44 protein-coding genes (1 of these 44 only partly in view) are annotated in these 57671 nt (G+C 71.5%); 17 read left to right on the forward strand and 27 right to left on the reverse strand.

What is annotated here, in order from left to right; all coding sequences use genetic code 11:
* Positions 1-118: 118 nt before the first annotated feature.
* The 4 genes from ACZ59A_RS02625 to ACZ59A_RS02640 all read right to left on the reverse strand — a co-directional run bounded on the left by ACZ59A_RS02625 (position 119) and on the right by ACZ59A_RS02640 (position 3407).
* Positions 119-901, reverse strand: a complete 783-nt coding sequence (locus tag ACZ59A_RS02625; RefSeq protein ID WP_470952538.1) for an ABC transporter permease — start codon at positions 899-901, stop codon at positions 119-121.
* A complete protein-coding gene (locus tag ACZ59A_RS02630; protein ID WP_470952540.1) occupies positions 898-1890 on the reverse strand; it encodes an ATP-binding cassette domain-containing protein in 993 nt (330 codons plus the stop codon). The genes ACZ59A_RS02625 and ACZ59A_RS02630 overlap by 4 nt, the downstream gene beginning before the upstream one ends.
* A 90-nt stretch (positions 1891-1980) precedes the next feature.
* Positions 1981-2823: a DUF4097 family beta strand repeat-containing protein gene (locus tag ACZ59A_RS02635; RefSeq protein WP_470952543.1), complete on the reverse strand. Its 843-nt coding sequence runs from the start codon at positions 2821-2823 to the stop codon at positions 1981-1983.
* A gap of 65 nt (positions 2824-2888) precedes the next feature.
* Entirely contained in the window at positions 2889-3407 is a 519-nt protein-coding gene (locus ACZ59A_RS02640) for a hypothetical protein (protein WP_470952546.1), read from the reverse strand.
* A gap of 407 nt (positions 3408-3814) precedes the next feature.
* Between ACZ59A_RS02640 and efeO the strand changes: the two genes are divergently transcribed.
* From efeO to ACZ59A_RS02660, 4 genes are read left to right on the forward strand one after another with little or no spacing between them, the layout of a single operon-like run.
* Positions 3815-4948, forward strand: coding sequence for an iron uptake system protein EfeO (gene efeO, locus ACZ59A_RS02645; protein ID WP_470952549.1), 1134 nt, complete (start codon positions 3815-3817; stop codon positions 4946-4948).
* A 10-nt stretch (positions 4949-4958) separates the two neighbouring features.
* Complete coding sequence (gene efeB / locus ACZ59A_RS02650) at positions 4959-6245, forward strand: iron uptake transporter deferrochelatase/peroxidase subunit (protein ID WP_470952552.1); 1287 nt, start codon at positions 4959-4961, stop codon at positions 6243-6245.
* A gap of 41 nt (positions 6246-6286) precedes the next feature.
* Entirely contained in the window at positions 6287-7258 is a 972-nt protein-coding gene (gene efeU, locus ACZ59A_RS02655; RefSeq protein ID WP_470952555.1) for an iron uptake transporter permease EfeU, read from the forward strand.
* Complete coding sequence (locus ACZ59A_RS02660) at positions 7191-8117, forward strand: SCO2278 family lipoprotein (RefSeq protein WP_470954598.1); 927 nt, start codon at positions 7191-7193, stop codon at positions 8115-8117. Before efeU ends, ACZ59A_RS02660 begins: the two co-directional genes overlap by 68 nt.
* Before the next feature lie 106 nt (positions 8118-8223).
* On the opposite strand, the gene ACZ59A_RS02665 is transcribed toward ACZ59A_RS02660, so the two are convergent.
* Positions 8224-8952 (reverse strand): bifunctional DNA primase/polymerase, encoded by a 729-nt coding sequence (locus ACZ59A_RS02665; protein WP_470952558.1) that lies wholly within the window; start codon positions 8950-8952, stop codon positions 8224-8226.
* A gap of 169 nt (positions 8953-9121) precedes the next feature.
* Here ACZ59A_RS02665 and ACZ59A_RS02670 point away from each other — a divergent pair, with 169 nt between their 5' ends.
* Positions 9122-10033, forward strand: coding sequence for a glycerophosphodiester phosphodiesterase (locus ACZ59A_RS02670; RefSeq protein ID WP_470952561.1), 912 nt, complete (start codon positions 9122-9124; stop codon positions 10031-10033).
* Here the strand turns inward: ACZ59A_RS02670 and ACZ59A_RS02675 are convergent.
* The gene (locus ACZ59A_RS02675) at positions 10020-10634 is read right to left on the reverse strand and encodes a TetR/AcrR family transcriptional regulator (RefSeq protein WP_470952563.1); all 615 of its coding nucleotides are present in this window, start codon (positions 10632-10634) and stop codon (positions 10020-10022) included. The two genes, ACZ59A_RS02670 and ACZ59A_RS02675, sit on opposite strands and share 14 nt — an antisense overlap.
* Positions 10635-10680: 46 nt before the next feature.
* Here ACZ59A_RS02675 and ACZ59A_RS02680 point away from each other — a divergent pair, with 46 nt between their 5' ends.
* Positions 10681-11691: a small ribosomal subunit Rsm22 family protein gene (locus ACZ59A_RS02680; protein WP_470952565.1), complete on the forward strand. Its 1011-nt coding sequence runs from the start codon at positions 10681-10683 to the stop codon at positions 11689-11691.
* Between the two features lie 194 nt (positions 11692-11885).
* Here ACZ59A_RS02680 and ACZ59A_RS02685 read toward each other — a convergent pair whose 3' ends face one another.
* Positions 11886-12968 (reverse strand): serine hydrolase domain-containing protein, encoded by a 1083-nt coding sequence (locus tag ACZ59A_RS02685; protein ID WP_470952567.1) that lies wholly within the window; start codon positions 12966-12968, stop codon positions 11886-11888.
* On the reverse strand, positions 12929-14254 hold the full coding sequence (locus ACZ59A_RS02690; protein WP_470952570.1) for a multidrug effflux MFS transporter: 1326 nt from the start codon (positions 14252-14254) through the stop codon (positions 12929-12931). Before ACZ59A_RS02690 ends, ACZ59A_RS02685 begins: the two co-directional genes overlap by 40 nt.
* A gap of 84 nt (positions 14255-14338) precedes the next feature.
* On the opposite strand from ACZ59A_RS02690, the gene ACZ59A_RS02695 reads away from it, so the two are divergent.
* The gene (locus ACZ59A_RS02695; RefSeq protein ID WP_470952572.1) at positions 14339-15337 is read left to right on the forward strand and encodes a Gfo/Idh/MocA family protein; all 999 of its coding nucleotides are present in this window, start codon (positions 14339-14341) and stop codon (positions 15335-15337) included.
* A 75-nt stretch (positions 15338-15412) separates the two neighbouring features.
* Here ACZ59A_RS02695 and ACZ59A_RS02700 read toward each other — a convergent pair whose 3' ends face one another.
* The gene (locus tag ACZ59A_RS02700) at positions 15413-17035 is read right to left on the reverse strand and encodes an alkaline phosphatase D family protein (protein WP_470952575.1); all 1623 of its coding nucleotides are present in this window, start codon (positions 17033-17035) and stop codon (positions 15413-15415) included.
* A 173-nt stretch (positions 17036-17208) separates the two neighbouring features.
* On the opposite strand from ACZ59A_RS02700, the gene ACZ59A_RS02705 reads away from it, so the two are divergent.
* The 3 genes from ACZ59A_RS02705 to ACZ59A_RS02715 all read left to right on the forward strand — a co-directional run bounded on the left by ACZ59A_RS02705 (position 17209) and on the right by ACZ59A_RS02715 (position 19768).
* Positions 17209-17985 carry an SDR family oxidoreductase gene (locus tag ACZ59A_RS02705; RefSeq protein ID WP_470952577.1) on the forward strand — a complete coding sequence of 259 codons (777 nt, stop codon included), beginning with the start codon at positions 17209-17211 and terminating at the stop codon, positions 17983-17985.
* 150 nt (positions 17986-18135) lie between these two features.
* Positions 18136-18792 (forward strand): hypothetical protein, encoded by a 657-nt coding sequence (locus ACZ59A_RS02710; RefSeq protein WP_470952579.1) that lies wholly within the window; start codon positions 18136-18138, stop codon positions 18790-18792.
* 100 nt (positions 18793-18892) lie between these two features.
* The gene (locus ACZ59A_RS02715; protein ID WP_470952582.1) at positions 18893-19768 is read left to right on the forward strand and encodes a glycosyltransferase family 2 protein; all 876 of its coding nucleotides are present in this window, start codon (positions 18893-18895) and stop codon (positions 19766-19768) included.
* 16 nt (positions 19769-19784) lie between these two features.
* On the opposite strand, the gene bla is transcribed toward ACZ59A_RS02715, so the two are convergent.
* Positions 19785-20693 carry a class A beta-lactamase gene (gene bla / locus ACZ59A_RS02720; protein ID WP_470952584.1) on the reverse strand — a complete coding sequence of 303 codons (909 nt, stop codon included), beginning with the start codon at positions 20691-20693 and terminating at the stop codon, positions 19785-19787.
* A 135-nt stretch (positions 20694-20828) separates the two neighbouring features.
* On the opposite strand from bla, the gene ACZ59A_RS02725 reads away from it, so the two are divergent.
* Together ACZ59A_RS02725 and ACZ59A_RS02730 are read left to right on the forward strand one after the other, a co-directional pair.
* Entirely contained in the window at positions 20829-21755 is a 927-nt protein-coding gene (locus ACZ59A_RS02725; RefSeq protein WP_470952587.1) for a LysR family transcriptional regulator, read from the forward strand.
* A complete protein-coding gene (locus ACZ59A_RS02730) occupies positions 21752-22672 on the forward strand; it encodes a serine hydrolase (RefSeq protein ID WP_470952590.1) in 921 nt (306 codons plus the stop codon). Before ACZ59A_RS02725 ends, ACZ59A_RS02730 begins: the two co-directional genes overlap by 4 nt.
* Before the next feature lie 3 nt (positions 22673-22675).
* Here the strand turns inward: ACZ59A_RS02730 and ACZ59A_RS02735 are convergent, their stop codons facing one another.
* On the reverse strand, positions 22676-24370 hold the full coding sequence (locus tag ACZ59A_RS02735) for an ABC-F family ATP-binding cassette domain-containing protein (RefSeq protein ID WP_470952592.1): 1695 nt from the start codon (positions 24368-24370) through the stop codon (positions 22676-22678).
* A 333-nt stretch (positions 24371-24703) separates the two neighbouring features.
* Positions 24704-25666 (reverse strand): helix-turn-helix transcriptional regulator, encoded by a 963-nt coding sequence (locus ACZ59A_RS02740; protein WP_470952595.1) that lies wholly within the window; start codon positions 25664-25666, stop codon positions 24704-24706.
* A gap of 61 nt (positions 25667-25727) precedes the next feature.
* On the opposite strand from ACZ59A_RS02740, the gene ACZ59A_RS02745 reads away from it, so the two are divergent.
* The gene (locus ACZ59A_RS02745) at positions 25728-26321 is read left to right on the forward strand and encodes a DinB family protein (RefSeq protein WP_470952598.1); all 594 of its coding nucleotides are present in this window, start codon (positions 25728-25730) and stop codon (positions 26319-26321) included.
* A gap of 1 nt (position 26322) precedes the next feature.
* Entirely contained in the window at positions 26323-26760 is a 438-nt protein-coding gene (locus tag ACZ59A_RS02750; RefSeq protein WP_470952600.1) for a VOC family protein, read from the forward strand.
* A 58-nt stretch (positions 26761-26818) separates the two neighbouring features.
* Here the strand turns inward: ACZ59A_RS02750 and ACZ59A_RS02755 are convergent, their stop codons facing one another.
* Entirely contained in the window at positions 26819-27199 is a 381-nt protein-coding gene (locus ACZ59A_RS02755; RefSeq protein WP_468053714.1) for a MerR family transcriptional regulator, read from the reverse strand.
* 62 nt (positions 27200-27261) lie between these two features.
* Here ACZ59A_RS02755 and ACZ59A_RS02760 point away from each other — a divergent pair, with 62 nt between their 5' ends.
* Positions 27262-28362: an oxidoreductase gene (locus tag ACZ59A_RS02760; RefSeq protein ID WP_470952604.1), complete on the forward strand. Its 1101-nt coding sequence runs from the start codon at positions 27262-27264 to the stop codon at positions 28360-28362.
* Between the two features lie 7 nt (positions 28363-28369).
* On the opposite strand, the gene ACZ59A_RS02765 is transcribed toward ACZ59A_RS02760, so the two are convergent.
* From ACZ59A_RS02765 to ACZ59A_RS02785, 5 genes are read right to left on the reverse strand one after another with little or no spacing between them, the layout of a single operon-like run.
* Positions 28370-30304, reverse strand: coding sequence for a glycoside hydrolase 5 family protein (locus tag ACZ59A_RS02765; RefSeq protein ID WP_470952607.1), 1935 nt, complete (start codon positions 30302-30304; stop codon positions 28370-28372).
* 47 nt (positions 30305-30351) lie between these two features.
* On the reverse strand, positions 30352-31392 hold the full coding sequence (locus tag ACZ59A_RS02770) for a LacI family DNA-binding transcriptional regulator (protein WP_470952610.1): 1041 nt from the start codon (positions 31390-31392) through the stop codon (positions 30352-30354).
* Positions 31393-31397: 5 nt separating this feature from the next.
* Positions 31398-32225 carry a carbohydrate ABC transporter permease gene (locus tag ACZ59A_RS02775; RefSeq protein WP_470952613.1) on the reverse strand — a complete coding sequence of 276 codons (828 nt, stop codon included), beginning with the start codon at positions 32223-32225 and terminating at the stop codon, positions 31398-31400.
* 15 nt (positions 32226-32240) lie between these two features.
* Positions 32241-33173, reverse strand: a complete 933-nt coding sequence (locus ACZ59A_RS02780; protein WP_470952616.1) for a carbohydrate ABC transporter permease — start codon at positions 33171-33173, stop codon at positions 32241-32243.
* Between the two features lie 45 nt (positions 33174-33218).
* Positions 33219-34511 (reverse strand): ABC transporter substrate-binding protein, encoded by a 1293-nt coding sequence (locus ACZ59A_RS02785; RefSeq protein ID WP_470952618.1) that lies wholly within the window; start codon positions 34509-34511, stop codon positions 33219-33221.
* A 156-nt stretch (positions 34512-34667) separates the two neighbouring features.
* Here ACZ59A_RS02785 and ACZ59A_RS02790 point away from each other — a divergent pair, with 156 nt between their 5' ends.
* Positions 34668-36059 (forward strand): ankyrin repeat domain-containing protein, encoded by a 1392-nt coding sequence (locus ACZ59A_RS02790; RefSeq protein ID WP_470952621.1) that lies wholly within the window; start codon positions 34668-34670, stop codon positions 36057-36059.
* Positions 36060-36168: 109 nt separating this feature from the next.
* Complete coding sequence (locus ACZ59A_RS02795) at positions 36169-37212, forward strand: LysR family transcriptional regulator (protein ID WP_470952624.1); 1044 nt, start codon at positions 36169-36171, stop codon at positions 37210-37212.
* Positions 37213-37222: 10 nt separating this feature from the next.
* On the opposite strand, the gene ACZ59A_RS02800 is transcribed toward ACZ59A_RS02795, so the two are convergent.
* The 9 genes from ACZ59A_RS02800 to ACZ59A_RS02840 all read right to left on the reverse strand — a co-directional run.
* Positions 37223-39283 carry an oxidoreductase gene (locus ACZ59A_RS02800; protein ID WP_470952627.1) on the reverse strand — a complete coding sequence of 687 codons (2061 nt, stop codon included), beginning with the start codon at positions 39281-39283 and terminating at the stop codon, positions 37223-37225.
* Entirely contained in the window at positions 39280-40071 is a 792-nt protein-coding gene (locus tag ACZ59A_RS02805; protein WP_470952630.1) for an SDR family oxidoreductase, read from the reverse strand. The genes ACZ59A_RS02800 and ACZ59A_RS02805 overlap by 4 nt, the downstream gene beginning before the upstream one ends.
* Positions 40068-41207, reverse strand: coding sequence for an acyl-CoA dehydrogenase family protein (locus tag ACZ59A_RS02810; protein ID WP_470954601.1), 1140 nt, complete (start codon positions 41205-41207; stop codon positions 40068-40070). The genes ACZ59A_RS02805 and ACZ59A_RS02810 overlap by 4 nt, the downstream gene beginning before the upstream one ends.
* Before the next feature lie 2 nt (positions 41208-41209).
* Positions 41210-44176: a 3-phosphoshikimate 1-carboxyvinyltransferase gene (gene aroA / locus ACZ59A_RS02815; protein ID WP_470954604.1), complete on the reverse strand. Its 2967-nt coding sequence runs from the start codon at positions 44174-44176 to the stop codon at positions 41210-41212.
* Between the two features lie 166 nt (positions 44177-44342).
* Complete coding sequence (locus ACZ59A_RS02820; protein ID WP_470952633.1) at positions 44343-45290, reverse strand: LysR family transcriptional regulator; 948 nt, start codon at positions 45288-45290, stop codon at positions 44343-44345.
* Positions 45291-45323: 33 nt separating this feature from the next.
* Positions 45324-46274: a class I SAM-dependent methyltransferase gene (locus ACZ59A_RS02825; RefSeq protein WP_470952636.1), complete on the reverse strand. Its 951-nt coding sequence runs from the start codon at positions 46272-46274 to the stop codon at positions 45324-45326.
* A 54-nt stretch (positions 46275-46328) separates the two neighbouring features.
* Positions 46329-47942: a bifunctional 3-(3-hydroxy-phenyl)propionate/3-hydroxycinnamic acid hydroxylase MhpA gene (gene mhpA, locus ACZ59A_RS02830; RefSeq protein WP_470952638.1), complete on the reverse strand. Its 1614-nt coding sequence runs from the start codon at positions 47940-47942 to the stop codon at positions 46329-46331.
* A gap of 24 nt (positions 47943-47966) precedes the next feature.
* A complete protein-coding gene (locus tag ACZ59A_RS02835) occupies positions 47967-48743 on the reverse strand; it encodes an arylamine N-acetyltransferase family protein (RefSeq protein ID WP_470952640.1) in 777 nt (258 codons plus the stop codon).
* Between the two features lie 26 nt (positions 48744-48769).
* On the reverse strand, positions 48770-57671 hold the 3' portion of the coding sequence (locus tag ACZ59A_RS02840; RefSeq protein ID WP_470954607.1) for a type I polyketide synthase. 1007 nt of this gene lie beyond the right edge of the window; only the last 8902 of its 9909 coding nucleotides appear in the window; its start codon lies off the right edge, out of view; the stop codon is at positions 48770-48772.

The raw sequence follows: 57671 nt of genomic DNA on the forward strand, positions 1-57671 counted from the left end.
AGAGGGAATGACCTGAGGGACCCTCGCCCCCCTCCCCCCCCCAGACGCACAAAAGACGGGGGGGGGGTGGGGGGTCCCCCCCCCCCCCCCCCCCCCCCCCACGCCGTGGACGGAACGCTCAGCGCTTGGTGGTGCTGTTGAACAGCGAGCGCGACCAGACGTAGCCGACCAGGGCGATCCCGGCGCACCAGGCGAGCGAGATCCAGCCGTCGTTGCCGATCTCCGAGCCGGAGAGCAGGCCGCGCAGCGTCTCGGTCATCGGCGTGAACGGCTGGTTCTCGGCGAACCAGCGCAGCCCAGGCGCCATCGAGTCGGCGGGCACGAACGCCGAGCCGAGGAACGGCAGGAACTGGATCAGCAGCGGCTTGTTGCTCGCGGACTCGACGGTCTTGGAGATCAGGCCGAGCGCCACGGACAGCCAGGTCACCGCGAAGGCGATGGCCGCGAGGAGACCGGCGACCGCGAGCCACTCCACCGGGTTCGCGTCGGGCCGGAAGCCGATCGCGAGCGCGACCCCCACGACGAGCACCATGCTCACCATGGTCGTGATGACGCTGCCGATGACATGACCCGTCATGAACGACGAGCGCGTGATGTTCATGGTGCGGAAGCGGTTGATGATGCCCTCGGTCATGTCGGTGCAGACCGCGATCGAGGTCGACATGGATCCGGCGGCCACCCCCATGATGATGACGCCGGGCGTCAGATACTTCAGATACGCGTCGCGCCCGCCGCCCATCCCGGCGCCGATCGAGTCCCCGAAGGCGTACACGAACAGCAGCAGCATCATGATCGGCATCATGGAGGCGCCCAGCGACACGGCCGGATAGCGCAGCGCGTGCTTGATGTTGCGCCGCAGCATCGTCATCGAGTCGTGCACGGCGTAGGTGAGGGTGCTCATCGCTGGGTCTCCTTGACATGAAGCGGGGCGTCGGCGGCGCCGTCGCCGGTCAGGGCGAGGAACACGTCGTCCAGGTCGGGGGTGTGCACGGAGAAGTCGGCGGCGCGGATACCGGCGGCGTCGAGCCGGTCGAGCAGGGCGCGCAGGGCGTCGACCCCGGCGTCGCCCGCCACGCGCAGGGCGAGGTTCTCCTCGTCGCGGGCCGCACCGGGAAAGACGGTGGCCGCGCGCTCGTACTCGTCGGACTCGGTGAAGCGCAGCCGTACATGGCTGCCGGGGATCTGCGCCTTGAGTTCGTCGGCGGTGCCCTCGGCGACGATCCGGCCGCCGTCGAGCACGGCGATGCGGTCGGCCAACTGGTCGGCCTCTTCGAGGTACTGGGTGGTGAGGAAGACGGTGGTGCCGCCCGCGACCAGCGAGCGCACGGTCTCCCACATGGTGCGGCGGCTGCGCGGGTCGAGCCCGGTCGTCGGCTCGTCCAGAAAGATCACCTGAGGGTCGCCGACCAGCGTCATGGCGAGGTCGAGCCTGCGCCGCATGCCGCCGGAGAAGGTCGCGGCCCGGTTGCCCGCGACGTCGGCGATGTCGAACCGCTCCAGCAACTTCCGGGCACGGGACCGCCCTTCGCGCTTGCCGAGGCGCAGCAGGTCGGCCATGAGGAGCAGGTTCTCCTCGGCGGTGAGCAGGTCATCCAGCGCGGCGAACTGCCCGGTGACGCCGATCGCGGCGCGCACCCCGTCGGGCGCGGTCGCGACGTCGTGACCGGCGACCTGGGCCTGACCGCCGTCCGCGGCGACGAGCGTGGACAGGATCTGCACGGTGGTGGTCTTGCCCGCGCCGTTCGGCCCGAGCAGCGCGAACACGGACCCGGCCGGGATGCGCAGATCGATGCCGTCGAGGACGGTCTTGTCGCCGTACGCCTTGCGCAGACCGAGGGTGGTGACGGCGGCGGGCGGCGGCGGACCGCCGTTCCGACTGGATGTGGGCATGACAGATGAAGGCATGGAGCCCTCCCGTTAGAAGGCTGAAGTGACGGAGGAAGTGACGGAGGGAGTCGGGGGGAGTGTGCGGGGCCGTGCTCAGGGCCGGGCGCGGCGCACGTCGATGTTGCCCCAGCGGGTACGGGCGCGGACCTTGACGGTGTCCTCGGTCGCCGCCGGGGGTTCGGAGTCGGCGAGCCCGTTGTGCACCTGCCCGCGCTCGGAGCTGACGTCGAGCCAGGCGGCGGTGCCCTCGCGGACGCCGATCTCGATGAGGCCGTAGGAGGTGTCCAGCTGGACGGTGCCGCGGGCCACTTCGCCCACCCGCAGGGCGCCGTGGGCGGTGGTGGCGGTGACCGAGTCCTCGGCGCGCGCGATGTCGACATCGCCGTGGGCGCCGCTCACCCGCAGCTCGCCGGTCGCGGCACCGACGGACGTGGTGCCATGCGAGTTCTTCAGGACGGCGGTGCCGTCGACGGTGCCGACGCGCAGGCTGCCGGAGCTGGAGGTGATCTCGGCGTTGCCCTCGATCCGGTCCACGATGATCGAACTGTGCGAGACGGTCAGCTGGAGCGGACCGGTCGTGTCGAGGCGGACGTCACCGCCCGAGGTCTTGCCCCTGACCTCGCCGAGCCTGCCCTCGCCGAACACCTGGGTCCATGACCCGGTGATGTCGACGCGCGAGCCCGTGGGCAGGTCGACCGTCACGTCGACCAGGCCGGAGGGCCCGATGAAGCGGCGCTCCTTCGTCCTGACGGTCAGCACGCCGCTCACGTACGTGACCTCGGTCTGCTCGGCGGCCTGCACGTCCTTGTCCCGCTTCGGGTTGCCGGGCCGCACCTCGACCACGGTGTCGAGGCGGTCGCTCGCGGTGAACCGGAGGGAACCGGCGCCCACGTGGGCGGTGACCGAAATCGGTTCGGGGGTGTCGAAAGTAGGCATGGCTGTCCCGTCCTCTTGGCTCTCAGGGTGAAGTTCCGGGTGAATTAGGGCGGGCGCGGGTGCGGTCAGCGCACCCAGCCCGTGAAGCTCTGTCCGACGGCGCGGGCCTTCTGCGTCCCACGGGGCCGGGCGTCGCCCTCGACCGCGGCCGACACGGCGCGCACCAGCCACGCGTTGACCGACAGGCCCTCACGGCTCGCGGCTTCCTCGGCGCGCGTCTTGAGGTGGGCCGGGAGACGCAGGTTGACGCGGGCGGTGCCGCCCTCGTCGCCGTCGGCGGGGGTCGGCGCGGCGAGCGGTCCGGCGGGCGCGGCCACCGTTTCCCCGTGCTCGCCGTCGCCGGGCGGCAGCGTCACCACGAAGTCGGGGTCCAGCCCGCGCAGCCGTACGTCGACCGAGCCGGGGGCCAGCTCGCGGGTGATCTCGTCCATCGCGGCGGAGAGCACATTGAGCATGGTCAGACGGCTCGCCGACTCCAGCGGAGCGGTGAGCCGCTCGGCCAGCTCGCGGGCATCTTCTCCGCCCGCCTCGGCGGCCACCGCGAGTTCGCGGCGGAGGGTGTCGACATACGGCGTGAGGTCCATGACGTCATAGTGGCACCACTATGGCGCCACACACAAGCCCAAGCGGCACCCCACATGGAGCGAACCTGGCGACAATCACCATGACCTGGGGAAACACAAGCAAGACAACCTGAGCCAGCATGGCGCCACACACGTCCACGCACCTCGGAGGCGCCGGAATGGCATCACGTGGCGCCACGTGGCACCACGGGAAGACGGGCCCACCGCGCACCGGGACACGTCTCCATAACATCCCCATAACGCACATCGGCCACTTGGCCGAGAATTTGCCATGTGCAAGCAGATTCTTGGAATTACCCGGCCTTCACGCAGGCAAGGCTCAGTTAAGTTAGGTCCGCCTTATCGGGGGAATGACCTGCCCTGCCCCGATGGGCCCGTCCTGTCCCTGAGCCCCGTCTGGAGCCCGCATGCGAGCCGCCCGCACCACCGTCGTCGCCGCCATATCGGCGTTGACGACACTCACCGCCGTCGCAGGCTGCGCCGAGAAGTCCGACGCCAAGGGCTCCGACGCCGTCCAGGTCACGGCGTCGGACAGCGCGTGCAAGGTCTCCAAGACGTCCTTCCCGGCCGGGCATGTGAAGCTCGCCGTGGAGAACAAGGGCGCCAAGGTCACCGAGGTCTACGTCTACGCCCCCGGCGACCGGATCGTCACCGAGCGGGAGAACATCGGGCCCGGCACCAAGGCCGTGATCAACGCCGAGGTGAAGACCGGTTCGTACGAGATCGCCTGCAAGCCCGGGATGAAGGGCCACGGCATCCGCCAGAAGGTGTCCGCGACCGGGAAGGGCAAGGCGGCCAAGCGGGATCCGCGGCTGGACAAGGCGGTGGCCGCGTACCGCGCGTACGCGCAGAAGCAGGCCGACGAGACGCTGCCGAAGGCCCAGGCATTCGCCGACGCGGTGAAGAAGGACGACCTGGAGGCCGCCAAGAAGGCGTACGCGCCCTCCCGCATCGGCTGGGAGCGCACCGAGCCGGTGGCCGAGTCGTTCGGCGACATCGACCCGAAGGTCGATGTGCGCGAGGACGGGCTGGAGAAGGGCCAGAAGTGGACCGGCTGGCACCGGCTGGAGAAGTCGCTGTGGCAGACGAAGAAGATCACCAAGGACGACCATGACCTCGCCGACCAGCTGATCAAGGACCTCAAGGACTGGCAGAAGCGGGTCGGCACGGCCGACATCACCCCCACCGGCATGGCGAACGGCGCCAAGGAGCTGCTGGACGAGGTGCAGACCGGCAAGGTCACCGGCGAGGAGGAGCGCTACAGCCACACCGACCTGGTGGACTTCGAGGCCAACGTCGAGGGCGCCGAGACCTCGTACCAGCTGCTCAAGCCCGTGACCGCGAAAAACGACCCGGCGCTGGCCAGGGCGCTGGACAAGCAGTTCGCCGCGGTGAAGAAGCAGCTGGACGAGTACCGCGAGGGCGATGGCTTCGTCTCGTACGACACGGTCTCGGAGAGCAAGCGCAAGGAGCTGTCGGACGCGGTCAACGCACTGGCCGAACCGCTGTCCAAGCTCGCCGCCGCCGTCGTCTCGAAGTGAGGCCCGGGTCATGACCGAAGAGGCCACGACTTCCACGACCTCCACGACGTCCGCCGTATCCCCCTCGCGCCGCGTCCTCCTCGGCTGGGGCGGTGCCGGGCTCGCGCTCGGCGCCGCGGCCGCGGGCGGCACGGCGGCCGCGCTGAGCGGCACCGACGACGACGCCCGGCCGGTGGCCGACAGCGGCGGCGCGGTGCCCTTCCACGGGGCCCACCAGGCGGGCATCGCCACCGCCGTCCAGGACCGGCTGCACTTCGCGGCCTTCGACATCACCACCGACGACCGCGCCGAGCTGATCGATCTGCTCAAGGAGTGGACGAAGGCGGCGGCCCGGATGACGCAGGGGCACGCGGTCGGCGACGGCGCGGTCGGCGACCTCGTCGAGGCACCGCCGGACGACACCGGCGAGGCGCTGGGCCTCAAGCCGTCCCGGCTCACCCTCACCTTCGGGGTCGGGCCGACCCTCTTCAAGGACAAGAAGGGGAAGGACCGGTTCGGGCTCGCGGGGCGCCGCCCCGAGGCGCTGATCGACCTGCCCGCCTTCCCCGGCGACGACCTCGACACAGCCCGCAGCGGCGGCGACCTGTGCGTACAGGCGTGCGCCGACGACCCGCAGGTGGCCGTGCACGCGATCCGCAACCTGGCCCGCATCGGCATGGGCAAGGTCGCCGTCCGCTGGTCGCAGCTGGGCTTCGGCAAGACGTCCTCGACCACCCCGGACGCGCAGACGCCGCGCAACATGATGGGCTTCAAGGACGGCACCCGGAACATCCCCGGCACCGACGCAGCCGCCCTGAAGAAGCACGTGTGGGTGGGCGAGAAGGCGGGCCCGGCCTGGCTGACGGGCGGCTCGTACCTGGTGGCGCGCCGCATCCGCATGCACATCGAGACCTGGGACCGCACCTCGCTCAAGGAGCAGGAGGACGTGTTCGGGCGGGACAAGGGCGAGGGCGCGCCGTACGGCAAGCAGCACGAGCGCGACGCGCCCAACCTGAAGGCGATGCTGCCCGACGCGCATGTCCGCCTCGCCCACCCGGACTCCAACGGCGGCATCCGCATCCTGCGCCGCGGCTACTCCTTCACCGACGGTACGGACGGCCTGGGGCGGCTGGACGCGGGGCTGTTCTTCCTCGCGTACCAGCACGACGTACGCGAGGGCTTCGTACCGCTGCAGCGGCGCCTGGCGCGCACCGACGCGCTCAACGAGTACATCCAGCACGTGGGTTCGGCGCTGTTCGCCATCCCGCCGGGCGTCCGGGACGCGGACGACTGGTGGGGCAGGGCGCTGTTCACCTGATCTCCCACAGCGCACTTCGGAACGAGAGGAAGGCGAACCCCGTGTTCGGCAATTACCTGATCGGTCTGCGCGAAGGGCTCGAAGCCAGCCTGGTCGTGTGCATTCTGGTCGCCTATCTGGTCAAGACCGGGCGCCGGGACGCGCTGCGGCCGGTGTGGCTGGGCATCGGCGCGGCGATCGTGCTGGCCCTGTCCTTCGGCGCGGCACTGGAGTTCGGCTCGCAGGAGCTGACGTTCGAGGCGCAGGAGGCGCTGGGCGGCTCGCTGTCGATCGTCGCGGTCGGCCTGGTGACGTGGATGGTGTTCTGGATGCGGCGCACCGCCCGCCATCTCAAGCACGAGCTGCACGGACGGCTGGACGCGGCACTCGCCATGGGCACCGGCGCGCTGGTGGCCACGGCGTTCCTGGCGGTGGGCCGGGAGGGCCTGGAGACCGCGCTGTTCGTGTGGGCCGCGGTGCGGGCGAGCAACGACGGCTCCGCGGACCCGCTGATCGGGGTGGCCCTGGGCCTGCTCACCGCGGTGGTGCTGGGCTGGCTGTTCTACCGCGGCGCGCTGCGGATCAACCTGGCGAAGTTCTTCACCTGGACGGGTGGAATGCTGGTCGTCGTGGCGGCGGGCGTGCTCGCGTACGGCTTCCACGACCTCCAGGAGGCGAACTGGCTTCCGGGGCTGCACTCCCAGGCGTTCGACATCAGCTCCACGATCGCGCCGGACACCTGGTACGGCACCCTGCTCAAGGGCGTCTTCAACTTCCAGCCGGATCCCACATGGCTCCAGGTCACAGTGTGGCTGCTGTATCTGGTCCCCACGCTGACCTTCTTCTTCGCCCCGGGTAGGGTGGCGCCGTCCCACGCAGCCCCGAAGGAGCCGCAGCCCCATGACACCCAGGTCACCCCGTCGGCCGTCCGTTCTCCCGACAGCGGCGGCGGTGCTGGCGCTGGGCATGACGCTGACAGGCTGCATGACGGTCCACGGCGAGCGGGAGAACATCCCGTCCGTGGACAAGGCTGAGGCCGCCGAAGCGCTCAAGGACTTCACCGGCACGTACAACAAGGCGTACCGCGAGCTGGATCCGTCGGTGGCGAGCGAGGTGGAGACCGGTCCGCTGGAGTCGATCACCACCGCCGACCTGAAGGCGCAGCACTCCAACTCCCCGCAGGGCAACCCGAAGTACCCGGCGCTGAAGCTGTCCGACGCGAGCTTCCACATCCCCCGGCAGATCGGGTGGCCGAAGTTCTTCGTGGCGGACACCGACAGCAACCGGGACGCCAACCGGTGGCTGGTGGTCTTCACCCGGCAGGGCGCCGACCAGCCGTGGAAGGCCGCGTATCTGTCGATCCTCAGCCCGGACGAGGTACCGGCCTTCGCGACCGACAAGGACGGCTGGGCCAAGCCGGTCAAGGCCGAGGGCGCGGCGCCCCGGCTGGCCGTCCGGCCGGACAAGCTGAGCGGCGCGTACGCCGACTACCTGATGACGGGCAAGGGCGGCACGTTCGCGGACGGTTCGGCGACGTCGGGGTTGCGGGACTCGCGGGCGAAGTTCAAGAAGACGCCGAAGTTCTGGACGCAGTACATCGACACCCCGGCGGCCCGGGGTGGCTCCGAGGCCCCGGTGGGCCTGCGGACGGAGGACGGCGGCGCGGTGGTCTTCTTCACCTCGCACCACCGCCAGAAGCAGACCATGGCGAAGGGCTTCCGGCCCAACCCGGACCCGCAGGTCAAGGCGCTGATGACGGGCGAGGCGAAGCGGGCGGTGACGCTGACCCGAGTAGCCGAGTCGGCCGTCCGCGTCCCGGCGAAGGACGCGGCCGACCCCAAGGTCGTCTTCCTGAACCGCCTGGAAGGCGTAACCGGAGCCAAGGGCGAATAGCAGGGTTGTGGGCAGCGGTTCCGCAGAGGGGGCACCTCCCAGCGGTAGCTGAGGGAGGGGCGGGTGGGCACAAACCGGCCACCGGCCCGCACCCGGCAACGAAACCTCAGCGCCCTATGGGCCAAGCCGCCGACTCAGGCTCCACCTCGGCAAAGCGCCCCGCATCCGTCAACGCCTCCAGCAGCGTCAAGGGATCCGGCAAGGCCCGCTCCGGCCCGAGGAGCCAAGCCACCCGCCCATCCCCCGGCAAGCGGGCAGGCGGCACGAGCACATAGCTGCCGCGGCAGTGCCACCGCAGCCCCGGATGCTCGTCCATCGTCTCGGGGTGGCAGTCCAGCTCGCACGGCCACCACTCGTCCTCGTCCTCCGGCGTCCCGCGCGTCGTCGTGAAGAAGAGCATCCGCGCCTGCCGGAGATCCGCGCCGCTCGTCGCGACCGGACCGACCTCCACCTCCGCGGCCCCCAGCCGCTCCAGGGCCTGCCGCCCCACCTCGATCGGTACGTCGAGCACATCGTGGACGAGACCGGTGGCGGTGATGAAGTTGGCCTGCGGGTCGGCGCGCAGCCAGCGGGCGACCTTGTCCGGGTCGGTCGACGCCTGGGTCGCCCAGGCGAAGGAGACGGGGTGCCGGGCGGGGGTCGGACAGCCGATGCGGTCGCAGGAACAGCCGTAGCCGGAGGGGTACGCGGCGGGCGCGAGCGGGAATCCGGCGGCGGCCGCGGCCATGAGCAGGTCTTCCCGCGCGGCCGCGGCGCCCGCTCCCGAGCCGTTATCGCCGCCCGTAGCGCTTTTCGACCGGCGCAGCCATTGGGTGAACCTGCTCTTGCGTTCCATCTATCGCCTCGCTTCACCGCCGCGACCGGCGGTACCGCCGGTACCCGATCAATGCTGCCACCATCCTGCTCCCGAGGTGGCCGGTGTCCGCATCCGGGGTGACGCCGGGACCCACGTCCGGGTGCCGATATCAGGACATAACTGAACGAGCACCCCTAGCGTTCCCTTTATGATCACCAGGTATTTTCTGACCGGTGTGGCGGTCCTCACCCTTTCCATACCAGCGGCCGTCCTGGCGGACCCCACCGCCCGTCCGGCCGCCACCTCGACCGCCCGCCCGCCGGAACAGCGCCTCGACGATCATCCCGCCGCCGCCCCCGCGCCCCCGCGGATCATCTACACGGCCCACCGCGGCGGCGCCCTCGAAGTACCCGAGAACAGCATGACCGGGCTGACCACCGCCCTGGCCCGCAAGGACGCCCAGGTGGTCGACTTCGACATCCGCACTCTGCACGACGGCACGCTCGTCGTCATGCATGACGCGACGCTGGACCGTACGACGTCCCAGGCCGGGCCCGTGAACGCCCTGACCGCCGCCCAGTGGCGCACCGTACGCCTCCGCCCCGCCCCCGCCCTGCGCGGCGCCTGGAAGCCCGAGCGGCCGCCGACGGTGGCCGAGGCGCTGGACCGGCTCGGCGGCCGCACCACGCTCATGGTCGAGACGAAGGACCCGGCCGGACTGCCCCGGCTGGCCCGCATGATCCGCGACCGGGGCCTGACCCGCTCGGTCTACGTGAACTCCAACCACCCGGACGTGGCCCGCGAGGCCCACCGGATGGGGCTCATGGCCCAGCTGTGGCGGTCCGCCCGGCAGATGCGCCACGACCGCCCGGGCGACTGGCGCGGGATCGTGGACCTGCTGGACGTCGACTACCGGGCGCGGGACGCGGACATACGGCGGGCCATCGCCTCCGGCGTGCCCCATGTGTGGGCGCACACCGTCAACGCCCCCGGTCAGCGCGACCGGATGGTGCGGCTGGGCTGCGACGGGATCATCACGGACGCGCCCAGCCTGATGATCAGCACCCCGGTACGCGCACGGCTCGGCGGGAGCTCCAGCGGGAGCCTCAGCGGGGGCTGAGGCCGCGCAGCGCCATCTCGACCACGGCGTCCGCGTACGCATGGCTGAGCGGCAGCGTCCGCAGCAGCCAGCGGGCGGTGAGCGGGCCGGTCACCAGCTCCAGGGCGACCCGCGGATCGAGGTCCGGCGCGACCTGCCCGGCCCGCTGCGCGGCGCGCAGCCGCTCGGCGTAGAGCTGGAGCGACGGCTCCAGCACCCGGCCCACGAACTCCGCGGCGATCTCCGGGTTCACGATGCCCTCGGCGGCGAGCGCCCGGTACGGCAGGTCGTACGTGGGCGACAGCAGCTCGTCCACGGTCGCGCGCAGCACGAACTTGAGGTCGGCCTCCAGATCCCCGGTATCGGGGAACGCGTACGGTGCCCCGCTCTCCGGCTCCTCCGCCTCTCCCGCGGCCCGCTCCCCGAGGGCGACGAACGCGTCCAGCAGGACGGCCGCCTTGGAGGGCCACCAGCGGTAGATCGTCTGCTTGCCGACCCCGGCGCGGGCGGCGATGGCCTCGATCGTGAGTTTGGGATAGCCCACCTCGGCGACGAGTTCGAGCGCGGCGTCGAGGATCGCGCGGTGCGAACGTTCACTGCGGCGGGTCGCGTTGGGAGCCATGCCGGTCAATGTAGCTGGCCCCTTTTCACCCCGTAGAATCCACGGAATGCACGCCCCGCACGCCGCCCCCACAGCCGAGACGCTGCGCACCGCGCTCGCCGGGCTCCTCGACGGACTGCCGCCCCGCCAGGCGGCCCAGGCGGTCGACCGGCTGATCGCCAACTACCGAGGCCGCACCCCGACCGACACGCCCGTGCTGCGCGACCGCTCCGACGTCGCCGCGTACGCCGCGTACCGGATGCCCGCGACCTTCGAGGCCGTACGCGCCGCCCTCGACGCCCTCCGCGAGCGCGCCCCCGAGTGGGCGCCCGCCTCGCACCTCGACATCGGCGGCGGTACGGGCGCGGCGAGCTGGGCCGTGGCCGCCGCGTGGCCGGACGGGGACCACAGCACCACCGTCCTGGACTGGGCCGAGCCCGCCCTCGCCCTCGGCCGCGAACTGACCCGGGAGTCCCCCGCCGCCCCGCTGCGCGAGGCCCGCTGGCAGCGCCGGGCCCTCACCGCGGATCTCGCGCTCCCCGACTCGACGGACCTCGTCACCGTCTCCTACGTGCTGGGCGAACTCACCGCGCCCGACCGCCGCGCGGTCGTCGGCGAGGCGGCCCGGACGGCGCAGGCGGTGGTGCTCGTCGAGCCCGGCACTCCCGACGGCTATCTGCGCATCCGCGAGGCCCGCGACCAGCTCGTCTCGGCGGGCTTCCGCATCCTGGCCCCGTGCCCGCACAGCGCCGCCTGCCCGATCGAGCCGGGCGCCGACTGGTGCCACTTCGCGGCCCGGGTGAGCCGTTCGTCGCTGCACCGCCAGGTGAAGGGGGGCTCGCTGGGGCACGAGGACGAGAAGTTCGCGTACGTCGCGGCGACCCGCTTCCCCGCCGGCTCCGAGGCCGTATCCCGCGTCACCCGCCACCCCCAGACCCGCAAGGGCCAGGTCCTCCTGGACCTGTGCACCCCCGACGAGGGCCTCACCCGCCACACCGTCACCAAGCGCCACGGCCCCCTCTACCGCGCCGCCCGCGACACCGCCTGGGGCGACGCCTGGCCGCCGCCGGAGGAGTGATCTAGGCCCTGTCCGGCGGATCTTCGCGGGCCCACGACGCCTGGCACGGCACCTCGCCGCGTTGTCGGGATCGCCCGAGTACGACCCGGTACGAGGACGCCCCTCCGCCTTGCGATGCTCCCCCAGCTACCGCTGGGAGGTGCCCCCTGCACCAGACGCCGCGGGCTGATCCACGAAGATCCGCCGGACAGGACCTACAGCGCGCGGGCCAGGGCGGTGGCCGCCGCCGCGCGGGGCGCGCTGTCGCCGGGGCGGCGGCGCGGATGGACCGTGTTGGCCAGCAGGATCAGGTAGCAGTCCCGGGCGCGGTCCAGCACCAGGCTGGTGCCCGTGAACCCGGTGTGCCCGGCCGCGCCGCGGCCCGCCAGCTCGCCCATGAACCACGGCTGATCGACCTCGAAGCCCAGCCCCGGGGCGGTCAGCATCAGGTCCACGGCGGCGGGTGAGAGCACCGGCCCGCCGCCCGTCAGCAGGGCGCGGCACAGCGCGGACAGATCGGCCGCGGTCGAGAAGAGCCCGGCGTGGCCCGCGACGCCGCCGAGGGCGTACGCGTTCTCGTCGTGCACCACGCCCCGCAGCATGCCCCGGTCGAGCTTGCCCCAGGGGCGCCGCTGGTCCTCGGTCGCGGCGATGCGCGGCAGCCAGGACGGGGGCGGGCGGAAGCGGGTGGACGCCATGTCCAGCGGGCCGGTGATGCGGTCGTGGACGAGGTCGTCCAGCGGGCGGCCGGTGGCCCGCTCCAGCACCCGCTGCGTCAGCAGCAGGTTGAGGTCGGAGTAGCGGCGGGCGGTGCCGGGCGCGGTGGTCGGCGGCTCGGCGTACAGCCGGGCCCAGCGCGCCTCGTCCCCCTGGAACTCGTAAAGGGGCAGCTCCGGGATCAGCCCGGAGCGGTGGGTGAGCAGTTGCCGCACCGTGATGCCGTGCTCGGCGGCGGCCGTGCACTCGGGGGCGTACGAGGCGACCGGGGCGTCCAGCGCGATCTCCCCGCGCTCCAGCGAGCCGACCGCCACGATCGCGGTGAACAGCTTCGTCAGCGAGGCGAGGTCGAAGACCGTATCGGCGTGCGCCGGGACCCACCGCTCGCGCGGCAGCTCACGGTCGTACGCGGCGTACCGCACCGCCCAGCCGAAGGCGCCCTCGGCCAGCGGCCCGGCGCCGGTTCCGGCGGTCACCACCGCGCCCGCGCACCAGGGGCGCTCCCCCTCGGGGAGCGCCTCCACGGTGCTCAGGAGGTGGCTCAGGCCACCGTCACGCTCTGCTTCGTGCGTCGCTGCCACGGGCGGCAGAGTCCCATGAAGCAGCCCATGGCGGCCAGCGCGCACACCAGCTGGACGACGGCCATCGGCACCGCCGTGGTCTCGCCCGCGATCCCCACCAGCGGCGAGGCGACGGCCCCGAGCAGGAAGGTGGAGGTGCCGAGCAGCGCGGACGCGGAACCGGCGGCGTGCGGGGTGCGCATCAGCGCCTGGGCGTTGGTGTTCGGCATGGCCAGGCCCATCGAGGACATCAGCACGAACAGGCAGGCCGCGACCGGCCCCAGGCCAACCGTGCCGAAGACCCCGGCGGACAGGACCAGCAGCGCGGTCGCCGCGAGGGCGATCAGCGTCAGCGCCACGGTCAGCACCTTGTCCATGCTGACGCGGCCGACGAGCACCCGGCCGTTGATCTGGCCCATGGTGATGAGCCCGATCGAGTTGAGCCCGAAGAGCAGGCTGAAGGTCTGCGGCGAGGCACCGTAGATCTCCTGGACGACGAAGGACGAACCGGAGACATAGGCGAAGAGGGCGGCGAAGGCGAAGCTGCCCGCGAGCATGTAGCCGGCGAAGACGCGGTCGGCGAGCAGCCCGCGCATCGTGCGCAGCGTCTCGCCGAATCCACCGTCGTGGCGGCGCTCGGCGGGCAGGGTCTCGCCCAGGAAGCGCCAGACGACGAGGGTGAGCGCGGCGCCGATCACGGTGAGGAAGACGAAGACGCCGCGCCAGTCGGTGAAGCGCAGGATCTGTCCGCCGATGACGGGCGCGGCGATGGGCGCGACGCCGGAGATCAGCATCAGGGTGGAGAAGAAGCGGGCCATCGCGATGCCGTCGTACAGGTCGCGGACGACGGCACGGGCGATCACGATCCCGGCCGACCCGGCGAGCCCCTGGAGCAGCCGGAACCCGATGAGCAGGTCGGCGGTGGGCGCGAAGGCGCAGATGGCGGTGGCGATGACGTAGATCACCATGCCGATGAGGAGGGGGCGGCGGCGGCCCCACTTGTCGCTCATCGGGCCGACGACCAGCTGGCCGAGCGCCATGCCCATCAGACAGGCGGTGAGGGTGAGCTGGGCGGTGGCGGCGGAGCTGTGGAGCGCGTCGGTGACCTCCGGCAGGGCCGGGAGGTACATGTCCATCGAGAGGGCGGGGAGAGCGGTGAGCCCGCCGAGGACGAAGGTGACGAGGAGGCTCGTACGGCGCTGCGCGGTCGACGGAGCGGTGACCTGAGGCGCGGCGGCGGAGGGAGAAGAGGGGGCGGGTCTGTCGGCCCGGTCGGGAGCGGCGGCCGTGAGGCCGGGCTGCTGCATGCTGACCTTCCATGAGTCGTTGAATCGTTGTCTATGCTCTCAGCAGAATTGGAGTGCTCACGACCGAATTAGCCAGGGGTGAGGATGTCCGGACCGAAGACCGAGCCCGTGCGATGGGGGATCCTCGCGACCGGCGGGATCGCCGCGTCGTTCACGGCGGATCTGCTGGAGATGTCAGACGCGCAGGTCACGGCGGTGGGATCGCGCAGCCCCGAGTCGGCGAAGCGGTTCGCCGAGCGGTTCGGGATACCCCGCTCGTACGGCGGCTGGGCCGAGCTGGCGGCCGACGACGAACTCGACGTGATATACGTCGCTACCCCGCACGCGGCCCATCGCGCCGCCGCCGGGCTCTGCCTGGAGGCGGGCCGGGCGGTGCTGTGCGAGAAGGCGTTCACCCTGAACGCGCGCGAGGCGGGCGAGCTGGTCGGCCTCGCCCGGGACCGCGACCGCTTCCTGATGGAGGCGATGTGGACGTACTGCGATCCGGTCGTCCGGCGCATGACCGGCCTCGTCCAGGACGGCGCGATCGGCGAGATCCGCGCGGTGCACGCGGACTTCGGCCTCTCCGGCCCGTTCGACCCCACCCACCGGCTGCGCGACCCGGCCCAGGGCGGCGGCGCCCTGCTCGACCTCGGGGTCTACCCGGTGTCCTTCGCGCAGCTGCTCCTGGGCGAACCCGCCGAGGTCCGGGCGCGCGCCGAGCTGTCCCCGGAGGGCGTGGACGTGAACACGGGCCTGCTGCTGGGGTGGGACAGCGGCGCGACGGCGCTGCTGAGCTGCTCGCTCACCGCCGATACGCCGAGGACGGCAGCGGTGACGGGCACGGCGGGCCGTATCGAGTTCCCGCGCGGCTTCTTCCACCCCGAGCACTTCGTTCTGCACCGGCAGGGCCGCGACCCGGAGGAGTTCACGGCGGCGGACGGCCTGCGCGCCTATCAGCGGGAGGCGGCGGAGGTGATGCGCTGCCTGCGGGCGGGCGAGCGGGAATCGCCGCTCGTCCCCCTGGCGGGCACCCTGGCGGTGATGCGCACCCTGGACACGGCCCGCTCGCAGACCGGCGTCCGCTACCCCGCCGACAGCTGAGCCCCGCCGACAGCTGAGCCCGCGCCCGAAGGCTGAACCCGCGGCGCCGGTGGGGGCGCCGCGGGCCATCACCGGTCAGACCTGCTGGAGGCCAGGGTTTCCGGCTTCGCTGACGAACGACGCCGCCGTGGTGAGCGGTGCGCCCGGGGTCGTGACCGCGGAGACCGTCTTGTAGTCGGCCCGCGCCTGCTCGCCGTCCAGCGTGACCGTCACATAGCCGCGCCGCCCGTTGTAGAACTTCATGTGCGGGTTGGCGTTCATGTAGGTGGACCAGTTGGCCGGTTTGTCGGCGCCGTCCTTGCCGCTGGTGATCGACGTGCCGACGAACTCGACGCCCAGGGTCTGGGACGACGGGTTGTTGAAGTCCTTCTTGATGTCGAACGCGTAGTGGACGTGGACGTCGCCGGTCAGGACGACGAAGTTCTCGATGCCCGCCTGCTCGACACCGGTCAGGACGCGGTCCCGGGAGGCCGGGTAGCCGTCCCAGGAGTCCATGGAGAGCTTGGAGCGGTCGGCGGTGGTGTTCTTCCGCCGCGAGAAGGTGACCTGCTGCGGGAGGACGTTCCAGGTGGCGGTGGAGCGCCGGAAGCCGTCCAGCAGCCAGCGCTCCTGGGTGGCGCCGGTGAGCGTGCGCGACGGGTCCTCGGACTCGGGCCCCGGGTACTGCCAGCCGTCACCGTACGCCTGGTTGGAGCGGTACTGGCGGGTGTCGAGGATGTCGAACTGGGCCAGTCGGCCGTAGTGGAAGCGCCGGTAGAGCCGCATGTCGGGGCCGTCGGGCCGCTGCGGCATGCGCAGCGGCATGTTCTCCCAGTACGCCCGGTAGGCGGCGGCCCGGCGGATCAGGAATTCCTCGGGCGGATCGTCGTTGTCGTCGATGTCGCCCGCGTAGTTGTTCTCGGTCTCGTGGTCGTCCCAGGTGACGAACCAGGGGAAGGCGGCGTGGGCGGCCTGGAGGTCCGGGTCGCACTTGTAGAGGGCGTAGCGCAGCCGGTAGTCCCCGAGCGTCATGGTCTCGGTGTTGAAGTGCGCGGGGAGGGTGCGGTCGGTGTAGTTGCGGGCGCCGCCGACCGCGCTGACGGCGTACTCGTACTGGTAGTCGCCGACGTGGAAGACGGCGTCCAGGTCCTCCGCGGCGAGGTGCTTGAAGGCGGTGAAGTAGCCGTCGTGGTACGCCTGGCAGGACACCTGGCCGAAGCGCATGTCACGGACCTTGGCACCGTGGGCAGGGGTGGTGCGGGTGCGGCCGACGGGGCTGGTCCACTTGCCGGCCCGGAAGCGGTACCAGTAGACGCGGTCAGGTTCGAGGCCCTTGGCGTCCACGTGCACGGTGTAGTTGAACTCGGCGTGGGCTGTGGTGGTTCCGCGCCGGGCGACGCGCCCGAAGTGCTCGTCCCGGGCGACCTCCCACTCGACCCGCACGGCGCCCTCCTCGGGCAGTCCGTTCCCCGGCTCGTAGGCGCGGGGCGCGAGTCTGGTCCACAGCACGACGGCGTCGGGCAGTGGATCGCCCGATGCCACGCCGAGCGTGAAGGGGTCTTCGTTGAGCGCGTCCGTACGTACCTGCGCGGCCTGGGCGCTGGGCAGGTTGGTGGAGAAGGCCAGTGCGGCGGCTGCTCCGGTGACGGTGAGGAAGCGGCGGCGGCCCAGACGTGCTGCCGCGGCTCGTATCGCCTGCTGATGTGCGACGTGTGCCATGTGCTCTCCCCTGGCTCGTGGCGTCAGAGGAATTGGAGTGTCAGGGGGAGGCCGCACGTTTGCCTATACACGACGCACACATGTCGGCGGGGTGAGGTCCGTTTCCGGATAGGACGTTTGCCGTCATATACCTGCGCTACGCAGGCATGTGACGTGGCGTACGCTGCCGCCCCATGAACGGAACCGAAGGTGTACGGGTGGTGTCGAAGGTCGCCGTGGTGACGGGCGCGGGCTCCGGGATCGGCCGGGCGGTGGCGCTCGAACTGTGCGAGTCGGGCTGGTCGGTGGTGCTCGCGGGGCGCCGCGAGGAGACCCTCGCGGAGACGGCGCGGCGGGCGGGCGACGGCCCCTCGGTCCTCGCCGTCCGGACGGACGTGACCAGGCCCGCGCAGGTGGACGCCCTCTTCACGGCCGTACGGGACCGCTTCGGCAGGCTCGATCTGCTGTTCAACAACGCGGGCAGCTTCGGCCCGCGCGGGGTGCCGGTGGAAGATCTCCGCCACGAGGACTGGCAGGCGGTCGTGGACACCAATCTGACGGGTGCCTTCCTGTGTGCCCAGGGCGCGTTCCGGCTGATGCGTGATCAGGATCCGCAGGGCGGACGGATCATCAATAATGGCTCGATTTCCGCCCATGCTCCCCGGCCGCACAGCGTCGCCTACACGGCGACCAAGCACGCGCTGACCGGGCTGACCAAGTCGCTGTCGCTGGACGGGCGGGCGCACTCCATCGCCTGCGGTCAGATCGACATCGGCAACGCGGAGACGGAGATGACCGGGCAGATGCGGGCCGGTGTACTCCAGGCGAACGGGGAAGTGCTGGCCGAGCCGGTGATGGACGTGGCGGACGTGGCACGTACCGTGCGGCATATGGCTTCGCTGCCCCTGGAGGCGAATGTGCAGTTCGCGACGGTACTGGCGACGGCGATGCCGTACATCGGTCGCGGCTGACAGGCGATGGGTCATCACCGATCGTAGATAACCCCCGGCCTGATCGAATAATGTGACCGAGCGGAAATTCACCCCAAGAGATCAGCCCCGCCCATAGATCCGATCGCAGACCCCGCAGATACGACCGCCCCACGATCGAAGAAGACCGCATTGCGTTCTCTCCCGCTCATACTGGTCGCCCGACTGCTGCCCGTCGCCGTCCTCGCCGTCGCGGGCGTGGCCATGACCACCTCCAGCTCCGGCGACTCGGACGACACGCGCCCCCAGGCGGCCGACGCCTCCCCGACCCCGTCCGCCGCGAATCCCACCGGGGGCGGGGCCGGACTCACACCGGACGGGGGCAAGGGCGGTGCGAGCGCGGCGGCGCGCTACCCGAAGGCCCCCGCCGAGGCGTGCGCCACGGTCCCGGCCGCCACGGTCAAGAAGCTGGTGCCGGGCGCGAAGACCAGCGGCAACGAGCTGAAGACCAGCGACCTCACCAGCCGTTCCGGCTGCTCCTGGCACGCCCTGGACGGCTTCGACTACCGCTGGCTGGACATCAGCTTCGACGTCACCGGCCGGGCGCCCGCGGGCTCCGGCGACCCGGTGTCAGGGCTCGGCGACAAGGCGACCGTCAGCGACAAGCTCACCAGCGACGACGACCAGAAGGTCCGCGAGGCGGTGGTGACCGTCCGTAAGGACAACGCGACCATCGTGGCCACCTACAACGGCGGCGACTTCGAGAGCCACAAGGCCCCCTCGTCCAAGGTGGTACGCGACGGAGCGATCAGCGCGGCGAAGAATGCGCTCTCCTCGCTCGACGAATGACCGCTTTCGCGTATGTCAATGAACATACGCTGTGTTTCGACAGGACGCCTCGGCGACTGGTTACGATCACCTCACCGTAACCAACCTCTGGAGTTCCGCCGTGTCCGAACCACGCCTGGGCGTTGCCATCCTGACCATGGGCAACCGGCCCAGAGAGGTGGCCGCCCTGCTGGAGTCGGTCGCGAAGCAGGACGTACCGCCCACGCGCATCGTCGTCGTCGGCAACGGCTCCCCGCTCCCCGAGATGCCGGACGAGGTGACCGCGGTCGAGCTGGCGGAGAACCTCGGCGTCTCCGGCGGCCGCAATGTCGCCTGGCAGCGGCTGCGCGCCTTCGGTGACGTCGACGTCGTCATCGACCTCGACGACGACGGGCTGCTCGTGGACCCGGACGTGTTCCGCACCGTGCGCGACCTGTACGCGGACGATCCGCGGCTGGGCATCGTCAGCTTCCGCATCGCCGACGAGACCGGCGAGACCCAGCGCCGCCACGTCCCCCGGCTCCGGGCGGGCGACCCGATGCGCGGCGGCGAGGTGACCACCTTCCTCGGCGGCGGACACGCCCTGGCCGTGCCGATGCTGGATCAGATCGGCGGCTGGCCGGACGAGTTCTTCTTCACCCACGAGGAGACGGACCTCGCCTGGCGGGCGCTCGACGCCGGATGGAAGGTGCTGTACGTCCCCGAACTGCTGATCCAGCACCCCCGCACCTCCCCCGCCCGGCACGCGGTCTATTACCGGATGACCGCGCGCAACCGCGTCTGGCTCGCCCGCCGCCACCTCCCGCTGCCCCTGGTGCCCGTCTACCTCGGCTCCTGGACCCTTCTCACCCTCGCCCGCACCCGCGCCCTCGACGGCCTGCGCGCCTGGGCGGGCGGCTTCATGGAGGGCGTCCGCACCCCGTGCGGCGCCCGGCGGCCCATGCGGTGGCGCACGGTGTGGCGGATGACCAGGCTGGGCCGCCCGCCGGTGATCTGACGCGCCCTCACCGGGCTCAGGTGAGCGCGTCGGCCACCAGGGCGGCGGCCCTGGCCACCAGGGGGTTGTCCGTCGGGCCCTGGGGGTCGTACTTGGTCGAGAGCACCGACAGCACCAGCGGGGTGCGCTCCGGGGGCCAGACGACGCCCACGTCGTTGGCGACCCCGTACTGGGTGCCGCCGCCCGTCTTGTCCGCCAGGATCCAGTCGGCGGGCAGACCCTTGCGGAACCGCTCGGTGTTGGTGGTGTTCGCCACCAGCCAGCCGGTCAGCTTCTTGCGGTCCCCGGGGGTGAGCGCCCGGCCGAGGACGAGGCGCGCGACGGTCTTCCCGATGGCGGCGGGGCTGGTGGTGTCCGTCTCCCGCCATGGTTCGGCCGTGTTCAGCTCCGGCTCCCAGCGGTCGAGCCGGGTCGTCCCGTCGCCGAGGGAACGGCAGAAGCGGGTGATCGCCGTGGGGCCGCCCAGGTCGCGGAGGAGCAGATTCGCGGCGGCGTTGTCGCTCTCGCTCACTGCGGCGGCGCACAGCTGCCCGACGGTCAGCCCGCCCGCGATGTTCTCCGGCTTGCCCGTCACCGGGCCGTAGCCCGCCTTCCGGACGAACTCCTCGGTGTAGTGGACGCGCTTGGCGAGGAATTCGCCGTCGCGGTCGAGATCGCGCAGGACCGCCGCGGCGGCGAGCACCTTGAACACGGAGCAGATCGGGAAGCGCTCCTCGGCGCGGTACGACACCGTCGCCCCGGTGGCCGGGTCGCACGCGAACACCCCCAGCCGGGCCGCGTACTCCTCCTCAAGTGCCCGCAGCCGCTGGGTGATGTCCGCCGCGGACGCGCTGCCCGGTACGGCGACCAGGGTGGCCAGCGCCGTACCGGCGCCCAGGGCCAGCACCTTCCGGCGGGACGGGGCGGGGGGTGTGGTGATGCGCACGGGCAGTCCTCATCTCGTGTGGGGCGTGCTGGTCTCGCACGCGGTCAGTGAAGACCGCCGCTCATCGGCGTGTCGAATACACTCTCGGCTTCCGCGCGATTCCCTCTGGATATCCGCGCATGTCAGGGGGGTTCGTTGCTGACCGAACGGCACTTGGAAATCTTCGTCGCGCTGGCGGAGGAGCAGCATTTCGGCGCCGCCGCGCAGCGCGTGGGCATCACTCAGCCACCGCTGTCGCAGGGGCTCCGCCGGCTGGAAGCGCTGCTGGGCGTACGCCTCTTCGACCGCAACCGGGGCGTGGCCCTCACCGACGAGGGGACCCTGCTGCTGCCCCACGCCCGCCGCGCGCTGGCCGCGCTGGCGGAGCTGCGGGAGGCCGGGGCCCGCGAACGGGCCGACGGGCGGCGGCTGCGGCTCGGGCTGGCCCCCGAGGTGCCGCCGTGGGTCGCGGCGGCCGTGGCCTCCGCGCCGGTCCGGGCCGGAGAGCGCGGCCGTATCGCAGTGGTGACGGCACCGACCGCGACGCTGCTGTCGGAGACCGCGGCGGGGCGGCTCGACGTCGCGGTGGTGCAGCATCCGGCGGTGCTGCACGGCCTGGCGGCGGGCCGGGTGGTGCTCTTCCCGACCTGGGTGCTCACGCCCGCCGAACACTCCGCGGGGCTGCCCGTGGCCGTACGTCCGCGGGAGGAGGCTCCGGCGGCGTACGACCTGTTCGTGGACACCCTGGCCAGCCGGGGGCGGCGCGTGGAGACCGTCGTGGTCTCCGACGAACGCGCCGGGTTCGCCCTGGTGGCGGCGGGTCAGGCGGTGCTGGTCACGGCCGACCACACGCTGACCGCCGACGGCATCGAGCGCACCCGGGCCGTCGACCCGCCGCTGCCGCTGCGGTTGCGGGTGGTGTGGGACGCCCGGCAGCCGGACGGCGAAGGGACCGCGCGGACGGCGCGGCTGCTGGTGGAGGCGCTGTCCCTCCAAGCGGCGTCGCTTGAGGCGGCGGCCGGGCAGGCGGCGGCCGGGGAGACGGCGTCCGGGCGGGCCGCGCACACCGGAGCGTCGCGATGAGCGGCGGGGCCAAGGCGTGGGAGGCCCGGGCGCAGCGCACCCTCCGCGGCATGTTCGCCGACGCCGGGGTCCGGGGCTGGCTGCATGTGGCCGATCTGCGTCGCCCCGAGGCATGCGTGACGATCGACCCCGACGAAGCGGTGCCCGTGGGATCCGTCTACAAGGTGCCGCTGATGGTCGCGTTCTGGCGGCTCGTGGACGCCGGGACGCTCGATCCGTGCGAGCGGATGACGCTCGGCCCGTCGGACCGGATGCCCGGTCCCACCGGCATCTCCATCCTGCGGGACGACATCACCCTCTCCCTGCGCGACCTGGTCGCCCTCATGATGAGCGTCTCCGACAACACCGCCGCCGACGCGCTGCTGCGCCGGGTCGGCACCGCGGCGGTCGACGAGGTGTGCCGGGACCTCGGCATGCCGGACACCCGCATCCACGGCGGTGTGGCCACCACCTTCGCGCGGCTGGTGGCGGAGACCGGGGCGGAGTCGCTGAGCGCGGCGATGGCACGCCTCGCGGACAACGACACCACGGTCTCCCCCGCCGTCTACGACCCGATCCTCAAGGCTTCCGCCACGCCCGCGGACATGGCCCGGCTGCTGCGGGCCATCTGGACCGGCCGGGCCGCCACCGCCGACGCCTGCGCGTTCATGCGCGACGCCATGGGCAAGCAGCCGTGGACGCACCGGCTCGCCTCCGGGTTTCCGTACGACGATGTGAGGGTGTCGGGGAAGACCGGGACGTTCGGGTCGATGCGCCACGAGGCCGGTGTGGTCGAACTCGCCGACGGCAGCGCGTACACCGCCGTGGTGTTCACCCAGGCGGCGCGCGCCGACGCCCGGCTGCCCCGCGCCGACGCGGTCATCGGCGCCGCCGCCCGTACCGCGGTGGAGGAACTGCGCGGCAACGAGGGCACGTGACCGTCACGCGGGCTCTTCTTCCGGCCCCTCTGTCGCCTCTGTCGCTTCCAGCAGTGCGGTCACCTCCTCGGCGGATGTCTCCTGAAGCTCCTCGCCGACGAGCAGCCAGCGGGTGATGCCGACGGACTCCAGGAACGGCAGGTCGTGACCGGCGATCAGCAGCGCGCCCCGGTAGGAGGCGAGCGCGCTGGTCAGCTGGCGCACGCTGGCCAGATCGAGGTTGTTGGTCGGCTCGTCCAGCATCAGCAGCTGCGGGGCCGGGGCGGCGAGCATGGTGGCCGCGAGGGCGGCCCGGAAGCGCTCACCGCCGGAGAGGGTGCCCGCCGACTGTTCGGCGCGCGCCCCCTTGAACAGGAACCGGGCGAGCTGGGAGCGGATGTGGTTGTCGCTGACGCCGGGCGCCCTGCGGGCCACGTTCGCCGCGACACTCAGCCCGTCGTCCAGCACGTCCAGCCGCTGCGGCAGGAACCGCAGCGGTACGAAGGCCCTGGCCTCGCCGGACAGCGGGGCCAGCTCCCCGGCCAGGGTGCGCAGCAGCGTCGTCTTCCCGGCCCCGTTGCGGCCGACCAGCGCGACGCGTTCGGGGCCGTGCACCCGGAGGTCGCCGCCGCGCAGCCGCCCGAAGCGGGGGCGCAGCTCGCTCAGGCTCAGCACCGTACGGCCCGCGGGGACGGCCGTATGCGGCAGGTCCACCCGGATCTCGGCGTCCTCGCGGACCGCGTCCGCGGCCTCCTCGCGCCGCTCGCGCGCCTCCCGCAGCCGGTCCTCGTGCACACCGCGGAGCCCCGCCGCCGACTCCTGCGCCGCGCGTTTGCGGTTGCCCGCGACGATGCGCGGGACGCGCCGCTCGGCCTCCATCTTCTTGCCGCGCCGCTCCCGGCGGGCCAGCTTGATCTGGTTCTCCTCCATTTCGCGCTTCTGCTTGCGGACGTCCGCCTCGGCGGCCCGCAGCATGCGCCCGGCCGCCTCCTGCTGGACGGCCAGCGCCTCCTGGTACGCGGACCAACCGCCCCCGTACCAGTTGACCTCCCCGGACCGCAGCTCGGCGATGCGGTCCACCCGTTCCAGCAGCTCACGGTCGTGGCTGACGACGATCAGCACGCCGGAGCGCCAGGAGTCGACGGCGTCGTAGAGCCTGCGGCGCGCGAACAGGTCGAGGTTGTTGGTCGGCTCGTCGAGCAGCAGCACATCGGGGCGCTCCAGCAGCAGTGCGGCCAGCCGGAGCAGTACGGTCTCCCCGCCGGACATCTCGCCCACGGTGCGGTCGAGTCCGAGGCCGCCGAGCCCGAGCGAGCCGAGTGTCGCCAGCGCCCGTTCCTCGACGTCCCAGTCGTCGCCGACCGTCTCGAAGTGTTCCGTGCCGACGTCCCCGGACTCGATGGCCCGCAGCGCGGCACGCCGCTCGGCGATGCCGAGCGCGCGGTCGACGCGGAGTGCGGTGTCGAGCGTGATGTTCTGCGGCAGGTAGGCGAGGCTGCCACCGATGGTCACCGACCCGCGTACGGGGTGGAGTTGACCGGCCAGCAGCCGCAACAGGGTGGATTTTCCGGTGCCGTTGGTACCGACGAGCCCGGTGCGGCCCCGGCCGACGGTGAGGGACAGCCCGTCGAAGAGTGCGGTGCCGTCGGGCCACTGGAAGGAGAGGTTGGAGCAGGTCACGGCGGTGGCGCCGCCGGGGGTGGCGGTGGGTTGGGTCATGGTGATTCTCGCAGTCGTCAGCGCTGGGATCAGGGCGTCGTATGCGAGCACCACGCGGCGGCCAAGCCGGGAGGGGCGCGGGGGTGCGGGGCCTGTCGGATGAGGGACGGCTGATGCACCGAGGTCGCAGCCACGCGTACGGCAACGCCGTACCGCGTGATGATCGCGAACCTCAGATGCGCAACGTCCACCTCTATCGGAGACAACAGGACGCCCCCACGATAGCGCAGCCACCTTGCGGCGGCCGCGCTTTTTTGGCCCCCGGGCCACGGCTCATGTCCCGGACCGTCCCGCGGGCGGAGCCGGTGGGGGGCGGTGGGGGCGCCCGGGCCGTCAGAGCGGCTCGGCCATCGACGCTATGCGGTGGGCCAGGCGGGCGGCGGCCTCGCGCAGTTCCGGGGGGTCCAGCACCTCCGCCTCGAAGCCCAGCCGGGCCACGTGGACGGCGAGCCAGTCCAGATCGTCGCCGCCCGCGACCAGCACGCACCACCCCTCGTCGTGGTCGTCCTCGACGCGGCCCACCTGGGGCGGCACCAGCTCCCGCACCCGGTCGGGCGGGGCGTGCAGCCGCACCCGGGCGACGTACCGGTACGGCGCCCCGGTCACGGACTGCTGTACGTAGGCCACCGGGTCCGGATGCTCCCTCGCCCGGAAGCGCCACGTCGTCGCCGCCACCTCGCGCATCCGGTCCAGCCGGAAGGTGCGCCAGTCGTCGCGGTCGGTGTCCCAGGCCATCAGGTACCAGCGGCGGCCGGTGGTGACCATCCGTACCGGCTCGACCGTGCGCTCGCGCTCGTCGCCGCCGCGGGCGACGTACCGGAACCGCACCCGCACGGCGTCGCGGCAGGCCCGCGCGAGGGTCACCAGCAGCTCCGCGTCGATCTCCACGCCGGGGCCGACCAGGGTCTCGGTGGCGCCGTGCACCGCCCGCACCTCGGCGCGCAGCCGGGGCGGCATCACCTGGTCGAGCTTGGCGAGCGCCCGCAGCGCCGCCTCGCCCGCCCCGGCGACCGTGCCGCCGGAGGCCAGCCGCAGGGACACCGCCGTCGCGATGGCCTCCTCGTCGTCGAGGAGCAGCGGCGGCAGCCGGGTGCCCGCGCCGAGCTGGTAGCCGCCGCCGACGCCCGCCGTCGCGTGGACGGGGTAGCCGAGCGCGCGCAGCCGCTCCACGTCGCGGCGCACCGAGCGGTCGGTGACGGCCAGCTCGGCGGCGAGTTCGGCGGCGGTCCACGACGTCCGGCGCTGGAGCAGCGCCAGCAGCCGCAGCACCCGTTCGGTGGTCCCCTCGACGGTCATACGTTCATCCTTCCACCGATCACGGAACGATCCTGTCCGCTATCTGCGCCAAGCTGCACTCATGACCGACCAGACGTGGAATCAGACGTGGAACCCCCTGCTGCGGGACCAGCTCGACTGGCACTGGACCCACCAGCTGCGCGACCGGCTCGAAGGACTCACCGACGACGAGTACTTCTGGGAGCCGGTGCCCGACTGCTGGAACGTGCGCCCGCGCGGCACCGGCACCGCACCCGTGCAAGCCGGATCCGGCGCGATGACCATCGACTTCGCGATGCCGGAGCCCGACCCGCCGCCGTTCCCGACGATCGCCTGGCGCCTCGGGCATGTGATCGTCGGCGTGCTGGCGATGCGCAGCGCCTCGCACTTCGGCCGTACGCCGACCGACTACCAGTCGTTTTCGTACGCCGCGACCGCGGCCGAGGCGCTGGCCCAGCTCGACGCGGAGTACGCCACGTGGCAGGCCGGGGTCGAGTCGCTCGGCGAAGCGGGGCTGGCCCGGCCCTGCGGGAAGGCGGAGGGGCCGTACGCCGACCATCCGATGGCTGCGCTCGTGCTGCACATCAACCGCGAGATGATCCACCATCTGTCCGAGGTGTGCCTGCTCCGCGACCTCTACCTGCATACCCACCGGAGCCGACGGGAGGCGAGCTGACATGGCCCGCGACGTTCAGATCACCTTCGACTGCGCCGACCCGGCCGCGCTGGCCGCGTTCTGGGCCGAGGCCATGGGATACCAGGTGCAGGACCCGCCCGAGGGCTTCGAGTCGTGGGACCAGGCGCTGGAGGCGATGGGCGTGCCGCCCGGGAGACGCGGCGACGCCTCGGCGCTGCTCGACCCCGACGGCTCCGGGCCGCGGCTGTTCTTCCAGCGGGTGCCGGAGGGCAAGCGGGCCAAGAACCGGGTGCACCTCGACGTACGGGCCGCGCCCGGGCTGGCGGGCGACGCGCGGATGGCGGCTCTGGAGGCGGAGGCCGAACGGCTCGTCTCGTACGGCGCCACCCGGCTGGAGCGCCATGAGCCCGCTCCCCCGCTCGGCACCGGCCACCTCGTGATGGCCGATCCGGAAGGTAACGAGTTCTGCCTCGACTGATCGGTCGCACCGGCCAGTCGTACAGGGGTCAGTCGTACGGGGGTCAGTCGTACGGGGGTCAGTCGCGCGGCGGGTGCTGCGTGCGGGCCGCGGCCGCGTCGATGACCTCGCCCAGGGTCGCCCGGGAGCGCTGGAGGTCCCCGATCATCCGGTCGATGCGGTCGCGCTCCACCAGGAGGTCGGTGACCAGGCGGGCGTCGGCGGTGGCGGAGGGGCCGCCGTCCTCGTCACGCATGCACGGAAGCAGCTGGGCGATCTTGGAGCTGCACAGCCCGGCCGCGTACAGCTCCTGGATGCGGGCCACGCGGTCGGCCGCGCCCTCGGTGTAGTCGCGGTGCCCGCCGGGGGTGCGCTCCGCGGTCAGCAGCCCCTGCTCCTCGTAGTAGCGCAGGGACCGCTCGCTCACCCCGGTACGCCTGGCCAGCTCCCCGATCCGCATGACGCACCTCACAGCCTTCGCGGTTGAATCTGACACCGATGTTAACTCCTAGCTTGGCGGGCATGAAGGACACACACCCCGCCCCGGACCTCTTCGCCCCGGCCCGCCTCGGCCCGCTGCACCTCGCCAACCGCCTGGTCATGGCGCCGATGACGCGCAATCGCGCCACCGCGGACGGTGTTCCGACGCCCCTCATGGCCACCTACTACGCCCAGCGCGCCTCCGCGGGCCTCATCGTCGCCGAGGCCGCCACGCCCAACGCGGTGGGCCAGACCTACCCGGACATCGCCGCCCTCCACAACGCCGCGCACCTGGCCGGATGGCGTCGGGTCACCGACGCGGTGCGCGCCGCGGGCGGCGGGCCCATGTTCCTCCAGCTCCAGCACGGTGGCCGGATCGGCCACCCCGACACCAGCGGCCTCACCCCGCTCGCGCCCTCCCCGGTCCCGCTCCCCGAACCGCTCCACACCCCCACCGGGAAGCAACCCGCGGTCACCCCGCGCGAGATGACGGCCGACGACATCCGCGCCACCGTGGCCGACTTCGCGGCCGCCGCCCGCCATGCCGTGGAGGCGGGCTTCGCCGGGGTCGAGGTGCACAGCGCCAACGGCTACCTCCTCCACCAGTTCCTCGCCCCGAACACCAACCTGCGCACCGACGCCTACGGCGGCGGCGTCGACCGCCGCATCCGCTTCACCGTCGAGGTCGTCGAGGCGGTGGCCGCCGAGATCGGCCCCGAGCGGACGGGCTTGCGCGTCTCCCCCGGGAACACCGTCAACGGCATCGAGGAGGGCGAGGAGACCGGCGCGCTGTACGCGGCGCTCGTCCCGGCCCTGGCCGACCGCGGGCTGGCGTATCTGCACCTCGGCTTCGCCGACCCGGACTCCCCCGTCTACCGGGACATCCGCGAGCGGTGGGCGGGGACGCTCATCGCCAACCCCGTCCTGCCCGCCGACCGGATTCCCGACGACGGCGGCAGGCACGCGGCCGACCGCCTGCTCGCCGCCGGTGCGGACCTCATCGCCCTCGGCCGCCCGTTCCTCGCCAACCCCGACCTGGTCGAACGGCTGCGCGGCGGCGGCGCCGTCAACCCGGTCCGGAACCGGTACCTGATGTACGTGGGCGGGGAGACCGGCTACACCGACTATCCCGTCGCCCCCTAGGCGCGGGTCAGACCAGCTCCAGGACCCGTACGCCGTACGCGTCCAGCCTGATGTCCGTGACCGGCTCGCCCGTCACGAGGTCGCGCAGTTCGCCGTCCGCGACCGGGCGTACCGTCAGGGCCTGCGCCGACTGGCTGACCAGCCACACGAACCGCCGCCCGTCCTCGTGGACCAGCACATCGGCGCCGACGTACGGGGTGTCGACCGTCACCGCGCGGGCGGCACCGGCGAGTTCGGCGAGCGCCGCGTACAGCCGGTGCGTCTGCTCGGGATTGACGCGGGCGGTACGCGCCGCCATGTGCTCCAGCGGGTACGTGGCCAGCACGGTGCGGCCGCGGCCGGTCTCGTGGACCAGGAGCGCGGGGCGGCCGTGTGCGTCGGTGGCGACCACGCGGGCGCCCTGGGGGACGACGGGGAGGTAGGCGCGGGAGTCCTCGTTGCCCGCGACGGGGAACCGCAGCGTCTCCCCCTTCGCCAGCGGGCCGAAGTCCTCGGTGAAGGTCAGGTCCAGGGTGTCGTCCTCGATCGGCTCCGCCACCCCGTACGACAGCTGCAGCTCGACGCCGAACAGCGCGTCCAGCCCGTCGAACCAGGGGCCGCGGGTGCCCGGGTGCTCACCGGAGCAGAAGGACAGATACACGGTGGCGCCGTCGCGGGCCCGCCGCTCCAGGGCGCGCCGGGTGCGGGTGGTCAGCTGGCGCGTCGAGGGCAGCAGATACAGCGCGACGTCGCCGTCGAGGCCGTCCGCCTCGCGGGTGAGGCCCACCGGCAGGTCGGCGGCGCGCGCGGCGGCGTACGCCTGATGGAGCGAGGTGAAGATGAGCGGCCGGTCGGCGGGGCGGCTGTAGGGGTAGCCGCGCTCCAGGAACGCGGGCACCACCAGCGCCGCGCCCGCGTCCGCGCGGCGGCACCGCGGGTGGTCCACCCGCCCCAGCACCTCTGCGAACGCCCGGAGTTCGAGCAGCGGGGTCTTGGGGGCGCCGGTGGAGTCGGTGATGCCGAAGTGCATCTCGAAGGGGTGGTGGTCGTACGGGGACTGGTCCCACAGGTCGTCGTAGTCGGTGTTGTTCCAGGCGATCCAGCCGGTGGCGCCGCCGAGGAGGGAGTTGTGCAGCGTCTGGCGGTAGTACACGGCGGCGTTCTCGGCGGAGACGGTGTCGGTCGACAGCCCGAACTCCTCCAGCACGACGGGCGCGCCGGTCACCGCGGCCAGCTCGCATTCGAACGCGGCGCGGTGGTGCTGGCGCACCCGGTCGGTGTCGGAGCGGTAGACGTGCGGGCCGACGAAGTCCACGTACTCGGCGGTGTCGCGCAGCGAGAAGCCGTTGTCCCGGCCGGTCACCTCGATGCCCCACGCGCCGTCCCCGAGGGAGACCGGCTGGGTTCCGCCCGCCGCCCGCACCGCGTTGCACATGGCCTGGGCCCAGGCGGTCACGACCTCACTGGACGGCGGATCCACCTGGTAGACGCGGCCGTAGCCCGGCATCTCATTGGTGATCAGCCAGCCCGTGACCGCGGGGTGGTCCTTGAAGCGGCGGGTCATCTGCGACACGAACCACGCCTGGCGGCCGACCATCCACACGTCCTCGTACAGATCGCGGCCGCCGCGCCAGGCCGGATCCCAGTTCTCCCCGGACATGTGGCCGACGATGAAGGTCGGGATGGTCCCCATGCCCGCTTCGGTGTGCGCGTCCAGGAAGTCGCGGAAGCGCGCGCACAACTCCTCGTCGACCCGGTGCGGTTCGGGGTGGAAGTCGGGCCAGTAGAAGAAGGAGCGGGTCATGTTCAGACCGTGCTCGCGCAGCACCCCCAGCTCCTCGCGCACCGTCTTGGGATCGTAGGACCGCCACATCAGGGGCCCGCCGGTGCGGGACCAGAAGTTGGCGCCGAGCCAGGGCAGGACGGCGGGGTGGTGGGTGAGCTGGGCGCTGTGGCGTCGCATGGGCTCTCTTCTGTCGCGTCGGGTCGTACGAGGGCGTGCGCGGCGGGTCAGGGAGGAGCGGGGCCGGTGGAGTCGCGGGCGACGAGGCGGGGCCGCCCATCCAGCCGGGTGTCCCCGGTGTCCTCGCCGCAGCGGGCCAGCAGCAGCCGCGCGGCGGCCGCGCCGACCTGCCGCACCTGCTGGTCGACGGTGGTCAGGCGCGGATGCAGCCAGCGGCCGATCGGCAGGTTGTCGTAGCCGACGACGGACAGGTCGGCCGGGACCCGCAGCCCGGTGCGCTGTGCGGCGCCGATGCCGCACACCGCCATGGAGTCGTTGGCGTACACGATCGCCGTGGGCGGGTCCGCGGCGTCCAGCAGCGCTTCGGTGGCGGCGATGGCCGCGCCTTCGGAGAAGTCCGTGTGCAGCACGGCGAAGGGCCGGAGGCCCGCGGTGCGCAGGCCCTCCTCGAAGTGGCGGCGGCGCAGCCGGGTGTGCTGGAGTTCGGCCGGGCCCGCCACGTAGGCGATGCGCCGGTGGCCCAGCTCCAGCAGATGGCCGACCACCTCGCCCACGCCCGCGCCCTGGTGTCCCAGCCCCACGCCCGGCACGGGCGCGTCGGGGTCGGTCGCGCCGAGCATGACCGCGGGCAGGCCGAGCCGGGTCAGCAGCGCGGGCCGGGGGTCGTCGGTGCGCGCGTCGGTGAGTACGGCACCGTCGACGCGGCCCTCCGCCGCCAGGCGTGCGTACAGCGCGCTCTCCTCGTCGACATCGGTGACCAGATGGAGGAGCAGCCCGTAGCCGCGCGGCGCAAGCTCGCCCTCGATGCCGGTGATCAGCTCGCTGAAGTGCGGGTCGGCGCCGAGGACGTCGGTGGGGCGGCGGACGACGAGGGCGAGCGTGCGGGTACGGGCGCTGCGCAGCGCGGCGGCCGGGGCGCTCGGCGACCAGCCGAGGTCCACGGCGGCGTCCAGGATGCGGCGCCTGGTGGCCTCGGAGAGCCGCCCCTTGTTGTTGAACGCCTGGGACACCGCGGCGGTCGACACACCCGCGACGGCGGCGACGGCCTTGATGGTGGGCCGCCGTCCCTGGACTCGCTGGTCGGGCACCGTGCTCACATCTTCACCGCCCCGCTGATGAGCGCCCGCTGCATGCGCTTCTGCAGCACCGTGTAGACGATCCACACCGGTACGAGGGTGAGGATCGTCCCCGCGGTCAGCACACCGTAATCCGTTCCCGTGATCGCCTTGAGGGTGGGCAGCGCCACCTGGACGGTGCGCTGGGCGGGGTCGGGGCCGATGATGACGAGCGAGTACAGGTACTCGTTCCAGAAGGTCAGGAAGTTCAGCAGCAGCACCGTCGCGATCCCCGGCAGGCACATCGGCGTGTAGACGTGGCGCAGCACGGCGAAGGTGGAGGCGCCGTCGATCCGGGCGGCCTCCTCCATCTCCCCGGGCACGGTCCGCATGAACTGCACCAGGATCACCACCGACAGGGGCATCGCCGTGGCCGGGAGGAACAGCACCATGAAGGTGCGCGTGTGGAACAGCCCGGTCGCCGCGGCCAGCAGGAAGGTCGGGAAGAGCGCGGCGAAGGTGGGGATGAGGAAACCGAGCGAGAACACCTTCTCCAGCGCCGACGCCAGCCGCCCCGTGGACCGGGCCAGCGCGAACGCCGCGGGGATGGCGAGACCCAGCGTGAGGACCAGCGAAAGCCCGGTCACCAGGCCGGAGTTGACGACCGCGAGCCCCAGATCGGCGCGGTGGAAGGCGGTGGAGAAGTTGCCCGGGTCCAGCGACGACGGCGGTGCGAAGGGGCTGGCGAAGATCTCCTCGTTGCTCTTGAAGGCGGAGGCGAGGAAGTAGTAGAGCGGGACGACCAGCAGCACCACATAGGTCCACACCAGGATGTGGGCGGGCAGCCAGGACTTGCCGAGCTTCATGGTGAGCGGCTCCGATCAGTAGTTCTGGCGGAACGTGCGGCGGATGAGCAGGAGGCCGACGAGTCCGGTCAGGAAGAGGAACACGCCCACGGTCTGGCTGTAGCCGAGGTCGGCCGCGATGAACGCCTTCTGGTAGACGAGGAAGGAGAGCGTCGTGGACGAGGCGCCGGGGCCGCCCTGGGTGAGCAGCAGCACGTGCTGGGCGGAGCCGAAGAGGGTCCACAGGAACTGGAGCATGGTCACCACGCCCACGTAGTCGCGGATCACCGGGAAGTGGACGCGCCACATGGTCCGCCAGTGCCCGGCGCCGTCCAGCTGCGCGGCCTCGCCGACCTCGTCCGGCACGCTGGAGAGGCGGGCGGCGAACAGGACGGCCGTGAAGCCGATGCCGCTCCACAGGTCCAGCGCGATCAGACAGCCGAGCGCCGTCGACGGCGAGGCGAGCCACGCATCGGTCAGCGACGCCAGACCCATCGCCTTGAGCGCCCCGTTGACCAGGCCGTCCGGGGAGAGGGCGGCGTAGAACACCATCGCCTTGGCGGGGGTGGAGATCAGCCCCGGGACGAACAGCAGATACCGGATCACCCGGTGCCCCGGCGGCCGCTGCGCCACGTAGTAGCCCAGCATGTACGCGCAACCGATCATCACCGGCAGCGCCACGGCCAGCTGCACGGCCGTGTTGCGCACCGCCTCCCAGAACACCGGATCGCCCCAGACGGTACGGACGTTGCCGAGCCCGGCGAACGTGACCGGCTGCAGCATCCCGGGCCAGTGGAGGGCGGCGACGACGAAGATGGCGGCCATCGGGCCGACCATGAAGACCAGATACCAGACCAGGGCAGGTACGGCGAGGATCGTGCCGCCCTCGCGCACCCGGCGCGGTGCGGACGGGGACGGGACCGGGCGCCGGGAGGCGGTTCCGCCCCGGGTGGGCGTCAGCGTCGTCATGGGGTGACTCCCGGGGGTTCGGGTGGAGGTCGCATGGGGCGGGGCCTACGCGCTTCGGTACGCGGCTTCGAGGGCGGCGCGCACCTTGGCGGCGCCGGTCCCGCGGGTGAAGGACGTGCTCGTCGCGGTGATGAGCGGCTGGGTCGCGGCGGGCGGGACGTACACGTCCGGCAGCAGCGCCTGGCTCACCCGGCCGCCGAGCCGCTGCGCCGCGGCCACCAGCGGGAAGCCGGTGCTCACCGTGTCGGTCCGCAGGGCCATGTCCCGGCCGCTCTCGGTGATGAACCGCGCCACGGTGTCGGGCCGGTACATGAAGCGCACGAACTTCTCGACGGCCTCGATCTTCTTGGTGCCGTTCGGGCTGATCCAGAAGCCGATCAGGGTGTACGTGCGCAGGATCGTGGGCCTGTCGTGGGCCGCGCCCGGCGCGAGCGGCCAGCCGCCCACCTCGGTCCGGCGCGCCACCTTCTCCGGCACCTCGGCCAGCGCCGAGGACATCGCGGATTCGATCGCCGCGGAACCGGTGTTGAACTGGGTGGTCATCGAGTCCGAGGTGAGCCCCTGCGCCTTGTCGACAAAGACACCGGCGTCCCGCAGCTCCACGAAGTAGTCGATCCCCTGCCGCGCGCCCCGGCTCCCGCTGAAGTCCCCGGTGGCGAAGACGTGCTCGGCCTCCTTCTCGGTGAGGAAGGTCTGAATGATCTGCGCCAGCAGCTTCTGCCCGGTCCAGTCGTTGCCCCCCACGGTCACCGGGCCGATGCCCTTGGCGCGCAGCTTCCGCGCGGCGCCGATGAGCGCGTCGCCGGTACGGGGGATCTCGTCCACCCCGGCCCGCTCCAGCAGCGCGGTGTTGTAGGCGATCGGCCAGTTGGTGGCGAAGTACGGGAAGGCCCGCAGCCGCCCCTTGCCGTCGGTCCACGAGTTGAGCGCCACGGGCAGCACGCGCTCCCGCAGCCCCCAGTCGTCCAGATACCCCTCGACGTCGACCGTGGCGCCCACATCCGTCCAGGCCAGGGTCTTGTCGTACAGGTTGACCATGACGACGTCCGGCTCCTTACGGGCCAGCCGCGAGGTCTCGTAGACCTGGGCGAGATCGTCGCCGTTGACGAGGTTCTTGACCTTCAGACCGGGGTTCTCCGCCCGGAAGCGCCGCAGGGCGGCCAGATAGGTCGGGGAGCCCGGCGCGGTGGTGCCCAGCTGGCTGTGGATCACGAGCGTATGGGGGTCGGAATCCTCGGCGGCCAGCGCGGAGCAGCCGGACAGGGCGGGCAGGGCGGTCGCGGTGGCAAGTCCGGACCCGGCGGCGAGAAAGCCGCGCCGACTCAAGCGTGAGCGCACAACGGATGTCTCCAACCAGGGCGGTTAACGGATTGGTTAATCGATATACCGGGGAGGGTGGGAGGACAGTAAGGGCCGCTCCGCCGCCGGTCAACCCTTCGCGCGGCTACCGCACCTCGGGGCCCCGTGTCACACCCGCCTGTGAGAATCCCGGCCATGGATCTCGATGAGCTGTTGCGGTGCCTGGTGGAGGCCGAGTCGGGAGAGCTTCGGGAGGAGCTGACCGGCGGGCGCTACGCGGTGGTGCGGTACGACCCCGACGAGCTGAGCTTCGACGCCGCGGACCTCGCGGAACTCTTCGGCGCCCCGGCCCCGGAGGAAGCGGACGACGAAGAGGACGAGGAAGACGAGGAGGGCCCCTCCTTCGCCCTCGTCGGTGTCGCAACCTCCGTCTACGAGGCGCTGGACCTCCTCGGAGACGAACTCCCCGACGATGAGTCGCTGACGGAACTCGACCAGGAGGAGTGGGCGGAGGAGGCCGCCGGGTTCGGCGCGGAAGCGGTGGGCGAGGACAGGGGCGCATGGGTCGCCCTCCTCCAAGGTCTACGGGACCCGCGGCGCCGTTCCGTAGCCCAGTTGCTCTGCGGCGTCCTCGGCCCGATGGACTTCCTGACCGAGGGGTTCGAGAAGGACGGCTACCTGGGCCATGTGGCGACGTTGCTCCCCGGAGCACGGTTCGTGCTGCATGCCAGCGCCGCCCCGCCGCACCAGGAGGAGGCGTACGCGATCCTCGAACTGCCGCCCCGCGGTACGCCGGATCCGGCCGGGCGCGCCCTGCTGCGGTCGGCGGCCGCCGGGGACCCGGCCGCGCTGCGGGCCGCGCTCGGCGACAGGGCCGACGTGGGCACCCTGGACGAGTACGGCACGACGCCGCTGCACCACGCCGTGGCGGCGCGTACGCCCGCGGCCGTCAGCGCGCTGCTGGCGGCGGGTGCCGATCCGCGCGCCCAGTCCGCCTTCGGCAACTCCCCCCACTTCGCCACCGTCGCCCGCACGGGCTGCCCCCACCCCACCGCCGGCCGGGTCGACGACGATGACCACTGGACCATCCTGTGGTCCCTGCTCAACGCGGGCGCCGACCTCAACGCCGTGAACACCGCCGGCCAGACCCTGCTCGACCTGGCCATCCGTTCGGCCCCCTACCCGGAGCGGCAGATCCGCCTGCTGCTGAACCGGGGAGCCGTCAGCCGCGAACTCGCGGACACCCGCGTGGACTCGCTCGTCGCGAGGCTCCCGTACCGCGACGAGACCTCGCTGCGCGTGCTGCACCACCAGGTCCGCTTCCTGCTCACCACGGACGCGCCGTACGACCACCCCTTGGACGCCCTGCTCACCGGCACCGGCTACTACGAGCACGAGCTCTCCAGTGACCAGCTCGTCGAGCTGGTCGACCTGATGCTGGCCCACGGTGTGCGCGACCGTCCCGGCACCTACGGCAGGACGGCGCGCGAGAGCGCCCAGCAATGGGTCGACCACGGCCTGACCCACTACCAGGCCGTGGTGGACCGCCTCGCCACCGCCGCGGATGGGCCGAGGGAAGGAAAGTAAGGAACTTGCTAGGGACTGTGCCCGCTTAATGCTGTAGGGGGCAGGAGCTCGGGTTCACTTACGGAGAATGATGCGGCAGCAAACGTTCGGGGCAAGCGAGGGTGGTTCCATGCCGTCCGCCGCGGAATCGGTGTCGGGCGCGGACGAGGCGTCTTCGCTGCTACGGCGCAAAATCGACATCAACCTCATGATTCCCCTGCACGCCCTCCTGACCGAGGCGAACGTGACGCGTGCCGCCGAGCGGACCATGGTGGGGCAGCCCGCCATGAGCGCGTCGCTGGCGAAGCTGCGCAAGCACTTCGGCGATCCGCTGCTCGTGCGCGATGGCCGCAAGATGGCCCTGACCCCGCTGGGGGCGTCTCTGCGGGGGCCGGTGACCAGGGCGATCGAGTCCATTCACGCGGTGATGGACACCACGTCCTCCTTCGATCCGGGCCTTCTCGACCGCACGTTCACCGTCGTCGCCAGCGATTACCTCTCCATCGTCCTGCTGAAGCCCTTTCTGCAGACGATCGCGGAGGAAGCGCCGCGGCTGCGGCTGAACATCGTCGCGCCACGCGACGGCATCGTGCCGTTGGTGCGGCGTGCCGAGTGCGATCTGCTGGTGGCGCCGAGTCCGCTCGTGCCGAAGGAGATCCTCAGCTATCGGAACCGGGATCTGTTCAGCGACGAGTTGCTCGTCATCGCCGACAAGGACAACGACCGCGTCGGTGAGATCGTCGGCATCGAGGAACTCCGGCGACTCGGGTACCTGGAAGCCATCCCGCAGGTCTTCCAGGAATCCGGCCCGGAAACCCCCGCCACGAGCGCCGGGCGCATCATCTCCGGGGGTTACTGCTCCGTGGCGATGCACGTGGTCGCCGGGACGCGGCTGGTGACCCTGGCGCAGGCGCGGCTGTTCTCGCTGATCGGACCGGCGTGCGGGCTGCGTGCGGCGCGGCTGGACGCGGAGCTGCCGCCGCTGATCCACACCATGTACTGGCATCACCGCCACACCGCCGACCCGGCGCACATCTGGCTGCGGGACAAGCTGGCCGAGGCCGCGGCGGCGCTGGAGCCCCTGGGGAACGTACTGGCCGGGCTGCCGCACCCGCGGCGGCCCGGCGCCGCCCGCACGCCCCGCCTCGCGCCCTCCGCGCTCGGCGGGACGTAGGGTCCGGGCCTCACGGCGGGCTCATGGCGTACTCGGACGCGGCGGCCAGACCGTCCGCGGTGGCCAGCACGGCGTCCAGCCCCTTGGTGACGCGGGCGCCGCCGATCACGCGATGGTCGATCCCGGCCCGGTGGAGCAGCCCGCCGAGGGCCGATTCGCGCTCCTGCCCCACGGCGATGACGACCGTGTCCGCCGCCACGACGGCTTCCTTCCCCTCGGCGTCGACGGTGTGCACGCCCTCGGCGGTGATCCGTGCGCAGTTCACCCCGAACACGGTGCGCACCCCCCGGCGGCGCAGCGCGTCGAGCGCCACCCAGCGGCTGGACCGTCCCAGCGCGGCACCGAGGCGCTCACCGCGGTGCAGGATCGTGATGCGCCGTTCCGGTGTCGGCAGGTCCGGCGCCGCGCCGGGCACGAGCCCGTACTCGCGGCGGAACCGCTCCGCCGCGTCGGCGGGGTGTCCGGCCTGGCGGGCCGTACGGGCCTCGGTGTGGGCGGCGAAGTGGGCGAGGTCGACGGCGACCCCGCCGCCGCCGATGATCGCCACCCGCTCGCCCAGCGCACCGGGGGCGAACGCCTCCGGGTAGGGCAGGACATGGGGCAGGTCGGCCCCGGGGATCGGCACCGTGCGCGGCCGGACCCCGGTGGCGACGAGTACGCCGTCGTAGGACCGCAGGAGACCGAGATCGGCCTCGGTGATCCGGTGGCCCGGGGTCACGGTGACGCCGAGCCGGGCCAGCTCCGCGCCGAGGTGGCCGACGGCGGCCGCGTAGTCGGCCTTGCCGGGAACCCGGCAGGCGAGCCGGAACTGGCCGCCCAGCTCGGCTTCCGCCTCGTACAGGTCGACCCGGCACCCCGACTCGGCGAGGGTGCGGGCGGCTTGGAGACCGGCCGGTCCGCCGCCGATCACCGCCATCCGCCGCGGCCGGGCCGGGCGGGGCGGGCGGACGCGCGGGAACTCCAGCTCCCGCGCGGCCCGCGGGTTGACCAGGCAGCTCACCTCGGCATCGGACAGGGAGCGATCGATGCACGCCTGGTTGCAGCCGATGCAGATGCCGCTCGGCCGGTCGTCCCGGGCCCTGGCGACGAACTCCGCATCGGCCAGGAACGGCCGGGACATCGAGACCAGCGCCACCTGTCCGGCGGCGAGGATCGACTCGGCCTGCTCCAGGCGGTTGACCCGGTTGCCCGTGATGACGGGCACGGGAGCCACGGCGCGCGCCAGGGTCTCGGCTATCGGCGTCCACACCCCGGGCGGCACCACGGACTGCACGGTGGGCACCGGCGACTCGTGCCAGCCCACGCCGACGTTGAGCGCGTCGGCGCCCGCGGCGACGAGTTTCCGCGCGAACCCGGCGACGTCCTCGGGGCTGTTGCCGCCGTCGAGGAAGTCGGCGCCGGTGAGCCGCACGATCACCGGGAAGTCCGGCCCCACCGCGGCGCGCACCCGGCGCGTCAGCTCCGCGCCGAACCGGGTCCGCCGCTCGGCGTCGCCGCCCCAGCCGTCGTCGCGCAGGTTGGTCAGCGGGGAGAGGAACTGGTCGACGAGATAGCCTTCCGAACCCATCACCTCGACGCCGTCGAACCCCAGTCGGCGGGCGTACGAGGCCCCTTTCGCGAAGTCGGCGAGCGTGGCCTCGACCTCCGCCCCGGTCAGCGCCTGCGGGGTGCACCGGGAGACCCTGCTGTACACCGCCGACGGCGCCACCGGGTGCGGCCCGACGGCGCTCGGGCTCGCATACCGGCCCGCGTGGAACAGCTGCAGGGCGATCAGCCCGCCCGCCTCGTGCACCGCGTCGGCGACCCGGCCCAGCCGGGACCGGAAGGCGGGGTCGGGCAGCACGCCGTAACCGGCGCCGGCCGCGCCCACCCGGCTGACCGCGGCGCCGCCGGTGACGATCAGCCCGGCGCCGCCCCGTACCCGCTCGGTGTAGAACGCGGCCAGCGCGGCGCCGCCGTCGTCACGGGCCTCCAGGCCCAGGTGCATGGGGCCCATGACGATGCGGTGCGGCAGGGTGAGCGTGCCGATCCGCGACGGCTGGAAGACATGGCGGAAGCGCTCGGTGGTCATGGCGTGAGCGGCGGTGTCATGTCCTCGATGTACGGGGGCACCGCCACGGACAGGCCGCCGTCGACGACGATCGTCTGGCCGGTGATGTACTCCGCCCCCGGGGACAGCAGGAACGCCACCGTCTCCGCCATCTCCGTCACGGTGCCCGGCCGCCCCTTGGGGATCTTCGACAGCACCTTCTCGATGGGGGCCATGCCGGGCACGTTGTAGAAGTAGTCGAGCGAGTCGGAGTCGATGAGCCCGCCGCTGACCGCGTTGACGTTGATGCCCCGCCCGGCCCATTCGACGGCCATGGAGCGGACGAGGGCCTCGGTGGCCGCCTTGGCCGAGCCCAGCGCGGCGTACGTCATGTAGGCGCGGGTGCCGCCGTAGCCCGACAGCGTGACGATCCGGCCGCCCTCGGACATCAGCCCCACCGCGCGCTGCGCCCCGAGCAGGAAGGCCCGGACGTTCATCGCGTAGGAGCGGTCGATGTGGTGCAGCTTCAGATCCATGAGCGGCTTGAACGCGCTGGCCGCCGCGTTGTTCACGAAGTGGTCCAGCCGGCCGTACTCTTCGCCCGCGACGTCGAAGAGCCGGTCGATGTCCTCGGAGTTCTCGACGTCGGCGGCCACGGTGATCGCCTGCCCGCCCGCCTGCTCGACGAGCTTGCGGGTCTCCTCGGCCAGTTCGGCGTTCTTCTTGTAGTTGACGACGACGCTGCCGCCGTCGCGCCCGAGGCGGATCGCCAGCTCGCGGCCGATGCCGCGGGAGGCTCCGGTGATCAGGGTGACTTTGCTGTCGCTCATCGATCCGCTCCCAGGACGTCCCGTGCGATCACGGTCTTCTGAATCTCGTTGGTGCCCTCTTCGAACCGCTGCGCCCGGGCGTCGCGGTACACGCGCTCGATCGGGCTGGACTCCCAGTAGCCGATGCCGCCGTGGACCTGGAGCGCCTTGTCGGTGACCCGGGTGAGCATGTCGACGGCGTTCAGCTTGGCCATGGAGGACAGCCCAAAGGCCGCCGCGTCCCCGGCCTGCCACTGCCGCGCCGCGTGCAGGGTGAGCTGACGGGCGGCCTCGATGTCGGTGGCGTTCTCGGCGAGCGCGAAGGAGATCGCCTGCCGTGCGGCCAGCGGCTTGCCGAACGTCGTACGCCCCCGAGCGTGCTCGACGGCCAGCTCCTGGGCCCGGCGCGCGAGGCCGACGCAGGTCATGGCGACCGAGATCCGGCTGGGCGTGAGGAAGCCGCCCAGCGCCACGTCCAGGCCCCGGCCGACCTCGCCGAGACGGTTCGCGACCGGCACCGGCGCCCGGTCGAAGACCAGATGCGCGTGATCGGTGCCCCGCACGCCCATGGTCTCCGACATGGGCCTGACGTCGACGCCGGATACGTCGCGCGGCACCATCAGCGCGACCGTCCCGTCCTTGCCCGTGGTCCCCTCCAGCCGGGCGAACAGGAGCCAGTAGTCGCATTCGACGCCGAAGGTGATGAGGTGCTTCTCCCCGGACAGGAAGTAGGTGTCACCCTCCTGTACGACGCTGCACCGCAGGTCGGCCCCGGTGCCCGCGGTGGGCTCGGTGAGCGTGAACGCGACGGTGGCGTCGGCCGACACCTGGGGCAGCACGAACTGCTTGCGCTGCTCGTCGGTGGCGAACTGGTCGATGGCCCGCCACACCCCGTTGTGGACGTGCACGATCATGCGCAGCGACGCGTGCGACATCGAGAACAGTTCCATCAGCTCCAGGAACCGGGGGAACTCGATGCCCAGGCCGCCGTACTCCTGGGGCGCGGCCAGCCGCAGGTAGCCGCGGTCGCGCAGCTCCTGCTTGAGCGCGGCGGGCACCTTGTGGGTGCGTTCGATCTCCTCCGCGTACCGCTCACCGGGCCCGCGGACGAACTCCTCGATGTCCGTGGCCAGTTGCCGGAAGTCCTGCTCGTCCATGCTCACGCCCCACTCCTCATCAGCTTCTGGATGTCTTCGCGCAGAAGGAACTTCTGCACCTTGCCCGCCGGGTTGCGGGGCAGCCGGTCGATCCGCACCAGCCGTTCGGGCCAGTACGGCTTGGCGACCAGCCGTTCGTCCAGGAAGCGCCGCATCTCCTGGAAGTCGAAGTCCTCGCCCGCCACGACGTACGCGCAGGCCCGTTCCCCGAGCCGCGGATCGGGCATCGCCACGATCGCCACGTCACGTACCGCGGGGTGGGTGTGCAGCAGCTGCTCGATCTCCCCCACGGGCACCTTCTCGCCGCCGCGGTTGACGACGTCCTTCACCCGCCCGCTGATGCGCACGTAGCCGGACTCGTCGATGACGGCGAGGTCACCGCTGCGGAACCAGCCGTCGGCGGTCAGCGCCTCGGCCGTCCACTCGGGACGGTCGTAGTACCCGAGGAACATGCACGGCCCGGAGACCTCGAAGTTGCCTTCCTGTCCGGCGGGCAGCACGGCGCCGGTGTCATCGGTGACGCGCAGGCGGATGCCCGCCAGCGCGCGGCCGTCCGTGCCCCACATCTTCGCCGGTTCGTCGCCGGGCGCGGACAGCGAGCCGAGGCATGTCTCCGTCGTCCCCCACGCGCCGCAGACCGACGCGCCCAGGACCTCGGTCGCCCGCTCGGCCAGTGCGCGCGGCACCGCCGCCCCGGTGGCGACGAAGATCCGCAGCGAGGTCGGGGGCTCCCCGGTCTCCTCGACCGCCTCGACCAGGTCGCCGAGGAACGGCGTCGCGGCCTGGACGAACGTGCCGCCGTACTCGCGCAGCAGGCCGAGGGCCGTCTTGCCGTCCCACGTCGGCTGCAGGATCAGCGGCACGCCCCGCAGGACCGCGAGCCACATGCCGTAGAGGAAGCCGGTCTGGTGCGCCAGCGGGGACGGGACGAAGACCCGGTCCTCGCCGGTCAGTCCGAGGTGGTGGATCTCCATGGCCGCGGCCCTGGTCAGCGCGTCCATCCGGTGCAGCACACCCTTGGGCTCACCGGAGGTGCCGGAGGTGAACAGCAACTGCGCCGGGGCGCCGGGCTCCGGGCGGCGGGCGTCGATCCGGTCGCGGTCCGGCACCCGGCGTACGGCGTCGGCGAAGTCGTGCCAGACCGGTCCCGCCGTTTCCCGCGGCACCGCGTTCCCGCCGATGACCAGGACGTGTTCGAGGGCGGGCGGGTCGTCCACGCGGAGCAGCTCCGCCACTTCGGCCGGATAGTCGCGGCCGCGGAAGCTCGCCGGAACGACCAGCACCCGGGCCCGGGAGCGGCGCAGCATGAAGGCCGTCTCCCGCTGCCGCAGCATCGGCATCAGCGGGCAGCTGACCGCTCCGATACGGGCGACGGCCAGGGCCAGCGCGACGAACTCGGCCTGGTTCGGCAGCTGGTAGGCGACCGGCTCGCCGGGCCGCACCCCGAGGTCGAGCAGGAGCGTCGCGATCCGGTCGACGTGTTCGTCGAGTTCGCGCCACGTCCAGCTCAGCCCCCGTCCGCCGTCGGTGCCCGGGTCGAACACGGCCGGGTCGTCGGGGCGGGTGTCGGCGCATCGGCGCAGCTGGTCCCCGATCGGGACGGTGGCGGCGAGGGCGGGCTCGGTGAATTCGGCCGGGCGGGAAGGTGCCGGGCCGGTGTTCCCGCCGCGGGTCTTCTCCACCGACAGGTCCAGCCCGATGCCGTTCATGTCGTCGAGGAAGCGCGGGTAGGAGATGCGGTACGCGTGCGGGTAGGTCAGCCGGGTCTCGCCCTCGGCCACCGAGCCCGCGGCGGCCAGCGACATGAGCACGCGGTGGTCGTTGTACGAGGAGAGATTCGCCCCGGTCAGCCGGTCGACGCCGTGGCAGAGTAACTGCTCGCCGCGCTGTTCGAGCCGCGCGCCCATCCGGTTGAGCTGCGCCATCGCCGCGACCCGGTCGGACTCCTTGAGCCGCACATGGCCGATGTTGTCGAACACGGTGGTGCCGTCGGCGACCGCCCCGAGCACGGACAGCACGGGCAGCATGTCGGGTACGGCCCGGCAGTCGACCCGGACGGGGTTCAGCCGCGTCCCCTCGTGGCGGACCCGGACCATGCCGGTCTCCGGGTCGGGCGTCATCTCCAGGCCCATGTCGGCGAGGATCTTCAGAACGTCCGCCTCGGGGTGGTCCACCTCGTGCGCGGGTATCGCGGGCAGGCCCCGGAACAGCACGTCTGCCGGGTGCAGCGCCGCCGTGGCCAGGCCGAACGCCGCCGAACCGATGTCGGGGGGCAGGACCACGGTGGCCGGACTGGGCTGCTGGTCCGGGGCGATCTCGAACCGCCGCCCGTCCTCGGAGACGTCGACGTACAGTCCGAACTGCTTCATCATCCGGACGGTCAGGTCGACATAGGACCGCTCGTTGAACTCACCCTCCACCGTGATGGTGCTCGGCCCCGTCGCGAACGGCGCCACCAGCAGCAACCCGGAGATCCACTGCGAGAGGGTGCCCTGGATGCGTACGTGGCCGCCCCTCGGACGGCGCGGCCGTACGGAGATGGGCGGGCAGCCCGTGGGCGAGTCGAGGTCGACGCCGAGGTCGGACAGCGCACGCAGCAGCGGGCCGATCGGGCGCCGCTGGAAGTACTTCTGTCCCACGACGGTCACCGGCGTCTCGGCGAGACAGGCGAGTCCGGCGAGAAAGTACAGGGTCGTGCCCGAGCTGCCCACCGATATCTCGGTCCGCCGCGGCCGGTACGGGCCGCCGTGCACGACGAAGGAGTCGCCGTCCACCTCGATCCGCGTGCCCAGGCTCCGCAGCGCGGCGAGGGTGTGCCGCACATGGCCCGCCTCCGACAGGCCCACGATCCGGCTCACCCCCGGTGCGAGGGACGCCAATATCAGGGCTCGGTGCGCATGATATTTCGAGGCAGGAACGACGATCTGCCCGTTGACCTGATCGGTCAACCGCTTCACCAATAGCCGCAATTCCAGTCTCCCGATCTGGTTCATAAGGGATGTGCATCGCGTTGGCAGAGAAAGGCTGCCCGCCTCGGATTCATCGATCAGGCGCCGAAGATCACGCTATCGGCCGGGACCTGCGTTTGAAAACGACGACTTTCCCATGCCTGACATCACTGGCGTCGATACCTGTTCACGCGGCCACCGCTCGGTGCTGCTCCTGGCCGGACAATCCCGCGGCGAGCCGCAGGATTGTCGAGCGAAGCCACTGCTGCGCGGGATCCGCCGAGGACTGGGGATGCCAGTACATCACTTCGGTCACGGCGGTCCTCGGCGCCTCGATCTCGGCCGCGCGGAGCCCGAGCGCCCTGCCGAATCTGTCGAAAAGCCGCCGCTGCGTGATCGTGAACATCCGCGTGCCGGGCAGCATATGCAGGGCAGAGGTCACGGTCTCCGTGGTGGCGACCGCGTTCCCCGGCAGAAAGGACTTCCGGAAGTGCGCCTCGGCCAACGCCATCGCGGACCCGCCCACCTGCACATAGGGCAGACGCGCGAGATGCTCGGCGAACAGCTGGCCGCCGACGTCGGGATGGTCCTCGGCCACCACCCCGACGAAGTCGTCGGACAACAGCACGTCACCGGGAAAGGCGCAGGCGCCGCCGGAATCCGCCGCCTGATGCCGGAGTACGAGATCGCACTTCTTCTGCCGCAGCATGTCCAGCGGCCCGGCCTGATGCGAGATCAGATTGATGCGCACCTGCGGCGCGCGTTCGGCAACCTCTTCCCACAGCGGGCCCATCAGCAGGACCGCCGAGTAATCGTCGGCGACCACGGTGAACGTCCGCCGGCTGGAAGCGGGGTCGAAACTCGCCGTACCGCCGAGCAAATACCCGATCTGCGACAGGACGTCTTCGAGCTGCTTCACCAGGGAATCCGCCAAGGGGCTCAGCACCCACTCACGGCCGTCCCTGAGCAACAGCGGATCGTCGAAGACGCGACGCAGCTTCGCCAGTGCGGTACTCATGGTCGGCTGCCCCAAGGACAGCCGCTCCCCGGCCTTCGTGACGCTTCGCTCGACGAGGAGCGCGTGCAATGGCACGAGCAGGTTGAGGTCCATGTTGACCAGATTCGGGTTCCTCATTTGCCCCTCCCTCCTTCGTACCGTTGCCGCAGGTCAGCGCTTCTTGGCCACCATGTGGCGGTAGCTGTCGACCGGCGGCATGAACTGCGACGGCAGGACGCCCATCTTCTTCAGCAGCTTGGTGGAACCGCTGTCGTGGTAACCGGCGAACGAACCGCCGACGGCATCCGGCCCCACCCGCTTGGCCATATGGCGCTGGACCATTCCCATGCGCTGCCCCGCCAGCGCCTTGTGGAAGGAGCCGTCAGGAGCCAGCCGCCCGTGAATCGCGGCCTTGACCTCCGGCGAGATGTCGCGCTCGTGCATCCATTCCAGACCGAGGTCCTTCGCCTTCAGCTCCGCCATCTCCGCCTGCCGCTGTGTGGTGAACAGATCGACGTGCGAGAAGTAGCCGCCCGGCTTGAGCACGCGCGCGACCTCGGTCAGGAACGTTTCCAGGTTCGGGTAGTTGTGCGCGCTCTCGATGTTGAGGACGACATCGAACTCCCCGTCCTCGAAGGGAAGCTTCTCGGCATCCCCCTGGACATAGCTCAGACCGTCCCTGCCCAGTGAGGCATTGGCCCGCTTGACGGCCTGCTCCGACAGGTCGAGACCCACCATTCCAGCCGCCTTGGTGACGCGCGAGAGGAAGTTCAGTCCCTCCCCCAGGCCACAGCCGACTTCGAGCACGGACTTGTCCGCGAAGTCGTCCAGGTCGAAGGGCACCTGCTTGAGCGCGAAGAAGTACAGCTCCTCGGAGAACCCGTCGGTGTCGTAGTTCAGGAAATCCGGGATCCTCGCGCTGATCTCCTTGGCGATCTGGTCGTCATGAAACCCCCAGTTCCACAGGATGCCCTTCCTCGACATCTGCGCCTGCATGTCGTAACTGACGGCGATGGAGTTCTTGAGCTTCCCGTCCTTGGCGCTCCCCCGGTTCCGTTCGCCGTTGAGGTTGATCTCGTTGACGCTCGAGAACAGCCCGTACATATCCTCGCGTGAACCCATGGTCTTCCTCTCTTGCTGCGTTCTCTTGCCGCGTTCTCTCGCGGTGTTCTGGTTTTACTTGGTGGGTGCGGGCTTCGGGTTCCCGAGCTGGCGGCGCAGTTCCTCGGCCAGCGAGCCCAATTCATCGGCCCGGACCGCCGCGCCGAAGGCGTTGAAGTCGGGGCGTATCAGAAGGGCCGTCGCCCCGGCCTCGTCCAGATAGGGCAGATAGCGGTCGTCGACGTCGACCACGGTGCCGGTGGCCAGCCCCTTTGGGTCGGTGCCGGAGGGCAGCACATGGACGAACCGGGTGCCGAGCCCTTCGAGGAATTCCGCCTGCCCGGCGTCGAGGAAGAGCCTCGGGTCGACCGACGCCAGCAGCACGAAGCCCAGCCCGACCACCTCGTCGAACAGGCCGGTCCGGTCCCCGCTCGCCACCCGGGCCTGCGGGGTCAGGGCACCGGCCGGGCCGATCGGTGCACCGTCCGCCGCGCAGTGCAGCAGCCCCTCGGACAGCGGGATCGGCGTCGACATGGGCAGCGCCGTCACACCGCTGCGTTCCCGCCCGGCAAGCATGATCGCGTCCCGGTCGGCCGCCGCGACGGGATCGGTGACGCAGATGACCTTGCCCAGTTTCACCGACGTGGTGATGGCGTGCTGGACGTGCGCGCGCCGCTCGGCGGTGTACGTGTCCAGCAGGCGCTCGTCCGCCAGTCCGCGCAGCACCAGGTCGAGCTTCCAGGACAGATTGGCCACGTCCCGGAGCCCCGAACACATCCCCTGCCCCGCGAACGGGGGCATCAGATGGGCGGAGTCCCCGGCGAGCAGGAGCCGTCCGGTGTGCCATTGCCCGGCCCAGCGCGCCTGGAAGGTGTACACGGCGTGGCGCTCCAGCGTCGCGTCGTCGGGGCCGATGTCGAACATGGCGAGCAGGCGCCAGAGGGTGTCCTCCTTCTCCAGCTCCTCGATGCTCTCCCCGGGCAGCCGCATGAACTCGAAGCGGCGGTGTCCGGGCCCGGCCGACACCGCGGTCCGGGGCCGGGCCGGGTCGCAGATCTGCAGGTTGTTCGGCCGGTATTCGCGCGGTTCGTTCAGCACCACGTCGCAGATCAGCCAGTCGTAGAAGAACCCCAGGTCGGTCAGCGAGGTGTCCATGCACTCCCGCACGAAGCTGTTCGCGCCGTCGCATCCGATGACCCAACGGGCGGTCAGCGTGCGCTCGTTCGCGTCGGTGTCCTCCGTGACGATCTCGACGTGATCCCCGTGGTCCTCCAGCTCCACCGCCTCATGGCCACGGATCACCCGGAGGTTGGGGAAGTCCTCGCCCCGGCTGATGAGCGTCGATTCCAGCCCGGGCTGATACATCGCCGTGGCTTGCGGCCAGCCGCAGTGGCCGTCCGCGGCGCTCTCCATGTAGACCAGCGTTTCGCCCGCCGCGTTGCGCCAGCCGTAGTCCCGGGAGTTCTCCCCCACCGTGTCCAGGAACTGCCCGATTCCCATGGTGGCGAGGATCCGGGCGGCCTCGTCGTCGAAGCCGACGGCGCGCGGCATGGGGTAGGGCTCGGGCCAGCGCTCGATGGCCGTCACGCGCCAGCCGCGCTGGGCCAGCATGTTGGACAGCACCTGGCCGACCGGCCCGTAGCCGATGATGGCCACGTCGCATTCGGGTGCGTCGGACTCGGGTCGCATCGTCGTCTCCATTCGACCCGGGCCTCAGCCGTTCCCGGCCAGGATGTCCTTGACGACGCGGTCGTACTCGGCCGGATCGATCAGTGTGCGGATCTTCTCGTAGCCGTCCTCCACCCGCAGCAGCCGCTTCCCGGTCAGCACCAGCTGGCCGTCGGGCAGTGCGCGTCCCCGTAGCGCGGTCCCCGCGAACAGCGAGTCGCCCACGACCTCGTCCACCCCCGTGTGCTGCGGGCTGTCCCACTCGGCGACCTCGCGGGGCCTGAGTTCGAAGCGGTAGACCGGCCGCCAGTCACCGGCCCGGTCCTTGCGTTCCACGACGTGATAGGCGCCCTGTTCGGTCAGCCGGTAGTCGCATCCGTACTGGTGGCTGACCTCGCCGCTCACCCGCAGCGGCTCCAGGTAGGAGGGTCCGGCGAAGCCCACATCGACCAGCCAGGTGTCGCCGTCGAGCCGCACACAGCCGAAGGTGTGCTCCAGGTCGGGGCCGAACCGGCCGTTCGGCCACCGCTGCGAGGCCGCGAGTATCGCGACGTCGTAGCCGAGTTCCGCCAGCAGCCGCCGGAAGAGGCCATTGAGGTCATGGCACACTCCCCCGTTTCCGTTCACGACGATGTCGGTGAACGCCTGGTCGATGTCGATGTCGACCACGTTCCGGAAGCCGGTGAAGCTGTTGATGAAGTGGCTGCTGTCGTAGGCCACCGACATGAGGTGTCCCTTGTGCAGCGCCCGTAAGGTCTCGACGGTGGGCTCGGGCTCCCCCGTGAAACCGATACGGCGCAGATAGGTGTCGACCTCGAACATGCGGATTTCTCTTTTCTCCCGGATCGTCACGCGTTCACGTCGTCCCACTTGACCAACAGCTCGCGCAGTCGCGTGACCACGAGCTCACGCGTCGTGGCGTCGTCCTGTACGGCCCTCGACATGGCGGATTCCAGCTTGTCCAGCTCCTCCGCCACGGATGGCTCGTCCGCCACGGATGGCTCGTCCGCCACGGAAGCCGACGGCACGGCGAGGCCGGGCAGCAGTGCTTCCAGCATCAAGTCGGCGATCATGCCCGCGGTGGGCTGGTCGAAGATCAGTCCGGGTGGCAGCTCCAGCCCGGACAGCTCATTGAGCCGGTTACGAAGCTCCAGCCCGGTCAGCGAGTCGAACCCGATGTCCAGCAGCGCGACACCGTCGCGTACCAGGTCCTTCCCCGCATGCCCCAGCACGCTCGCAGCCTCGCCGCACACCACGTCGACCAGGGTCCGGTGCTGTTCCGGCGCGGACAGCCCGGTCAGGCGTGACCGCAACTCCGCGGCGTCCCGCCCGCGTTGCCGCGCCCCGCCGGGCTCCGGCGCCGTCGCGGTCGTGTGCGCCGCGGCGAGCGCGGCCACCTCCGGGATGCCACGCAGCAGCGGCCGGTCCCGTGCGACCAGGAAGGAGGGCGCGAACCGGGCCCAGTCGATGCCCGCCACCACCAGGTGGCCTTCGTCCCGGCCCATCGCCCGGGCCAGCGCCGATACGGCCAACCGGGGCTCCATGAGCACCACCCCGGCCCCGGCGAACTCGTCCGCCACGGAGGCGTCGACCATGCCCCCACCGGCCCAGCCGCCCCAGGCCACCGCGGTGGCAGGCCGTCCAGCCGCCCGGCGGCGCCGGACCAGCGCCTCGACGAAGGCGTTCGCGGCCGCGTAGGCGCTCTGCCCGGCGGCGCCCCAGGCGGCGGCGCCGGAGGAGAACACCACGAAGGCGTCGAGTTCCTCGTCCGCCAGCAGCTCGTCAAGATGGGCCGCTCCGGCCACCTTCGCCATCCCCACCTCGGCGAACTGCTCGATGGTGATGTCGGCGAGCTGCCGCGGCTCCTGGGCGACGCCCGCCGTGTGGAACACGGCGGTCAGCGGATGGGCGACCGGCACATCGGCGATCAGCTTGGCCAAGGCGGCGCGGTCGGTCACATCGCAGGATTCGATGGTGACGCGCGCGCCGAGCGCGCTCAGCTCCGCCTCCAGGTCGGCCGCCCCTTCGGCGTCCCGCCCACGGCGGCTGATCAGCAACAGATGGTCGGCGCCCAGACCGGCGGCCCAACGCGCGACATGGGCGCCGATACCGCCGGTGCCCCCGGTGATGAGGACCGTGCCGCGCGGGGTCCACGGCGATGACACCGCGTCCGCTGCGTTCGCCGCGCCCGTAGCGTCCGCTGCGGCCCTGGCGCGCTCCATCCGGCGGGCGAAGACGCCCTCGGGGCGGATCGCCACCTGGTCCTCGCCGTCCACCCCCGACAGCGTCGCGGCCAGCTGCCCCAGCGCCCGCTGGTCGGGCTCGGCGGACAGATCGATGAGACCGCCCCACGTCTTGGGGTGGTCGAGGGACAGCACCGTGCCCACGCCCCACGCCATGTGCTGGAACAGGCTCGTCAGCTCGCCGTCCTCCCTGACGGCCACCGCCCCCGTCGTCACGCACCACAGGGGCGCGGTGACGCCCCGGTCGCCCAGCGCCTGCACGAGCGTCACCGTCGCGGCCAGCCCGGCGGACAGGGCGGGGTACGGGTCGTACGAGCGATACGGGCGATCGTCCAGCGCCAGCAGGGACATCACCCCGGACAGGTCGCCTGCCACGGTGTCCAGCCGTGCACCGATGAGGTCGGCCAGCGACTGACGATCCTCATCGCCCACCGTTACGGGCAGGACATCGCCGCCGCGCTCGGCCAGCGCACCGCCGATGGACTCCACCAGCGGACCGTCGTATCCGGCGGGCACCAGCAGCAGCCAGGCGCCGGTGACGGTGGCGTCGGCGGGCGCGTCGATCGGTTGCCACGCGATCCGATACCGCCACTCGTCGACCGTCGACTGTTCCTGCCGACGGCTGCGCCACGTGGACAGGGCGGGCAGCACCTCATCCAGCGCCGCCGTCTCAAGGCTGAGCGTCCGCGCCAGCGCATGGGTGTCGCCGCGCTCGACAACCTCCCAGAACTCGGCGTCGTAGTCGCTGGTGAGGGGTTCGGGGTCGGCTTCGCCTTCGAGCCAGTAGCGCTGCCGTTGGAAGGCGTACGTCGGGAGGTCGACGCGGTGCGCGCCCGTCCCCGCGAACACCTGCTCCCAGTCGACCGCGATCCCTCGAACGTGCAGCCGTCCTATGGCGGTGAGCAGCGCGCGGGCCTCGTCGGCCACATCGCGGCGCAGGGTCGGCACGCCGTCCTGCCCCACCATCGCGGTGAGGACTCCGTCGGGGCCCAGCTCCAGGAACGTGGCCACCCCCTGCGCCCGCAGGGTCTCCACCCCGTCGGCGAAGCGGACCGTGCCACGGACGTGCTCGACCCAGTACTCCGGGGAGCACAGGCGCTGCGGATCAGCCAGCTCACCCGTCAGATTCGACACCACCGGCAACTGCGGATCGCTGTAGGACAGACCCGCTGCGACCTGGCGGAAGTCATCCAACATCGCGTCCATCAGCGACGAATGGAAGGCATGCGACACCCGCAGCTTCTTGACCCGACGACCCTCAAAGCGCTCCGTCACCGCCGAGACTGCATCTTCAGCTCCGGAGAGCACCAGAGACGTCGGTCCGTTGATGGCCGCGATGCTCACGCCGTCGGTCAGCAGCGGGGTGACCTCGTCCTCGCTGGCTTCCACGGCCACCATCACGCCGCCCGCCGGAAGCGCCTGCATCAGCTGACCTCGGGCCACCACCAACGCCGCCGCGTCCTCCAGGGACCACACGCCCGCCACGTAGGCGGCCACGACCTCGCCGATGGAGTGCCCCGCCACGTAATCGGGCCGCACGCCCCACGACTCCACGAGACGGAACAGCGCCACCTCCACCGCGAATAGCGCAGGCTGCGCGAATCCCGTCTCGTCCAGCAGCTCGGACTCGCCGAAGACGACCTCCTTCAGCGACCGGCCAAGGACGACGTCCACGGCTGCGCATACCTGGTCGAACGCCTCGGCGAAGACGGGATAGGCCGCGTACAGCTCACGACCCATGCCGAGCCGCTGAGACCCCTGACCGGTGAAGACGACCCCCAACCGGCCGGAGGACACCTCCTCACCGCGCACCGAGGCCAGCGCATCCCGCGCCGCATCAGCAGAATCCGCCACCACCACCGCACGATGATCAAAATGCGCCCGCGAAATCGCCAACGAGAACGCCACGTCGGCCAGGCTCACCGCGTCGTGATCGCCCAGATAGGCCGCCAGTTGCCCGGCCTGCGCACTCACCGCTTCCGCCGACTTCCCCGACACCACCAGCGGCACCACACCGCCAGACACCACACGCTCGACGGCAGGCTCCTCCACCACCTGCTCCAGCACCACATGCGCATTCGTCCCGCTGATACCGAACGACGACACCGCCGCCCGGCGCGGCCGATCCGTCTCCGGCCACTCACGCGACTCCGTCAGCAGCTCCACCGCACCCGCAGACCAATCCACCTGCGGCGAAGGGGCATCCACATGCAGCGTCTTCGGCAGCACACCATGCCGCATCGCCTCGACCATCTTGATGATCCCGGCCACACCCGCAGCAGCCTGCGCATGCCCGATGTTCGACTTCAACGACCCCAACCACAGAGGTGAGTCGGACGGACGCTCCTGGCCGTACGTCGCCAGCAGCGCCTGCGCCTCGATCGGATCGCCCAGCGACGTACCGGTCCCATGTGCCTCCACCGCGTCGACCTCGACGGACGACACACCCGCATTGGCGAGCGCCTGTCGGATCACACGCTGCTGCGACGGACCATTCGGCGCCGTGATGCCGTTCGACGCACCGTCCTGGTTCACCGCGACGCCTCGGACCACGGCAAGCACCTGGTGGCCGTTCGCCCGCGCATCCGACAACCGCTCCAGCAACAGCAGACCGACACCCTCGGCCCACGCCGTACCGTCCGCACCAGCCGCGAACGACTTGCACCGACCATCCAGAGCAAGACCACGCTGCCGCGAAAACTCCACAAAACTCCCCGGCGTCGCCATCACCGCGACACCACCGGCCAACGCCAGCGAACACTCACCCGACCGCAACGCCTGAACCGCAGAATGCAACGCCACCAACGACGACGAACACGCCGTATCCACCGTCACCGCAGGCCCCTCGAAGCCGAACGCATACGCCACCCGGCCGGTGATGAAGCTGCCCGCGTTGCCGTTGCCCAGGAAGCCTTCCAGCTCTTCCGGTACGCGTTTCACCATGGTGCCGTAGTCGTGGTACATGGCTCCGGCGAAGACTCCGGTCCGGCTCCCGCGCAACGAGGTCGGGTCGATACCCGCCCGCTCCAGCACCTCCCACGACACCTCCAGCAGCAACCGCTGCTGCGGATCCATCGCCAACGCCTCACGCGGACTGATCCCGAAAAACCCCGGATCGAACTCACCCGCATCATGCAAGAACCCGCCATGACGCACCGACGACTTCCCCACCCGGCCAGGATCCGGATCAAAAAGATTCGCCACATCCCAGCCACGGTCCTCCGGGAACAGGGAAATACCATCCCGGCCCTCCGACACCAGCCGCCACAGATCCTCGGGCGAACCCACACCCCCCGGCAGACGGCAGCCCATCGCCACAATCGCCACCGGATCATCCGACACCGGCCCTACGACAGCCGAACCCACCACCGGCTCAGCCGCCACCTCCCCCACCAATTCCCCGCGCAAAAACTCCGCCAACACCACCGGCGACGGATAGTCAAAAATCAACGTCGCAGGCAACCGCAAACCCGAAACCGCATTCAACCGATTCCGCAACTCCACCGCCGTCAGCGAATCAAATCCCAAATCGCTGAACGCCTGCCGCGCCCCCACACTCCCGGCACTCGCATGCCCCAACACCACCGCCACCTCGCCACACACCACATCCACCAACACCCGCCCCTGCTCCTCACGCGACAACCCCAACAACCGACCAGCCAGTCCCTCGTGCTGTGTCGTCGTAGCGGCGGCGGTGGTCTGGGCTGTCCGTCGTGGCTGACGGACCAATCCGCGCAGGATGGAGGGGAGTCGGCCCGCTTGGGCCTGTGCCGCCAGGGCGGCGAAGTCGAACTTCACCGGCACCAACACGGAGTCGTCCGTGCTCAGGCCGACGTCGAAGAGCGCCATGCCCTCGTCGGAAGAGAGCGGCTGTACCCCGCCACGCCCCATGCGGGCCTGGTCGGACTCGCTCATCGTCTCGATCATTCCGCCGGACTGCGCCCAGAGCCCCCACCCCAGGGACACCGCGGGCAGCCCCTGTGCCCGCCGCCACTGTGCGAAGGCGTCCAGGAAGGCGTTCGCCGCCGAGTAGTTGCCCTGCCCTGGGCCGCCGACCGCACCGGCCGCGGAGGAGAACACCACGAACGCCGAGAGGTCGAGGTCGCGCGTCAGCTCATGCAGCATCAGCGCCGCATCGACCTTCGGCCGGAACACCGCACCCAGACGCTCCGCGGTCAGGCTCGCGATCACACCGTCATCGAGCACACCCGCCGTATGCACCACACCCGTCAGCGGCGCATCCGCGGGAATACCCGCCAGCAGCTTCTTCACCGCTCGACGCTTCGATACGTCGCAGGCCACCACAGTGACGTCCGCACCGAGCTGCGCCAGGTCGGCCGTAAGCTCTTCGGCGCCCGTCGCCTCCATGCCACGGCGGCTCACCAACAGCAGCTTGCGCACGCCGTGTCGGGTGATGAGATGGCGCGCCACCAAACCGCCCAGCGTCCCCGTGCCGCCCGTGATCAGCACAGTGCCCTCGGGATCCAGGCGCGGTGAGGGGTCGGCCTCGGCGGGCGTACGTACCAGCCGTGGAATCCACACCGCCCCGCCGCGCACCGCCACCTGCGGTTCGTCTGCCGCGAGCACACCCGCCATCGCGCTGCGCGAATCGTGGTGCTCGTCCACGTCCATCAGCACGATGCGGCCCGGGTTCTCCGCCTGCGCGGAACGCACCAGGCCCCACACCGCGGCACCCGCCGGGTCGGTCACCTCGACATCGCCGGACACGCCGACCGCACCCCGGGTGGCCACCACCAACCGGCTGGCGTCCAGCTCCGGAGCGGCCAGAAACGCCTGGATGATGCCCAGCACCCTGCCCGCCAGGCCCCGTGCGCGCTCGGCGGTCACCACGCCGTCGATCGCGTCCACGACCAGCACGTCCGGCAGCGCCGCACCGGAGCTGACCAGCTCCTCGACGTCCCAGGACATCGACACCGCGCGGGGAGCCACGGCCCCCGCCGCGGCGTCGACCGGCAGCTCCGTCCACTGGATACGGAACAAGGAGTCCGCCCCGGTCGTCGGCCCGGCCGTCTGCATCTGGTCCGCGGCGACGGCGCGCAGCACCAGCGACTCGACCGACGCCACCGGGGCCCCGTCACGGTCAGCCATCTCCAGCGCGACGGATTCCGGGCCGGTCGGTGTCATGCGCACCCGCAGCGCCGACGCGCCGACCGCGTGCAGGGCCATTCCACTCCACGCGAACGGAAGGATGACCTTCCCCGCCTCGGCCTTCCGCTCGGTGAAGGCGCCACAGTGCAACACCGAGTCGAGCAGGGCCGGATGCAGCCCGAACCCGGCCGCCGCCTCCGCCTCGTCCTCGGGCAGAGCGACCTCGGCGAATATGGTCCCGTCCAGGGTCCAGAGGTTCCTGAGCCCCTGGAACAGCGGCCCGTAGGCGTACCCCGCCGCCACCTGCCCCTGGTAGAACCCCTCCAGATCGACGGGCTCCGCGCCCTCCGGGGGCCAGACGTCGAAGGAGTGGGCGGGGGCCGGTACGTCGTTGGCGAGCTGGCCACTGGCGTGACGGATCCACGGCGTCTCGGACACCGCATCGTCGGGCCGCGAGTACACCGCGACCGACCGCACGCCATCGGCCTGCGCGCCTCCGACCGAGACCTGCACCCGCACCGCACCCGTGTCCGGCACCACCAACGGCGCCTCGATCACCAACTCCCGCAACGACCCCGCGCCCACCTCATCCCCGGCACGGACCGCCAACTCGACCAGGCAGGTGCCGGGCAGCAGAACCACATCCGATACGACGTGGTCGGCCAGCCAGGGCTGAGCTGTCAGGGAGAGACGCCCCGTGCCCAGCACACCGCCGGTGTCCGGTAGGGCCACCACGGTACTGAGCAACGGGTGCTCGGCCGCCAATGCCTCATCGGCCGCCGAAACGGCGGACGTCAGCCAGTAGCGCTGTCGCTGGAAGGCGTACGTCGGGAGGTCGACGCGGTGCGCGCCCGTCCCCGCGAACACCTGCTCCCAGTCGACCTCGACCCCGCGGACGTGCAGCCGTCCTATGGCGGTGAGCAGCGCGCGGGCCTCGTCGGCCACATCGCGGCGCAGGGTCGGCACGCCGTCCTGTCCCACCATCGCGGTGAGGACTCCGTCGGGGCCCAGCTCCAGGAACGTGGCCACCCCCTGCGCCCGCAGGGTCTCCACCCCATCGGCGAAGCGGACCGTGCCACGGACGTGCTCGACCCAGTACTCCGGGGAGCACAGGCGCTGCGGATCAGCCAGCTCACCGGTCAGGTTCGAGACCACCGGCAGCTGCGGCTGGCTGTAGGACAGACCGGCCGCGACCTGGCGGAAGTCGTCCAACATCGCGTCCATGAGCGGCGAGTGGAAGGCATGCGACACCCGCAGCTTCTTGACCCGACGACCCTCAAAGCGCTCCGTCACCGCCGAGACCGCATCCTCGGCACCCGACACCACCAGCGAGGTCGGCCCATTGATCGCGGCAATGCTCACGCCCTCGGTCAGCAGCGGCGTGACCTCATCCTCGGCGGCTTCCACAGCCACCATCACGCCGCCCGCCGGAAGCGCCTGCATCAGCTGGCCCCGCGCCACCACCAACGCCGCCGCGTCCTCCAGGGACCACACACCCGCCACGTAGGCGGCCACGACCTCGCCGATGGAGTGTCCCGCCACGTAATCGGGTCGCACGCCCCACGACTCCACCAGACGGAACAGCGCCACCTCCACCGCGAACAACGCAGGCTGCGCAAACCCCGTCTCGTCCAGCAGCTCGGACTCCCCGAAGACAATCTCCTTCAGCGACCGACCGAGGACAACGTCCACGGCCGCACACACCGCATCGAACGCCTCCGCGAACACCGGATACGCCGCGTACAGCTCACGACCCATGCCGAGCCGCTGAGACCCCTGACCGGTGAAGACGACCCCCAACCGGCCGGAGGACACCTCCTCACCACGCACCGAGGCCAGCGCATCCCGCGCCGCATCAGCAGAATCCGCCACCACCACCGCACGATGATCAAAATGCGCCCGCGAAATCGCCAACGAGAACGCCACGTCGGCCAGGCTCACCGCGTCGTGATCGCCCAGATAAGCCGCCAGCCGCTCCGCCTGCGCACTTACCGCCTCCGGCGACTTCCCCGACACCACCAACGGCACCGCACCACCGAAAGCGACACGCTCGGACGCATCCTCCTCGGCGGCGGCCTCGATGATCACGTGTGCGTTCGTCCCGCTGATGCCGAACGACGACACCGCCGCCCGGCGCGGCCGATCCGTCTCCGGCCACTCACGCGCCTCGGTCAGCAGCTCAACCGCGCCCGCGGACCAGTCCACCTGCGGCGAGGGGGCGTCCACGTGCAGGGTCTTCGGCAGCACACCATGCCGCATGGCCTCGACCATCTTGATAATCCCGGCCACACCCGCAGCAGCCTGCGCATGCCCGATGTTCGACTTCAACGACCCCAACCACAGAGGTGAGTCGGACGGACGCTCCTGGCCGTACGTCGCCAGCAGCGCCTGCGCCTCG

It is taken from the genome of Streptomyces sp. NPDC040405, assembly GCF_055595765.1.

Bases quoted from the DNA above. Each gene is read 5' to 3' on its own strand.
- ACZ59A_RS02820 (WP_470952633.1), bottom strand. From the start codon at position 45,290: ATGAGGAACCCGAATCTGGTCAACATGGACCTCAACCTGCTCGTGCCA.
- ACZ59A_RS02630 (WP_470952540.1), bottom strand. From the start codon at position 1,890: ATGCCCACATCCAGTCGGAACGGCGGTCCGCCGCCGCCCGCCGCCGTC.
- ACZ59A_RS02635 (WP_470952543.1), bottom strand. From the start codon at position 2,823: ATGCCTACTTTCGACACCCCCGAACCGATTTCGGTCACCGCCCACGTG.
- ACZ59A_RS02755 (WP_468053714.1), bottom strand. From the start codon at position 27,199: ATGCGGATCGGGGAGCTGGCCAGGCGTACCGGGGTGAGCGAGCGGTCC.
- ACZ59A_RS02675 (WP_470952563.1), bottom strand. From the start codon at position 10,634: ATGGCTCCCAACGCGACCCGCCGCAGTGAACGTTCGCACCGCGCGATC.
- ACZ59A_RS02825 (WP_470952636.1), bottom strand. From the start codon at position 46,274: ATGGGTTCACGCGAGGATATGTACGGGCTGTTCTCGAGCGTCAACGAG.
- ACZ59A_RS02765 (WP_470952607.1), bottom strand. From the start codon at position 30,304: ATGCGACGCCACAGCGCCCAGCTCACCCACCACCCCGCCGTCCTGCCC.
- ACZ59A_RS02790 (WP_470952621.1), top strand. From the start codon at position 34,668: ATGGATCTCGATGAGCTGTTGCGGTGCCTGGTGGAGGCCGAGTCGGGA.
- ACZ59A_RS02795 (WP_470952624.1), top strand. From the start codon at position 36,169: ATGCCGTCCGCCGCGGAATCGGTGTCGGGCGCGGACGAGGCGTCTTCG.
- ACZ59A_RS02805 (WP_470952630.1), bottom strand. From the start codon at position 40,071: ATGAGCGACAGCAAAGTCACCCTGATCACCGGAGCCTCCCGCGGCATC.
- ACZ59A_RS02690 (WP_470952570.1), bottom strand. From the start codon at position 14,254: ATGCAGCAGCCCGGCCTCACGGCCGCCGCTCCCGACCGGGCCGACAGA.
- ACZ59A_RS02700 (WP_470952575.1), bottom strand. From the start codon at position 17,035: ATGGCACACGTCGCACATCAGCAGGCGATACGAGCCGCGGCAGCACGT.
- ACZ59A_RS02665 (WP_470952558.1), bottom strand. From the start codon at position 8,952: ATGGAACGCAAGAGCAGGTTCACCCAATGGCTGCGCCGGTCGAAAAGC.
- ACZ59A_RS02775 (WP_470952613.1), bottom strand. From the start codon at position 32,225: ATGAAGCTCGGCAAGTCCTGGCTGCCCGCCCACATCCTGGTGTGGACC.
- ACZ59A_RS02750 (WP_470952600.1), top strand. From the start codon at position 26,323: ATGGCCCGCGACGTTCAGATCACCTTCGACTGCGCCGACCCGGCCGCG.
- ACZ59A_RS02735 (WP_470952592.1), bottom strand. From the start codon at position 24,370: ATGACCCAACCCACCGCCACCCCCGGCGGCGCCACCGCCGTGACCTGC.
- ACZ59A_RS02730 (WP_470952590.1), top strand. From the start codon at position 21,752: ATGAGCGGCGGGGCCAAGGCGTGGGAGGCCCGGGCGCAGCGCACCCTC.
- ACZ59A_RS02670 (WP_470952561.1), top strand. From the start codon at position 9,122: ATGATCACCAGGTATTTTCTGACCGGTGTGGCGGTCCTCACCCTTTCC.
- ACZ59A_RS02760 (WP_470952604.1), top strand. From the start codon at position 27,262: ATGAAGGACACACACCCCGCCCCGGACCTCTTCGCCCCGGCCCGCCTC.
- ACZ59A_RS02680 (WP_470952565.1), top strand. From the start codon at position 10,681: ATGCACGCCCCGCACGCCGCCCCCACAGCCGAGACGCTGCGCACCGCG.
- ACZ59A_RS02810 (WP_470954601.1), bottom strand. From the start codon at position 41,207: ATGGACGAGCAGGACTTCCGGCAACTGGCCACGGACATCGAGGAGTTC.
- ACZ59A_RS02695 (WP_470952572.1), top strand. From the start codon at position 14,339: ATGTCCGGACCGAAGACCGAGCCCGTGCGATGGGGGATCCTCGCGACC.
- ACZ59A_RS02640 (WP_470952546.1), bottom strand. From the start codon at position 3,407: ATGGACCTCACGCCGTATGTCGACACCCTCCGCCGCGAACTCGCGGTG.
- ACZ59A_RS02740 (WP_470952595.1), bottom strand. From the start codon at position 25,666: ATGACCGTCGAGGGGACCACCGAACGGGTGCTGCGGCTGCTGGCGCTG.
- efeB (WP_470952552.1), top strand. From the start codon at position 4,959: ATGACCGAAGAGGCCACGACTTCCACGACCTCCACGACGTCCGCCGTA.
- ACZ59A_RS02835 (WP_470952640.1), bottom strand. From the start codon at position 48,743: ATGTTCGAGGTCGACACCTATCTGCGCCGTATCGGTTTCACGGGGGAG.
- mhpA (WP_470952638.1), bottom strand. From the start codon at position 47,942: ATGCGACCCGAGTCCGACGCACCCGAATGCGACGTGGCCATCATCGGC.
- ACZ59A_RS02625 (WP_470952538.1), bottom strand. From the start codon at position 901: ATGAGCACCCTCACCTACGCCGTGCACGACTCGATGACGATGCTGCGG.
- ACZ59A_RS02745 (WP_470952598.1), top strand. From the start codon at position 25,728: ATGACCGACCAGACGTGGAATCAGACGTGGAACCCCCTGCTGCGGGAC.
- ACZ59A_RS02705 (WP_470952577.1), top strand. From the start codon at position 17,209: ATGAACGGAACCGAAGGTGTACGGGTGGTGTCGAAGGTCGCCGTGGTG.
- ACZ59A_RS02800 (WP_470952627.1), bottom strand. From the start codon at position 39,283: ATGACCACCGAGCGCTTCCGCCATGTCTTCCAGCCGTCGCGGATCGGC.
- ACZ59A_RS02660 (WP_470954598.1), top strand. From the start codon at position 7,191: ATGACGCTGACAGGCTGCATGACGGTCCACGGCGAGCGGGAGAACATC.
- efeO (WP_470952549.1), top strand. From the start codon at position 3,815: ATGCGAGCCGCCCGCACCACCGTCGTCGCCGCCATATCGGCGTTGACG.
- ACZ59A_RS02780 (WP_470952616.1), bottom strand. From the start codon at position 33,173: ATGACGACGCTGACGCCCACCCGGGGCGGAACCGCCTCCCGGCGCCCG.